Raw genomic sequence first — 55336 nt, forward strand, 5'->3', positions numbered from 1 at the left:
GCCAGTAATATGATAAAAAGAATCAGAATTGACAGTTCTGACTATTTCACTCAGCTTGTGAGCGCCAAGCCAATCCACCACGGTCAGCCCGGCATCTTGCACCCGAGAGCGGGACCGCGCGACGCGCGCCCCACCGCCCGAGCGAATGGAGACCTTGACATGATCCGTGCCCAGACCGGAGCCGGCCACAGCCTCTTGGCAGAGGCCGCCTGCCACGACGCCCGCGACCTTACCGAGGGCGGCAATACCGCCTATATCGTCCTCGACGGACAAACCTACACCCTGCGCATCACCCGCGCGGGCAAACTGATCCTGACGAAATGAAACATGCTCGCGATCTCTCCGGCGAACTGCCCGTGGCGGCCATGCGGGGTGTGGAGCCGCTTGCAGCACTTGTCATCGGGGCCCTGCGTGGCTGGAACCGCGGCGGCGCGGGGGCGGCGCTCGTCACCCTGCGCGCGCAGATGACCGAGGGGCAGGCAGCAGCGGCCATGGCAGCAATGTGCGATCTTGCCGGCATCCTCGGTGCCGCGCGGCGGCGTCCGCTTGCCTGCCATGCGCCGGAATGCCCCTGTGTGGGGGCGGACGAGGCGACATTCGCCCGCTTCGTTCAAGAGGCGGCGCTGGGCGAGCGCGACGAGGCGCTCCTGCTCGCGAGCCTGATGGTCGATGGACCGGCCATCACAGGCCTTACAGACGCGGCGCAGCGCTTCGGTCTGCACCTCTACCGCGCCACGCTGCGAGATGCTGCGGCGTTCGCGGCCGCCCGCCCCGCAGGGACCACGCTACACTGAGAAAAAGGACTGCCGCACGATGATCGTCTGCCACTGCATGGCCATTACCGATACCGATATCCGGCGCGCCATCGACTGGATGCGCGCCTCCGGCCCCGAGACGGTCATCACTCCGGGCAAGGTCTATCGCGCGCTGGGCAAGCGCGCCGATTGCGGTGGATGCCTGCCGCTTTTCATTGACACGATGAGCGAGCAGTCGACGCTCGCTGTTCCCATGCACCTGCGCGCCCTGCGGCGCGCACCCACACAGGGAGACCTCCATGAAAGGCGACCAGAAGGTAATCGACTATCTCAACAAGGCGCTCAGGAGTGAACTGACCGCCGTCAGCCAGTACTGGCTGCACTATCGCTTGCAAGAGGATTGGGGATACGGAAAGATCGCGGCGAAATCCCGCGAGGAGAGCATCGAAGAGATGCACCACGCCGACAAGCTGATCGAGCGGATCATCTTTCTCGGCGGTCACCCCAACCTGCAAAAGCTCGACCCGCTGCGCATCGGCCAGACCCTGCGAGAGACGCTCGACGCCGATCTCGCGGCGGAGAACGAGTCCCGCACGCTCTATATCGAGACCCGCAATCATTGCGAGAGCGTGGACGACTATGTCTCCAAGAACCTGTTCGAAGAGCTGATCGCGGACGAAGAGGGCCATATCGACTTTCTCGAAACGCAGATCGACCTGTTCGACAGCCTCGGAGCCGAGCGCTACGGCCTGCTTAACGCCAGCCCCGCCGACAGCACCGAGTGATCGAACCAGAGCCGCGCCTCAGTCTTCGCCGCGCTCATGTGGTGCGGCGGAGCTTTCCTCGAGCTGGGTGAGCAGCATCGTCTGCAAATCCGCCTCGAGCTCTCGTGCCCGCGCGATGTAGGCAGCATTCTCAAACGTCGGCACGTCCGGATCCCACAGCGCGGCCAGTTCGCGCACGGACTGCCGGTCGTGCTGGTAGAACAGCTTCTCCGCTTCTGCTGCCTCGAATTCCGTCAGCCCGACATTCTCCAGCACGTATCGACCGGCGCGCAGCGATCCGTCAAAGACCTCGCGCACGATGTCGTTGGCCCCCGCCTTATAGAGGCGGAAAACATGGGTGCGGTCGCGCGCGCGCGCCACGATGTGCAGGTCAGGCCGCTCGCGCCGGGCGAATGAAACGAGCCGCACGCAGGCATCTGGGTCATCGAGCGCGGCGACGAGAACGCGCGCCTCGCCGATGCCCGCGGCGTGTAGCAGATCGGGCCGCGTCGGATCGCCGAAGAAGCCCTTGACGCCAAAGCGGCGCATCCTCTGGATCGCCATCAGGTCGTTGTCGAGCACCACCGTGTCGAAACCGCTCGACCGCACCAGCCGGTTGACGACCTGTCCGAACCGCCCGATCCCGGCGATGATGACCTGCCCGGTGCGGTCGATCTCGTCGGCCTCGGGTGTCGCGGCAGTGGTCGCCATGTGCCATGACATCCTGTCGAAGAGCAGGAACAGCAGCGGCGTGATGAGCATGGTCAGGGCGATCACCAGCAGCAGGATCTCTCCCATGCCACGCGGCAGCACGTTCTGTTGATTCGAGAACGCGACCAGCACGAAGCCGAATTCGCCGGCCTGCGCCAGCGACAGGGTGAACAGCCACAGATCGCGCCCGCGCAGCGCGAAGGCCCGGCCAAGCACGTAGAGGATTGCCCCCTTGGTCAGGATCAGCCCGCCCGCGAGCCCCAGCACGAGAAGCGGCGCGCCCTGCAGCACGCTGAAATCCATCCCCGCTCCGACGGTTATGAAGAACAGCCCCAGCAGCAGCCCCTTGAACGGCGCAAGGTCGCTTTCCAGCTCGTGGCGAAACTCGCTGTTGGCCAGCACCACGCCCGCGAGGAATGCGCCAAGCGCGGGCGACAGGCCCACGAGCATCATCAGGAACGAGATTCCCACCACGATCAGCAGCGCGAGCGCCGTGTACATCTCGCGTAGCCGCGCGGTGTGGATGAAGCGAAAGACTGGTCGCGTGAGATAGACACCGGCCAGGATGATCGCCGCCACCGCCGCCACCGTCACCAGCGTCGCCGCCCAGCCCGGCAGGCTGGCGATGAAGTTCTGCGCCGCCTCGTGTGGGGCCGCCTCGGTGACCGTGTGCGCATTTTCCGCGCGCTCACGCGCGGCGGCAAAGACCATGTCCATCGTGCGCGGCAGTGCCAGCAGCGGCAGCAGGGCCAGTATCGGGATCACCGCGATGTCCTGCGTCAGCAGCACCGAAAAGGCCGAGCGCCCGCCGCCGGTCTGCATCAATCCCTTCTCGTTGAGGGTCTGCAACACGATTGCTGTCGAGGACAGCGCCAGCGCCAAGCCGACGGCCAGCGCCACCGTCCACACCTGCCCTAGCCAGAGGCCGCCGAGCATGATCGCGGCGGTGGTCAGCCCGATCTGAAGCCCCCCGAGCCCCAGAAGCCGGTGCCGCATATCCCATAGCGCGCGCGGCTCCAGCTCGAGCCCGATAAGGAACAGCATCAGGACCACGCCGAATTCGGCCATGTGCTGCAACTCGGCGGTCTCATACCCGCCGACCAGCCCGAGGACCGGACCGATCGCGATCCCGGCAGCGAGGTATCCCAGCACCGAGCCGAAGCCGAGCTGCGCCGCCAGCGGCACGGCGACGACCATCGCCACCAGGAGTATCGTCGCCTGAAACAGAACCCCTTCCATCGCCCGGCCCTCGTTTGTGTGCGCTCTGGCCCCTTAGCCCCGGGGCATCCGCAGCACCACGCTGCGGCCGCTCTTGCTGTAGCGCAACTCCGTATCGCCGATGGCCAGGACCCGACCGCCGTCGATCCGGTCACCGACCTGCACCTTGCGATATCGTCCGTTCGACAGGCGGACAAGGGCGCGCCGGTTCGATGGCGTACCGTAGACGCCGATGAGGTTAACCTGTCGCAGATTGATTGCATTGCGCACGGTCGCGCGCTGGGCGATCGAAGCGGAGGTCGGGATGGTCGGCCCCGCCGCGGCGGCACGGCGTGGCGTCGCTTCGCGCGCAATCGCCTTGGGCCGCAGCCGTGGCTTGAGCGATTCGGTCACGGCCTCGTCGGTTGCCTCGGCCACCGCCGCCGCCACCGCTTCCGCGTCGGCACGCGCGATTGTCTCTGCCGGACGGGTTCGGGGGCGCAGCGTCGCCAGCTCGGTCCGCGTGCGCCCGCCAAGAGCACCGCGCTCGTGCTCTTCGACCAGCGTTTCGGGCCGCAGCCGCGGGCGGATACCCGACAGGTTCTCGCGCGCCTCTGCCGCCTCGTCCGTCGGGGTGAGCCCGGGAAGGGGCACGGCGCGCGGCGGCGTTTCCGGAGGGAGAACAGGGGGCGGGCCGGCAACGACGCGAACGCCCTCGGGCGTGAGCGCCCCCTCCGGCGTTGCGCGCACGAGGCCGCGCGCGTCGAGCTCGAATGTCCGGCCCGGCGGCGGCGGCAGAGCGGGCCGCGGCGGCACGAGATCGGCTGCGAGCGCGCGCGCTTGTGGTAGCGCGACGGCGTCACCGAGGTTCACCTGTTTGTCGATCGATGTCTGGTAAAAGGTGTCAAGGCTCCCGGTTCTCGGCTCGTCCGGTGCCTCTGGTGCCGAGGGCCAGATGCCCGTGGCGGCATAGCGGGCCCGGGCCTCCTCGGGGGTGCGCGGTGCCGTCCAGCCGCCTGCCGCACTCTCCGCGCCGGGTTCCTCGGCGGGTCCGGTCTCGTCGTCCTTGGCTGTGGCGGGCTCTTCGGGGGCGGACAGGGCAGCGACGCCGGGCTCACGGGGCGCCGGTGCCGGCTCAGGCGCGTCGAGACCGGTATCGGCAGGCTCGGCAGGTTCGGTTTCCGCGGTGTCTGCCGATGGCTGCGAGCCGGTGCTCTCCAGTTCGGGGATGTCGGGCGTCACCGCGACCTGCGGCTCGCCCCCGCGCAGCAGCTTGCCCAGCCCCGACTCGGGAAAGATCGCGGCCCATGTCGCGACGCCGATCAGGGCGATCAGCAAGGCTGCCGTGAGCATGAGTCCCAGGAAACCCGGCTTTCTTCGGCGCGCATCTGCCGTGCTACGCGCGCCGAATATGGTCAGCCGTTCGGCCTCGTCGGCTGGTGTCAGTGACGCTGCGCCGGCCTCTGTCGCGGCCGGGTTAGGGCCTGGCGCTCCGGTGGTATCGGTCGGGCCGGTATCGGCCTTCGGTGCCTTGTGCCGCGGCTTCGGGGTCGTGGTCCTGTCGGTCGCGGGGCCGAGCGTGGGGGCGTCGTCGCGCGGTGCGAGACTGGCATGCGCAGCCCCGCTGATGGCACGTGCGTCCGCGTCGGGCAGCGGGGTCGGTGTGATGCGCGCCACCCCCTCGAGCCGCGGCGCGGTCTTGGGGGGCATGCCGCGTTCGGCGCGCACGCTTGAAAAGGACAAGGTCTCCGGCCCCGGCTCGTCGGCAACGGCCTCGTCCGTCTCGGCCAGTGGAAGCGCGCCGAGACGTTTCAGCGGGCCGGTATCACGCTCGACGGTGCCAGAGGCCTCGGCTTTCCCGGTCATGCCGAAGAACGGCTCGCCCTCATAGATATTCTGGTCGGGATCGGCCACGAAGCAGATCGGGTTCAAACCGTGCTCGATGGCGAAACTTTCCGCTTCTTCCAGCGTCTCTCGTGCGACGGCGGCGATGTAGAGCCGCTTGCCGCTCACGGTCCAGTCGTAGGCGAGATCGTCCAGTGCGTAGGGTGTGGCCCCGTCCAGCGCGTCGGCCGCCGCCGCATCGTGATCGCCGTGGGGTGCAGAGGCCTCGGGAATGTCGAGATAGCGGATTTGCTCGTCTGGAATGACGAGCTTGGTGCGCATTCCCGCGGGATCGAGCGTGTTCGCCTTCTTGCGCAGCGCTGCGAGATCGTCGCTCAGCGATGGCGAGTCGAGCGCCACCTCGCCGACGACGTGCCACCCCGCCTCTCCCGCGCGATGCAGGAGCGCAATTCCGTCGAACGTCAGGTCGAGGGCGAAATTCGGTTTCATCGGGTTCGTCTTACCACGCGCACGCCACCACCGGGAGTCTCAAGAGCGTCTTCGAGCCTGACGCGGCGGCGCGCGGCGGTCAACCGGCGGAACCGCGCGCATGCCCGCGCGCGGTCGCGTCGCCCCCGTCAGCCAGACGCACGCGCCAGCGCCTGATCGAGATCGGCGACCAGGTCGTCGGCATCCTCGATCCCGATGGAAATCCGCACCACGTTGGGCGCGGCCCCGGCCGCGACCTGCTGTTCCTCGGTCAACTGCCGGTGCGTGGTCGAGGCGGAATGGATCACGAGGCTGCGCGTGTCGCCGAGATTGGCGACATGGCTGAACAGATCGAGGCTGTCCACCAGCCGCACGCAGGCGTCATATCCGCCCTTGAGCGCCACGGTGAACAGCCCGCCCGCCCCCTTGGGGCAGATGCGCGCCACACGGTCGTGCCAGGGCGACGAGGGTAGCCCGGCATAGGTCACGCTTTCGACCGCCGGGTGACTCTCGAGCCAGCCCGCGACCTTCTCGGCGTTCTCGCAATGGCGTTGCATGCGCAGGCTGAGGGTCTCGATCCCCATCAGCGTGTAATGTGCCGCCTGCGGGTTGAGGGTCATGCCGAGGTCGCGCAGCCCCACGGCGATGCCGTGAAAGGTGAACGCAAGCGGCCCGAAGGTCTCGTGGAACTTGAGCCCGTGATACGCGGGTTCGGGCTCGCTCAGCGAGGGGAACTTGCCCGAGGCCGACCAGTCGAACTGCCCCGAATCCACGACGCACCCGCCGGTCACCGTGCCGTTGCCGGTGAGGAACTTGGTCATCGAATGCACCACCAGCGTCGCCCCGTGTTCGAGCGGTCGGCAGAGATAGGGCGTGGCCGAGGTATTGTCGACGATGAGCGGCAGTCCCGCCTCGTCCGCGAGCCCCGCCACGGCATCGAGATCGGCGATGTGCCCGCCGGGGTTGGCGATCGACTCGCAGAATATCGCGCGCGTGTTGTCGTCGATGGCGGCGCGGATGGCGTCGGCGTCGTCGATGTCGACGAATTTCGCCTCCCAGCCGAAGCGCTTGATCGTCTGGCTGAACTGCGTGATCGACCCGCCATAGAGCCGCGTCGAAACCACCACGTTGAGACCCGGCCCCATCAGCGGGAAAAGCGCCATGATCTGCGCCGCGTGCCCCGACGAGCAGCACACCGCGCCCGCGCCGCCCTCGAGCGTGGCGACACGTTCCTGCAGGGCGGCCACGGTGGGGTTGGTCAGGCGCGAGTAGATGTATCCCACTTCCTGCAGGTTGAAGAGCGCCGCCGCGTGCTCGGCATCGCGGAACACGTAGGCGGTCGTCTGGTAGATTGGCACCTGACGGGCGCCGGTCGTCGGGTCGGGGCGCGCGCCCGCATGAATCTGCAACGTGTCGAAACCATAGGTCATCTCGGGGCTCCTCCCTTCGGAAATACTTGAAAACCCGGTTACGGCATTGAAAGGTGCCCCGCAACAGGCATGAGGAGGCCCAATATGGCACACCCGTTTCATCTGGCAATCAATGTCACCGATCTTGACGCAGCGCGCGAATTCTACAGTGGCGTGTTGGGCGGCGTCGAGGGGCGCTCGACAGAAACATGGGTGGATTTCGACTTCTTCGGGCACCAGTTGTCGCTTCACGTCGGTGAACCGCTGGCCACCGCCCCTACCGGCAAGGTGGGCGATCACATGGTGCCTATGCCGCATTTCGGCGTGGTGCTGCCGCTCGACGACTGGCGCGCGCTGGCCGGGCGACTGGAGGCGGCAGAGGTCGAGTTCGCGATCCCGCCCTCGGTGCGGTTCAAGGGCGAGCCAGGCGAGCAATGGACGATGTTCTTCCGCGACCCGTCTGGCAACCCGATCGAGGTCAAGGGCTTCGCCGATATGGGGGCGGTGTTCGACACCTGAACCGGGGGTGCGGCCTCCGACGTGGTTGGGTATTTGGGCCAAGAAGAAGCCGGCCGTGGTTTCTTCTTGGTAAAAATACCCCGTTCCGGCGGTTCCGGTTCGCGCATCGCTGCGGGATCAGCGCATCCAGAATCCGTTGCGCTTGATCGCGTTGCGGATCGCCTGTTCACGGCGCGGCAGGTTGTCCTGGTCAAAGAGCGCACGCACCTTCTGCCCACGCCCCTGGTAGATCATGCGCTTTATGGCGTCGTATTCCTTGAGCACCTTCTTGATCTTGTTCGGGGAGGTCACCTCCTCGAGCACGGCGATCACCCGGTCGCTCTCACGCGCGTAGAGCAGGGGCAGGGTGCGGTAATGGCAGGTCACCGCGCCATCGAGCAGACCCACTGGCAGCGTGTCGCGCCCGCCACCAAGGGCGTGGATAACCAGCGGCAGCGCGACCTGGTCGAGCCAGGGATCGAGCGACTGGCACACGAGTTCCGGCGGCGGGTCGTCGCGGATGGCAAGCGCATATTCGAGGAACCGCTCACCAAAGACACGCGGGCAGCGGTAGTAGAAGAAGCCCGCGTTGAAATATAGATATCGCTTCCAGTACTCGTCGGGTTGGCTCAGATCGAGCGAGCTTTCGAAATCCAGCCCGAACCTGTCGTAGAGCGATTTCCAGATCGCCGTGTAGCCGGGGCCGTAGAGGTCCGGCTCGGGCCATGTGCCGGTGCGGCGCAGCGAGGCGGAGGGGCGGTCGAAATCGAACGGCACATCCGTCAATTCACCCGTTACCAGCGTGTCGGTGTCGAAGAACACGAATGGCTCGCCCTCGGGCAGCGCGAGCAGCGCCTCGATCTTGTTGCCATAGGGGTAGGGTTGTCCGAAATGGTGTGATGCGAAGGGCACGATCTCGGCGTCCAGTTCCGCCAGCCGGGCGCGGGTTTCCTCCCCGGCGATACGCGGATCGTTGCGCCATAGCGGTCCCGGCTGCGGCTCGGCCACCAAGAGCCGCCCGGTGAAGCCCGGCGACATCGCGCGCAGCGAGGCGGCGAAGATCAGCGCCTCGTATTGCAGCCGCCCGCTCTGCCCGACGACCACGATGTTGAAACCGGTCCCCGCCTCGGTCGGTTGCGCCATGCCCATGCCCCCGCGTTTCTTACGGAACTATAGTCGCCGGGGGGCGGGCTCAGAAAGGGGGAAAGTGGTGGGCGACCTAGGAATCGAACCTAGCGTGCGTCTCCGCGAGGGAGTTACAGTCCCCTGCCACACCTTGCGGCCTGTCGCCCACGTGCCGGGCGTCTTAGAATTGGCGCCGCGGCCCGTCAACCGGAAAATCGCTTGCGCGCCCTGTCGCGGCGGTGCAAGGACGGAACCTTGGACGAGAGGGGGCGCGCGGCCGATGAAGAAACCCCGCTGGGTGATCGAGAAAGAGCAGGCGCGGCGGGTCGAGGCCGCCGGGACGGTGTGGCTCTTCGGGCTGCACGCGGTGCGCGATGCGCTGGAAAATCCCCGCCGCGAGAAGCTGCGTCTCGTGGTCACGCGCAACGCCGCTGACAAGCTGTCCGAGGCCATCGCCATGAGCGGGATAGAGCCCGAGATGGCCGATCCGCGCAAGTTCACCGCGCCGCTCGATCCGGGATCGGTGCACCAGGGCGCGGCGCTGGAGGTGAAGCCGCTCGACTGGGGCAAGCTGGCTGATCTCGCGCTGCGCGACGGCCCTGGTGCGCCGCGGCTGGTGCTGCTCGACCGGGTGACCGATCCGCACAACGTCGGCGCGATCCTGCGCTCGGCAGAGGTGTTCGGTGCGCGCGCGGTGATCGCCCCGCGCCACCATTCGGCCCCCGAGACCGGTGCGCTCGCGAAATCTGCCAGCGGCGCGCTGGAGCGCCAGCCCTACCTGCGTGTGCGCAACCTTGCCGACGCGATCACTGAGCTGCAGGGCATGGGCTACCTCGTGCTTGGCCTCGCGGGCGAGGCGGATCAGACGATCGAGACGGCGCTCGAAGGGCGTCGTGACCGGCCCGTGGCGCTTGTCCTGGGGGCCGAGGGGCCGGGTCTGCGCCCGCGCACGCGCGAGACGGTGGACGCGCTCGTGCGCATCGACGCGGCGGGCGGTTTCGGCTCGCTCAACGTCTCGAACGCCGCCGCCGTCGCGCTTTACGCCGCGCGCGGCTGAGCCCGTGCCGCGGCATCCTCGAACACCGAAAGCACCCGCCCCTTGATCATCCATGCCAGCCCGAAGGCGAAAAGCCCCGCCGCCTCCAGCACGAAGGTGAGGTTGAGCCGGTTCCAGAAGCCGAGGAAATCCGGTGCCACGGCCCCGACCGCCATCTTGATCCCGAGCACGGCGACCACCCCGAGGATCACCCGGCCCAGCACCCGGTAACAGGCGTTGCGCAGGCCCTTGCGGTTGCCGTCCCGTTCGGCGGCCTCGGAATTAACGCGGGTGAAGACGCGCAGCACCACGTAGGCGAGGATGAGAAACATCACCCCCGCCGCGCCGTAATGCACCGTATCGAGCGGAAAGCCGGTCACCTCCGTCCGCCCCTGAAGCACCGCCCAGAAATCGAAGGAGGAGCCGTCGGCCCGCCCGCCGCCCAGAAACGCACCCGCGCCGCGAGCGACGATTTCGCGCCGGGGAGGGCTTGGAAAATGCGCGGATTTGACTGATATGGAGCGTCATGGGCCACAAGATCGCCACATGCAATTACTGCGGCACGCGTGCGGCCCTCGTGCTCGACCGGGTGCGCCACGAGCTGACCTGTTCAAGCTGCGGCGCGCCGCTCCATGACATGAAGGCGATGCCAACGTCGAAATCAGATCGCCCGCGCCCCAAGGGTCGGCCCATGCCACTGCCACGGCAAGACTACAACGACAGAACACGGGCCGCGCACCCGCCGTGCAAATGCAAGCGCCGCAAGGGTATCGGGCGGCGCATTTTCGAGGAAATCTGGGACGTGGTCGAGGACGTGTTCGATTGATGTCCCCTGTCACGTTTGGTCACGGGCGTATTACAAACCCTTTATATCATGGAAACCGAGCCTATCTATATTCCAGAGGCGGCGCGACGGAACACCGTCGCCTCATATCACTGTCCCTCGTTCCGCGACTGGCGCCCAAGCATCATCTTGGGCGCTTTTTTCTCGGCCCGCTTCGTGATTTATGACCGCCATGAGCGAAACCTACACTGATTCCCACCTGCGCGAGATCCTGACCCGCACCCGCCGTGTGGCAATGGTCGGCGTGTCGATGAACCCGGTACGCCCGTCCTATTACGTGGCCCGCTACCTGAGCCTCCAGAAATTCGAGGTGATCCCGGTCAATCCCGGTCACGCGGGGCGGATGCTCTTTGGCCAGACGGTGGTGGCGTCGCTGTCCGACATCGAGGGCAGGGTGGACATGGTCGATATCTTTCGCCGCTCCGAGCACGTGCCGCCCATCGTGGAAGACGCGCTGGAGACCTTTCCAGACCTGCGGACGATCTGGATGCAGATCGGGGTGGAGCACCCGCAGGCGGCAGAGATGGCCCGCGCGCGCGGCGTGGACGTGGTGATGAACCACTGCCCCAAGATCGAATATCAGCGTCTCTTCGGCGAGCTGCGCATGGGTGGCTTCAACACTGGCGTGATTTCCTCACGGTTGTGAGCAGGATACTTGGATATTTATAGCAAGATGAAACGGGGAGCGGCTGGCCTTGTCCGACGGCTGTGATAGCTAGGGGGCATGACGCTCAGTTCCGCCACACCTGGTTTCATAGACGGCCTGCGCACGGTGCTGCCTGACGCGGCCTTTCGCGAGGCCGAGCCGCGCTATTTCGAGGAGCCGCGCGGGCGCTGGCAGGGGCGGGGCGTGGTCGTGGCCCCGGGCGATGTAGAGGGCGTGGCGCATGTGGTGCGCGCCTGTGCCGAGGCGGGGGTGCCGGTGGTGCCCTATGGCGGCGGCACGGGCCTTGTTGGCGGGCAGGTAGCAGTGGACGGCCCGGTGCCGGTGATCCTCAGTCTCGAGCGGATGCGCGCGGTGCGCGGGCTCTGGCCGGACGAGAACGTGATGATCGTCGAGGCGGGGGCGATCCTGCAGGACATCCACTCGGCGGCAGACGCGGCGAACCGGCTCTTTCCGCTTTCCATCGCGGCCAAGGGCTCGGCGCGTATCGGTGGGCTGTTGGGGACCAATGCGGGCGGGGTCAACGTGCTGAGATACGGCAATGCGCGCGACCTGTGCCTGGGGTTGGAGGCGGTGCTGCCCGACGGGCGCGTCTGGCACGGGCTGAAACGCTTGCGCAAGGACAACACCGGCTATGACTTGCGCAATCTGCTCATCGGTTCGGAGGGCACGCTGGGGGTCATCACCGCCGCCACGCTGAAGCTTGCACCGCGCCCGGCGGGAGAGGGCACCGCGCTCATGGCGGTGGCGGGGCCGCGCGCGGCGCTCGACCTGCTGGCGCTGGCGCGCGATCACATGGGCGAGGGAATCAGCGCCTTCGAGATCATGCACCGGCAGGGCCTTGATTTCCTGGCCGAGACGTTGCCGGATATCCGGCAGCCCTTCGCCGTACCGCCGGAATGGTGCGTGCTTATCGATGTGGGGCTGGCGCGCGGCCTCGATCCCGCGGCGGCGCTGGAGGCGCTGTTCGCCGAAGGCTTCGAGGCAGGGCTGGTAAGCGACGGCATGATCGCGCAATCGCAGGCGCAGCGGCACGAATTCTGGGAGGTGCGCGAGCAGATCCCCGAGGCCAACCGCCGCATCGGCTCGGTCAGCTCGCACGACATTTCGCTGCCCCTGTCGGCGATCCCGGATTTCATCGCGAGAGGCGCCGGAGAGATTGCCCGGATAGGTGATTTCCGCGTCAACTGCTTCGGCCACCTGGGCGATGGCAATCTGCATTACAACGTGTTCCCCATGCCCGGGCGCAACCGCGCCGATCATGTGGCGAAGCGCGACGCGATCAAGCGCGCGGTTCATGACCTCGTGCACGAGATGGACGGCTCTGTCAGCGCCGAGCACGGGATCGGGCGGCTCAAGGTCGAGGATCTCGAACGCTATGGCGATCCGGTGAAACTGGACGCGATGCGCGCCATCAAGGCGGCGCTCGACCCTGCGGGCATCATGAACCCGGGCGCTGTTCTGCGTGGCTAGATCTCGATCTCGCCCTCGGGGGCTGCGTCCTTCATTTCCTGCGGCGTCTTGCGGCGCAGGATGATGTCGCCGTTGGGTAGCATCTCGGGCGGGTGATAGGCGCTCAGGTCGTCGATCTTTTCCAGCAGGTCTGCCAATGCCGGACCCATCCGCTCGGCGAAATCGCGCAGCGCCGGCTCCATCTCGTCGGCGCGGTCGCGCAGGCTTTCCAGCGCGGGGCCGAGCTCGCGCCGCAAGCCGTCCCAGAAGAGTTGTGCGCCCTCTTCCATGAGCGAGCGCCCGTCCTCTTCCTGCTGCGCGGCGGCGGGGGGGGCGCAGACAAGCAGCACGGCGGACAGGGCGAAGAGCGGGACGGCGTGTTTCATGGCTGTAACATAGGTGAGGGCCGTGACGGTTTTAAGAGGGCGCCCGCATGGAGCTGATTTCTTCCCAGGCATTGTTGATGTCCCTGAGCCGCCTTTCGGCGAGGCGCACCGCCTCTTCGGGCACGCCGCGTGCCTTGAGCCGGTCGGGGTGGCAGTCGAGCACCTGCTTGCGCCACACGGCGCGAATATCCGATAGCGGCATGTCGGCGCTCACCCCCAGAACGGACCATGGATCGGGCCGCTCGTCCGGGACGAAGCGCGCGCGCAGCGCCTGAAAGCGGCGCTCCTCGATCCCGAATATCTCGGCCACGCGCCCGAGAAAGGCGTCCTCCTTGGGGTGATAGACCCCGTCGGCCACGGCGATATGGAGAAGCCCCTCCATCAAGTCGCAGAGCGTATCGGGCGCATCCGCGAACATGCGCGCTATGCGGGCGGCGTATTCCTCGTATCCCGCCACGTCCTGGCGGGCGAGGTTGAAGATGCGCGCGGCGTTCTTCTCCTCCTCCGGGGGGATCTGGAAGACATCGCGAAACGCGGTCACCTCATCGCGCGTGACCAGCCCGTCGGCCTTGGCCATCTTGGCCGAGAGGGCGATCACCGCGATGGTAAAGGCGACGCTGCGCTCGGGCGGGCTGCGCAGCCGATCGAACACGGCCGCAAGACTTTCGCCCTTGGCCAGCGCCTGAAGCGCCTCGGATATGCGGGTCCATATCGACATGGGTCAATCCTATCCCGGAACGGTGGGCCTGTCAGGTACAGCGTCACGGATGTTTGTGAAATAGCACGAGGTCCATCCAGCGGCCGAACTTGTGCCCGGCCTCTGGCAGGACGCCCGCGCGCGTGAATCCGATGGCCTCGTGAAACGCGATGGCGCCCGCGTTCTCGCCGCTCACCGCACCGATGAGCGCGTGGATGCCGCGCGCACGCGCCACCTCCTCGAGTCGCGCCATCAGCGCCCGGCCCGTGCCGCGCCCGCGCGCACCCTCCGCGAGGATGACGGTATGTTCGGCGGTGTGGCGATAGCCGGGACCGGCGCGGAACGCGCCGAACCCGGCAAAGCCCAGCACCCGGCCCGCGTCCTCGGCCACGACAAAGGCGTCGCCGCGCGCGGCGATGTCGGCGGCGAGGCCCTCTTGCGTCTTTTCTTCGGTGGTGAAGGTGACAGAGGTATCTCGGATGAGCGGGTTCCATATCGCGAGGATCGCGAGAGTATCCGCTTCGGTGGCGCGCCGCAGGATCATGTCAGCACGCGCGTGCCAGACGGGGTGTCGATCTCGGCACGCAGGGCGGGTGGCCCGGGCTCGAACACGATGTGCGGATCGGTGAGGTCCGCAAGCGCGGCGCGCAGCGCCACCGCCTCGGGATGCGTCACGACGAGACGCTTGAGCCGTGCGCCCGCATCCGGCAGCCGGTCGGCGGGATGTCCGCCCGCCTGCCACTGAATGAGCGCCGGGAAGCGGTTGTCGTAGGGCAGCACGCCATCGTCGGGCACGGCCATGCGCCAGCGCAGGTTACCACGAGCGAGATCGAGGGGCGTGCCGGCGCCCGGATGCCGGGCGAGCGCCGCATCGAGGTCATGCACGCGGGCGATCCAGTTGCGCAGGTGCGGCGGCCCGTTCAGCCGGTCGAGATCGAACCAGCGCGGGCGCTCTGGCGCGGGGGCGTCCGGGTCGATTGCGATCGCTTCGAGATAGACTCCGGGCCCCAGCCCCAGGAGCCGGTTATGCGTGCCGAATTGCGGGTGCGTGCCGCCGGGCTGCATCGGCAGTCCGAGCGCCGCCTCGACATGGGCGGCGGCGGCCTCCAGCGTCTCGCCCGCGACGGCCAGGTGATCGAGTTCCATGCCCCTCTCCGCGTTGTTGCCGTTTTGTGGCATGACACGCGCGGGTTGTCACGCGCGCTCGCGGATCACCTTGGCGAACTTGTCGAAAATCGCCTCGTTGGCGGCGATGATTTCGCCATCGCCAAGGATGTCGCCGCCCTTGGTCAGTGGCTCCACCAGCCCGCCTGCCTCGCGCAGGATGATGACCCCGGCGGCGAGATCCCACGGGTTGAGCCCCCGCTCCCAGAATCCGTCATAGCGCCCGGCGGCGACATAGGCCATGTCGAGTGCGGCAGAGCCCCAGCGCCGCACGCCCGCGCAGGCGGGCAGGAGCCGGGCGAGGTCGTGCAGCGTCTCGGGCAAGTCGGCGCGTCCGCCGAAGGGCAACCCGGTGGCAAAGATCGCCTCGATCATCTTGGTGCGCCCCGACACGCGCAGCCGCTTGTCATTTATCCACGCGCCGGTGCCCTTCTCGGCAAAGAACGCCTCGTCCTTGACTGGGTCATAGATCACCCCGGACACCACCTCGCCCTTGTGCTCGAGCGCGATGGAGACGGCGAAATGCGGCAGCCCGTGCAGGAAATTGGTGGTGCCGTCCAGCGGATCGACGATCCAGCGGCGGGTCGGATCCTTGCCATCCTCACCGCCGCCCTCCTCGGCGAGCCAGCCATAGTTGGGCCGCGCGCCCATTAACTCGGCCTTGATGGTCTTCTCGGCGGCGAGATCGGCGCGACTCACGAAATCGCCCGCGCCCTTCATCGAGACCTGCAGGTTCTCGACCTCGCCGAAATCCTTGATCAGCCCGCGCCCGGCCTTGCGCGCGGCCTTGAGCATGACGTTGAGATTGGCGCTGCCTTGCATGATCGGGCTCCTTCGGGATCAGGCCGGGGCTATACGCCGGGTGGCGGTCGCGGGCAAGGGGCCTCTGCCCGGTCACCTCTCTGCCACGAAGGGACCGATCAGCCCCGGACCCCATCGCCCGTGTATGGTTGCCCCGGTTGGGCGAGGATCGCCCCGCCCGATTTCCACCGCCGGGTGCTTCCGCATGGCAAATTCGCGCGCGTGATGGCCCCGAGTTCCGGCGAGGGCATCCATTACGCGATAATGGGCGGTCGCGTGGCCGCCATGGCGGCGAGCGCCTGCCTTGCCTCGATGCAGAATGCCTATTATCGGTCGGATGAGCGGCGCGAGCGGTTTGTTTCGCTGTGCCACGATATCGACGAGCAGAGGCTGACCTTCGAGGCCAACATGAACAAGAAACTCGTGCGCGCCCGCCCGCTGGCGCATGTGAAGACCGGGCTCGGGAACCTCGCGCAGCTTACCGGGCTCGCTTCGCCCGCGCGCACATGACCGAGATGATCCCGACATGGATCGACGGCGATCTGGTGGCCGTCGAGAAGCTCGAGGCGCATCGCCGTGGCCTGCGCCACAAGGCGGTGTCGGTCTTCGTGCTGTGCGGCAACGCGGTGCTCATCCAGCGCCGGGCGCTGGGCAAGTATCACACGCCGGGGCTGTGGGCGAATACCTGCTGCACGCACCCGCGCTGGGGCGAGGCGCCGGAGGATTGCGCGCATCGCCGGCTTGACGAGGAGCTGGGCCTGCGCGGCCTGCCGCTCACGCCGCGCGGTCAGGTGGAATACCGCGCCGATGTGGGCGGCGGGCTGATCGAGCATGAGCTTGTCGATGTTTTTCTCGCACGGGTCGCACGCCGGGTGAAACCAACGCCCAACCCCGAAGAGGTGATGGCGGTGGACTGGATAACGCGCGACGCGCTCGCCACGCGCATCCGCAACGCACCCGCCGATTTCACGCCGTGGCTGCGCATCTACCTGGAAAAGCACGCGGCGCAGATCTTCGCCGGGGCAGAGAAACTGCCGGGATTTCCGGCCTGACTTGATGATGTCGATTTCCGCAACCTATTGACGCAGACCGCCTGCTGCGCGGAGGTGGCGAGAGCGTGCGTCTCCGACACCCTGACCCACGGCTGAGCCCGCGCAGCGAGGGTTGCGGGTCCGGGGGCATCGGCCTAGAAGGCGGGCAGGACCACACCCGGAGAGACCATGCCCAAACCTGTCGTCCTGTGCATTCTCGATGGCTGGGGCCTGAGCGACCGGCCCGAGGCCAACGCGCCGCATCTGGCAGACACCCCCAACATCGACCGGCTGATGGCCGAATGCCCCAACGCGACGCTGATCACGCATGGCCCCGATGTGGGGCTGCCCCGTGGGCAGATGGGCAATTCCGAGGTCGGTCACACCAATATCGGCGCGGGCCGGGTGGTGGCGATGGATCTCGGGCAGATCGACCTCGCCATAGAGGATGGCAGCTTTGCCGCCAACGAGGCGCTGGCCCGGTTCATCGACCGGCTGAAGGGCACCGGCGGCACGGCGCACCTGCTGGGTCTCGTGTCAGATGGCGGGGTGCACGGGCATATTGCCCATATCGCCGCTGCCGCGCGGGTGATCGCCGAGGCGGGTGTGCCGGTGGTGCTGCACGCGATGACAGACGGGCGCGACGTGTCTCCGAAATCGGCGCGCACCCACCTGGCCAACCTGTCCGACATGCTGCCCGATAGCGTGCGCATCGCTACCGTGACCGGGCGTTATTTCGCGATGGACCGCGACAACCGCTGGGACCGGGTGCAGGAGTCGTATGAGGCGATCACCGCCGCCAAGGGGCTGCGCGCGTCCGATGCCCGCACGGCGGTGACCAATGCCTATGCGCGCTCGGAAACCGACGAATTCATCACCGCCACGGTGATCGGCGATTATGCGGGGGTCGCGGCGGGCGACGGCCTGTTCTGTCTGAATTTCCGGGCCGACCGGGCGCGCCAGATATTGCAGGCGCTGGCCGATCCCGGTTTCACTGCCTTCGACCGCGAGGTTGTGCCCGACTGGGCGGCGCGTCTGGGCATGGTGGAGTATTCCGAGGCGCATAACGCGTGGTTCGACACGGTGTTTCCGCCGCGGGTGATCGTCAACACGCTGGCCGAATGGGTGAGCCGCGCGGGGCTGCGGCAGTTCCACATCGCCGAGACCGAGAAATACCCCCATGTCACCTTTTTCCTCAACGGCGGTCGCGAGGATCCCGAACGTGGCGAGGATCGCTACATGGCGCCTTCGCCCAAGGTGGCCACGTATGACCAGCAACCCGAGATGTCGGCCGCCGAGGTGACCGACCATCTGGTGGAGGCGATCGGCGAGGGCTATGACCTGATCGTGGTCAATTATGCCAACCCCGACATGGTCGGCCATACCGGTGACCTGAAGGCGGCGATGGCGGCCTGCGAGGCGGTGGATCACGGGCTTGGCCGCGTGCTCGAGGCGCTGGAGGCGGCGGGCGGCGCGATGATCGTCACCGCCGATCACGGCAATTGCGAGGTGATGGTCGATCCCGTGACCGGCGGGCCGCACACCGCGCACACGCTCAACCCGGTGCCGGTGATCCTCGTGGGCGGGCCGGCGGGCGCGCGGTTGCGCGATGGCGGCCGGCTCGCCGATCTCGCGCCCACGGTACTGGCGCTGATGGGGATGCCGCAACCCGGCGAGATGACCGGCGAGAACCTTCTGGCATGAGGATACGCGCGGCCTGCCTACTGCTTCTGATGCTGCTGGCGCCGCCGCTCGGGGCGCAGGAGGGCGCGGACCTTTCCGCCGACGCGCGCGCCGCGGCAGCGGCGCTCGATGAGGCGGCCCAGGCGCTCGCCGCCGCCGAGGGCGCGCGCAACCGCGTCAAGGCGCTCACCGGGGTGATCCGTGCCTACGAGGAGGGGCTCGCGGCGATGCGCGCTGGCGCGCGCCGTGCCGCGCAGCGCGAGGAGGCGCTGATCGCCGAACTGCGCACCCGAGAGGACGAGGTCGCACAGCTTCTGGGCGTGTTGCAGACGATGGGCCACGCGCCGGTGCCGGTACTGATGCTGCATCCATCGGGGCCGGTGGGCACCGCGCGGGCGGGGATGATCCTGTCGGAGGTGGCCCCGGCGCTTGATGCCAAGGCGCTTGATCTGCGCGGCAAGGTGCAGGATATCGCCGTGCTGCGCGCGCTTCAGCAAAGCGCCACGACCACGCTCGAGGACGGGCTGCGTGGTGTGCAGGAGGCGCGCGTGCGCCTCAGCAAGGCCATCGCCGCGCGCACCGACCTGCCTCGCCGGTTCACCGAGGACCCGGTCAAGACGGCGCTGCTCCTCGCATCGACCGAGACGCTTGAGGGCTTTGCCAGCGGGTTGAGCGACATCGCCGTGGACGAGGTGACGGGCAGCCTGCCGGAGATCGGGCCGCGCAAGGGCACCCTGCCGCTGCCGGTGGAGGGGGTGATCCTGCACCGTTCGGGCGAGGCCGACGCCGCCGGGGTCGTGCGCCCGGGCGTCGTTGTCGCCACGCGGCCACGCGCGCTGGTCACCACGCCGGTCCCGGCGACGCTGCGCTACCGCGGCCCCTTGCTCGACTACGGAAATGTGATCATTCTGGAGCCGCAGGCCGGGGTGCTGCTGGTATTCGCCGGGCTCGACACCGTATACGGTCGCATCGGCGAGGTGCTGCCCGGCGGCAGCCCCGTGGGCCTGATGGGCGGCACCGGCGATGGCAGCGACCTGCTTGCCGCGGCCGAAGGTGCCGACGGGGGCAAGGGGGGTGCTGGACGCGGCCAGACGCTCTATATCGAGGTGCGGCAAGACAATTCACCGGTGGACCCGCTGACGTGGTTCGCGACCGACAAGGAAGGTTGAGACATGAAGAAAATCCTGATGGCCACGACCGTGGGGCTCCTCTCCGGTGCCGTGATGACGACGCAGGTAGCGGCTCCCCTTCTCGCGCAGGAGAACGACGGGAGGAGCAGCGTCTATGAGCAGCTCGATCTCTTCGGTGACATTTTCGAACGGGTGCGCGCGCAATACGTCGAGGATGTCGATACCAGCGAGCTGATCGAGGCGGCGATCAACGGGATGCTTACCTCGCTCGACCCGCATTCCAGCTATCTCTCGCCCGATGACGCCGAGAACATGCAGGTGCAGACGCGCGGCGAGTTCGGCGGGCTGGGGATCGAGGTCACGCAGGAGGACGGGTTCGTCAAGGTGGTCTCGCCGATGGACGGCACCCCCGCCTACCAGGCCGGGATCGAGGCGGGTGATTTCATCACCCATGTCGATGGCGAGAGCGTGCTGGGCCTGACGCTCAACGAGGCGGTGGACCTGATGCGCGGCCCGGTGGGCAGCGAAATCGTCATCACCGTGGTACGCGAGGGAGAGCCAGAGCCGTTCGACGTGTCGATCATCCGCGACACGATCGAGCTCACGGCGGTGCGCGTGCGAACCGAACGGGACGCGGTGGTGGTGCGGGTCACCACCTTCAACGACAACACCTATCCCAATCTCGAAAGCGGTCTGAAAGAGCAGGTCGAGGCGCTGGGCGGCATGGAGCAAGTGAGCGGCATCGTGCTCGACCTGCGCAACAATCCCGGCGGGTTGCTGACGCAGGCGATCAAGGTCTCCGACGCGTTCCTTGCCAAGGGAGAGATCGTCTCGACCCGCGGGCGCAACGTCCAGGACGGCGAGCGATTCAACGCCACGCCCGGCGACCTGGCCCAAGGAAAGCCGATCGTCGTGCTGATCAACGGCGGGTCGGCCTCGGCCTCGGAAATCGTGGCCGGCGCGCTACAGGACCATCGCCGCGCGATCGTCGTCGGCACCAAGAGCTTCGGCAAGGGATCCGTGCAGACGGTGATGCCGCTCAGGGGCGGTGGGGCGATGCGGCTGACCACCTCGCGCTACTACACGCCCTCGGGCCGCTCGATCCAGGCGCTGGGCGTCAGCCCCGATATCGTGGTCGCGCAGCCCGCGCGCCGCGCCGAGGCCGAGGACGACGAGGCGCAGAGCAAACGCCCCAACCGGTCGGAGGCTGATCTGCGGGGGCGGCTCAACAATGACAGCCTGTCCGAGGACGAGCTCAAGCAGATCGAGGAAGAGCGCCAGCGCGCCGATGAGGTCGCCCGCCTGCGCGAGGAGGATTACCAGTTGGCCTATGCCGTTGATATCCTGAGGGGATTGTCGGTCATGGGCGGAGACCAGTCGGAGTGATCCGGCCACCCCGGCCGCTGCGGCGGGTGGGGGAGGACGCGCCGCGCGTGGGTTTGCGCGCACCCCGCGTCCGCGGCGCAACCGACCGGTTCGGGGCGTGAACCGCACGGTTCGCGCCCCTTGTCGTGCCCGGCGCCGCGCGCGGGGGTAAGGGTTTGGTCACCCGGCCGGGCGAGGCTGCGCGCGCCCCGTGACCCCCGACACCAAAGGCCCGCCATGTCAGAGACGCCGCTCTTTCCCCCGGTGCCCGAGATCACCATCGAGGAACTGCGCCGGTCGGTCGGGGCCACGGTCGAGGCGGTGCGCCTGAGCGGCGCGCAGCGGCTGGTGACGCGGCGCGGGCGGCCGGTGGCGGGGCTGGTCACGGTGACCGAGGCCCGCGCGCTCTGGACGCTGGACCACGAGAGCGCGCTCTACACCGAATGGCGCGCGATGCAGAACCTCGACACCCACGCCCGCCGCCGCGCCGCCGTGGCCCGTCAGGCCGAGGCGGAGCGGCGGGCGGCGTTCGAGCGGGGGGTGTTGGGGAGGTGAGGGGGTGGTGGTGTGTCTGGTTTCAGCCCTTTTGAGACATTCGTTCCTGCGTCACGCTCACCCGACCCCGCCCGCAGAACTAGTGGAATGCAGACCTTCGCTGCACTCAACGAATGAGTAAACTGCGGACAGTAAGACGATCTGCTATCCAGCCAATCAATTGAAAATTGTCGAGGTTCTAGGCGCCGTTTTCATCGCCCTCCGGGAACGTCCAATTGAATTTAAGAAACCAGTGCATTCGCGCTTTCTCAATAGGTCCAGCGTCTGTGGCGACTTCAACGAGTGAAGCCTTTAAGGTCTTCACCCATGCCGCTTCCTGAGCGAAAGAATTATTTGCGTTGCGATGCCGATCAGCCAAGGTCTTCATTAGAGCACCGATGACGTCGAACTCGCCTGAAGTTACGTACCCAAAGATCCCCTCAGCAAATTTACGGGGGTCGATCACGTGAAGAATTTCAGTACGATAATAGCCTCCTTGGCCAACTCGCCCCGAGAACTCTCGCTCAAATTCGCCTAGATCATCGACCAACAAGCCAAGCAACCGCTTCGCCTCATCAGCCTTGGAAACCTCAAATGCCGCAAGTTGAACGTTTTTCATTGCGTCGACAACTGGCTTGTTCAATTCGTCGGGATCGAAAGCGTACCCACCGAACGAAAATCCCCTCTCGAAGCTCCACCCGTATTCCCTGCCATATCTTGCAGCAGGTATCTTTCCCATTTCGGACAGCGCCTTGATCCGTTCTTTGATTTTCTTCGCAGTTTCGGCACCGCTTCCATCGCCATCTTCGGCGATGGCAATGAGATCATGTGCCATATGCAAATATGGACCCGGTTCAATTTCTTCGTCTTCGAAAATGTGAGAAACAACTGCGCTATGGGTACGCGCCAGTTCGTCAGATGGCATCAGTCTCCATTCGACGAAGCGCCGCCAGAGAGGGGGCTCCGACTCACCAGAGAACTGCTTTGTCGCGCGAAGTGCCGAATTTATCTTTTCGGGTTCCTCAAAGCCGATACCAATTAACGAAACTCCTAAATCAATTGGTAGAATACTGGCCGAATTTCCGGCGAAAATCTCCGCCTTAGGATGCTTTTTGAAGCAAGCGTACAAGGGATGCTGCTTCTCCCCCTCAGCAGGCTTCACAACGCATTTAGGATTATCACGCTCACTCAAATGTTGAGAACTCATACTCGCAGTCGCAAGCGCCATTGACAAAACTAGGTAAGTGCGCACAAACCGGTGCATTGAATCCGTGGAAGTACGAAGGTCTTCTTCAAGAACGTCAATGACTCGCCCACAATCGTGGATGCACTGCCTAAGAACTCTGAGGTTGCCATGCTCTGCTGAAGCGAACACATCTAAAACTAGATCATGGTTGAATTGGAACCACTGTTTCCCATGGCCGTCTGGCATTGAATTGATGAAATCGGGAAGCGCCTTATCTACGTCGGCCACAATTCTGACGGTCCGGCCTACCACCTTTTCCTTGAGCGTCAAGAATAGCTCGGGCTTTGATGTTTCTTTGTCGATGTCTTTATCCTGCTCAATGAACCCGCAAAGAACGACGTTCTTTGACTTGTGCTCAACGAACTCGTTGAGCAGCCCCAATACCTCGGCAGGTGACATCTCACATCGCTCGACGTCATCAAAGATAAGAAGATCAGGCAAATTACTTACCATGCGATCTTCAACTGCGTCTTGAACAATGGACCCAGCATTGCCGTATTTCGCAAAAAAACCGAGAGTACTACCAAGCATTCCAACCGCGTCCGCAATCTTTGCATCGGAGGTTTCGGCGAGAAGGGCTCGTCGGAATGTCTTTTGATCTTTGACACCGTTCAATGTCACATAGCGGGCATTGCCCTTGTTTACGGCATCCTTGAACTCGTGCTTCACCAGATGTGTCTTACCTGCCCCCCACGGTGCTTCGATCATGAAAGCGTATTTCGGTTCCTTGATATTAGTGTATTCGTGGAGTGCACTGATTGCTGCTGTATTCTGATCCATGATCTGGCTTCGCTCCCGCTTCCCGGATGCATGTTAGGCGGGCTGCTTCGCAAGGCCAAGGTCCGGTTTGGGTCGGTCCAATTGTTGGACGAAGCTGCAGCGATCCGACTTTGCAAACTCCGCTCCCTGCGCAAAGCCGACACCACCCCCCTTCACTCCCTCGCCCGCTCCACCCCCTCGTCGATGGCGGTGCGGAGTTTTTTCTCCAGCGCCACGCGCTTGCTCTCGGTGTGGAATTTCAGGCCGAACATGTCCTTGACGTAGAAGGTATCCACCACCTGCTCGCCATAGGTCGCGATCACGGCGGAGGCGATATAGACATTTGCGGCGGCAAGCGTTCGGGTGAGGTCGTAGAGCAGGCCGGGGCGGTCGCGGGTATCGACCTCGATGATGGTGTAGATCTCGGAGCCGTCATTGTCGAAGGTGATATGCGTGGGCACGCGGAAGGCGCGTTCGCGTTTCCTCAGCTTGTCGCGGGACTTGATCGCGTCGCGCGGGACGACCTCGCCCTTGAGCGTCTTCTGGATCATCTGGCGCAGGCGGGGCAGGCGGCTTTCCTCGAACGGGTGGCCGTCGGCATCCTGTATCCAGAACACGGCGGTGGCAAACCCGTCCTTGGATGTATACGTGCGCGCATCGACCACGTTGGCCCCCACCAGCGCCAGCGCGCCCGCCAGCCGCGAAAAGATGCCGGGGTGATCGGCCAGCGCGAAACAGGCGCGGGTGGCATCGCGGTCCGCATCGATCGCCAGGTCGATGGCGATCTCGTCGGCATGCAGGTCGCGCAGGAGCCGGGCAAAGACCACATGGGCGGTGACGTGCAGCCCCTGCCAGTATGGGGCATAGTGGCGTGCGGTCTCGGCCTTGAGGTCGCGCGCGTCCCAGTCCGACAGCGCCTCGCGCAGGTTGCGCTTGGCGTCCGCGCCGCGCTGTTCGCGGGTGAGCGCCTCCATCCCGTCTTCGAGCACGCGCCGCGTCTGGCGGTAAAGCGCGCGCAGCAGTGATGCCTTCCAGTTGTTCCAGGTGCCGGGGCCGACGCCGCGAATGTCGCAGACGGTCAGCAGCAACAGCAGGTCGAGCCGCTCGCGGCTCTGCACCGCCTTGGCAAAGTCGCGCACGGTGCGCGGGTCGGCGATGTCGCGTTTCTGGGCGGTGTCGGACATCAGCAGGTGATGGCGCACCAGCCATTCGGCGGTATCGACCTCGCGCGGCTTCAGCCCGAGGCGTGGCGCCACCTTGCGCGCGATCCGCGCCCCGAGGATCGAGTGGTCCTCGGGTCGCCCCTTGCCGATGTCGTGCAACAGCAGCGCCACGTAGAGCACGCGGCGATTGATCCCTTCCTTGAGGATCGAGGACGACACCGGCAACTCCTCGATCAGCTCGCGCCGCTCGATCCGGGCAAGGTGAGAGATACACTGGATGATGTGTTCGTCCACCGTGTAGTGGTGATACATGTTGAATTGCATCATCGCCCGGACCGGTTCGAATTCGGGGATGAAGGCCGACAACACGCCAAGCTCGTTCATCCGCCGCAGCGCGCGCTCGGGGTTGCCGTGTTTCAGCAGCAGGTCGAGAAACAGCTTCTGCGCCCGCGCGTCGTTGCGAAACCCCTCGTCGATCAGCCCGAGATGGTTGGTGACCAGCAGCATCGCCTCGGGGTGGATGAGCAGCCCGGTGCGCAGCCCCTCCTCGAACAGCCGCAACAGGTTCAGCGGGTCGGAGAGGAAGTTGACCTCGTCGGCGATGGCGAGGCGGCCGTTCACCTGCGCGTAGCCACGGCGCAGCTTCTTGCGGCGCTTGAGCAGGCGTTGCAGCAGCGGCTCGGCTTTCTGCTGCGCGGCCTCGAGCTTGGTGAGGAAGATACGCGTCAGGTCGCCCACGGCGGTGGCGTGGCGGAAATAGTCCTGCATGAAGATTTCCACGCCGCGCCGCCCGCCGCGGTCGGTATAGCCCATGCGCTCGGCCACCTCGACCTGCATGTCGAAGGTGAGTTGATCGTTGGCGCGGTTCGCGATCAGGTGCAGGTGACAGCGCACCGCCCAGAGGAAATTCTCGGCGCGGATGAAGGTGCCAAGCTCGTCGCCGGTGAAGGTGCCGAGCGCCACAAGCTCGCTCACCTCGCGGACGTGGTGGATGTACTTGGCGATCCAGAACAGCGATTGCAGGTCGCGAAGGCCCCCCTTGCCCTCCTTGACGTTGGGCTCGACCATGTAGCGCTCGCCCTGCTTCTCGTGGCGGGTGTCGCGCTCGGCGAGCTTGGCCTCGGTGAATTCCCGCTCGGTACCGGTGAACAGCTCGTCGCGCAGGCGGCTGTCGAGCCGGGCGGCAAGCTCCGCGTCGCCGCCGAGAAAGCGGTTTTCCAGCAGCGCGGTGCGGATGGTGAAATCCTGCGCACCGAGCCGCAGGCAATCGCGCACGGTGCGGCTTGCGTGGCCCACCTTGAGGCGCAGGTCCCACAGGATGTAGAGCATCGATTCGATTACGCTCTCGGCCCAGGGCGTGATCTTGTAGGGGGTGAGAAACAGCAGGTCCACGTCCGAGAAGGGGGCCATCTCGCCGCGTCCGTAGCCGCCGACGGCACAGACCGCGACCCGCTCTGATTCGGTGGGGTTGGAGAGCGGGTGCATCGCCTTGGTGGCCAGGTCGAGCGCGGCAAGCACCACGCTGTCGGTAAGCCAGCACCATGCGCGCGTGGCCGGGCGCGCATCGAACGGGCGGGTGGCAAAGGCCGCGGCGATGGCCCGGCGACCGCCCTGCATCGCCTCGGTAAGGATCGGCACGGCGGCGCGCCGCAGGTCAGCGGCGTTCTCCGCGTGTGCGGCGGCGGCGCCGAGGTCACGGGCGAGCGCCTCCGCGTCAAGTATCTGCTCTTGCGGCAGGATCAGGTCGTCGGGTCGCGCGGGTGTATCCAGGAGTGTCATGCCAGGGCGGGGCGGCTCAGAAGCCCGCGCCGCCAAAGCTCTGTGGAGCGGGCGACAGGATGTTGACGGTACCGTCGGTTATCGTCGCCACCGCGAGGCCGCGCGCGTTGCTGCCATCGGGCAACAGCCGGAACACGCCGTTCACGCCCTGAAAGCCCGCCGGTTGCGTGAGATCGCCGCGCGTCAGCCCGCGCCCGGCCTTGGCCAGTGCCCCGACCGCGGCGATGCCGTCATAGGCCAACCCGGCGATCGGGTGCGGCGGGTTGCCCTGCGCGGCCTCGAACCGGCGGGCGAACTGCGCCGAGCGGGCCGGATCGGGCAGCGCGAACCAGCCGCCCTGCACCCCCGGCAATTCCAGCGTTTGCGGCGGCGTGTCCCAGCGCGTCAGGCCGATATACTGCATCCGGTCGGGGCCGAGCCCCGCTTCGGGCAGCATCTGCGAAAACAGCGGCAGCGCGCCCGCGGTATTGGCGGTGAGAAAGATCGCGTCAGCGGCGTTGGTTTCGGCGACGGTGCGGATCTCGGGCACGGCGTTTACCACGCCATCCTGCGAGAATTCGTAGGAGACACTGCCCGCGAGCGTGGCCCCCTCGGCCTGCACCGCGTTTGCGATCGCGTCGCGACCGAGGCGGCCTGCGAGGTTGTCGGAATGGACCGTCATGATCCGGCTCTTGCCCTGCCTGACCGCGTAGCTTGCGAGCCGGTCGGCAGTGGTGCGGAAGGTCTGGCCGAGCACGAACAGGTTGCCGCCCGCGATGGTCGGGTTGTTGGAGAAGGCCAGCACGTTGATGTTGCGATCGGCTGTGGCGACGGCGACGGCATTGGCCGAGGAGGCGTGCAGCGGCCCGATGATGATGCGCGCGCCATCGGCGACGGCGTTGAGCGCGGCCTGCTGCGCCTGCGCGGGCTGTCCGGCGGTGCCGTAGACGCGCAGGTCGATCTCGACGCCCCCGAGATCGCTCACCGCGAGCCGCGCGGCGGCTTCCAGATCGCGGGCGAGGCTGGCCACTTGCGCGTCCGCCGTGCCATGCGGCACCAGAAGTGCCACCGGCACCGCCTCGCCGCGGCTCACTCCTCCGCCTCCTCCGCCGGTATTGGCCAGCGGCACCGGCGCGCAGGCGGCGGCAGCCACGAGCACCACCAGTGCTGCGAGGCGGGCGATCGGCTTGCGAAGGGCGGCAGGAACGGCGAACATGGCAATCTCACTCCGTGTTGTGGGTACCGGCGACAGGATACCTGTCGCCTCGATCATAGCCGTCATGTGAAAAGGGTCCAGAGATGATTGCCGAAACGCGCAAACCGGCGGCGGGTCTCCACCTGATCGCCACGCCGATCGGGACGGCGCGTGATATCACCCTGCGTGCGCTTGACCTGCTGGCGTCGGCGGACGTGCTTGTGGCCGAGGACACCCGCAGCCTGCGACGGCTGATGGAGATCCACGGCATCGGCTTGGGCGACCGTCCGCTCTGGGCCTATCACGACCATAACGGCGCGCGGATGCGTCCGCGCATACTGGCGGCGCTGGCTGCCGGGCAGTCGGTGGTCTATGCCGCCGAAGCGGGCACGCCGATGGTGGCCGATCCCGGCTTCGACCTGGCGCGGGCGGCGGTGGCCGAGGGCTATCCGCTGGTCTCGGCGCCGGGGCCTTCGGCGGCGGTCACGGCGCTGACGCTGTCGGGGCTACCCACCGACCGGTTTCTCTTTGCCGGCTTCCTGCCCGCGACTGCCGGGCGGCGGCGGACGGTGCTGGAGGAGCTTGCCGCCGTGCCCGCGACGCTCATTTTCTACGAATCGCCAAGGCGCGTCGCGGCGATGCTGGAGGATGCGGCCAAGGTGTTGGGCGGCGGGCGACAGGCGGCGCTGTGCCGGGAAATCACCAAGAAATTCGAGGAGATACGCCGCGACACGCTGTCCGATCTCGCGACCCAATGCGCCGGAACGACCCTCAAGGGCGAGATCGTGGTGGTGATCGATCGCGGGGATCAGTCAAATGTTAAGGAAACGGATTTAGACAGTGCGCTGGAAGAGGCATTAAAAGAGGGATCGGTGCGCGATGCCGCCAATCTGGTGGCGGCGCGCCTCGGGCTGCCAAGGCGCACGGTCTATCAGCGCGCCTTGGTTCTGGCGGCACCCGGTGACCGGTCGGATCGTGACTGAGCGCGCGGTCGCGGGGTGCGGGATCGAGAGGTGACGAGTATGGAAAGGGTGCGCAGGATGGAAACGCGGCAACTGGCATTCGATTTCGAGGGGGCACCACCATCGGTGCCGGCACCTAGGCTGTCGCGCCGGCAAGAGCGCGGCCTGCGTGCCTGGCTGAGCGGGCAGGCCGCCGAGGAGAGCGTGGCGCGCCATTACGAGGCGCGCGGTGTGCGGGTCCTCGCCCGGCGCTGGCGGGGCGAGAGCGGCGAGATCGACCTCGTGCTGCGCGCGCCCGACACCTATGTCTTTTGCGAGGTCAAGCGCGCGGCGAGTTTCGACCTGGCGCTGAACCGGCTGCGCCACGGGCAGATGGAGCGCATTTATCACGCGGCCTCGGAATATATCGGTCTTACGCCCGAGGGGCAGCTTGCCCCGGTGCGGTTCGACGTGGCGGCGGTGGACGCGACCGGGGCCGTGCACCTGCTCGAGGCGGCCTTCGGTCATTTCTGAATTGCGCCCCGGAACGGGTTGGCCCATGAAAGGAAAGGACGCACAACCACGGGGAACGGGATGAAGGTCGCCTTTCAGATGGACCCGATCGGGCCGGTCGATATCGAAGCGGACAGCACGTTCAGGCTCGCGCTGGAGGCGCAGAAGCGCGGCCACGAGTTGTTCTACTACACGCCGGAGCGGCTGGCCTACGAGGACGGGCGGGTGACGGCGCACGGCTGGCCGCTCCATGTGCAGCGGGTTCTTGGCGATCACTTCAGCCTTGGCGAAGAGAAGACCGTCGACCTGGGCGATTTCGACGTGGTCTGGCTGCGGCAGGACCCGCCGTTCGACATGTTCTACATAACCACCACGCACCTCCTGCAGCGGCTGGCGCCGGGCACGCTGGTGGTCAACGATCCGTTCTGGGTGCGCAATTACCCCGAGAAGCTCCTGATTCTCGATTTCCCCGACCTGATGCCGCCCACCGCCATCGCGCGGGATATCGGGACAATCCGCGATTTCCGTGCACGCCACGGCGACGTGATCCTCAAGCCGCTCTACGGCAATGGCGGGGCGGGTGTCTTTCACCTGCCAGAATCCGACCGCAACCTCGCGAGCCTGCACGAGATGTTCACCGGCTTCTCGCGAGAACCGCTGATCGTGCAGAAATACCTGTCCGATGTCAGCCGCGGCGACAAGCGGGTGATCCTGGTGGATGGCACGCCCATCGGCGCGATCAACCGGGTGCCGGCAGTGGGCGAGACGCGCTCGAACATGCATGTGGGCGGGCGCGCCGAGAAGGTCGAGATGACGGCGCGCGACCGCGAGATCTGTGACCGGATCGGCCCGCTTCTGCGCGAGAAGGGGCAGGTTTTCGTGGGAATCGACGTGATCGGCGATTACCTGACCGAGATCAACGTGACCTCGCCCACGGGCCTGCAGGAGCTGGAACGCTTCGATGGCACCAACGGGGCGGGCCTCATCTGGGACGCGATCGAGGCGCGGCGGCGGTGAGCTGGCAACTGGCGCTGCTCAACCGGCACCTGCGCTGGTTCGAGAAACCAGCGCTGGCCCGGCACCCGGTCGAGCGATTGCGGCGCTCCTTCGAACTGAAGTCGAAGTTCTATTTTCACGGCCCGTGGGGGCGCGTCTATCGTCGCGACACGCTCGCAGGCGTGCCGGTGCAATGGGCACAGGCGCGCGATGCCCGCGAGGAACCGGTCATCCTGTACCTGCATGGCGGGGCCTATGTGTTCGGCTCGTCGAACACGCATCGCGCAATGCTGGCGCGGCTCTCGGCGCTGACAGGCTTGCGCGCCTGCCTGCCGGATTACCGCCTCGCCCCCGAGCATCCCTTTCCCGCGCAGATCGAGGATGCGCTGGCTGTCTACCGCGCGCTCAGGACCGGGCACGAGGTCATCATTGGGGGCGATAGCGCGGGGGGCGCGCTGTCCTTCGCGCTCCTGCACGAGATACTGGCGCAGGACATCGCGCCGCCCAAGGGTGTCTTTGCCCTGTCGCCGCTTACCGACATGACGTTTTCGGGCGCGTCGATCACGGAGAATGCCGAACGCGACGTGGTGCTCGCCCCTGGCCGGATCGGGGAAATGTGCGAGATGTTTCTCGCGGGGCATGACCCGGACGATCCGCGCGCTTCGCCGCTCCGGGGGCAATACGACGGCGCGCCACCGGTGTGGATGGTGGTGGGCGATACCGAATTCCTGCGCGATGACGCGGTGCGGATGCAGGCCCGGCTGCGTGCGCAGGGGGTGACCAGCGTGCTGCATGTCGCGCCCGATCATCCGCATGTCTGGCCGTTGTTTCACAATGTCCTGCCCGAGGCAAAGGCCACCCTGAACGATCTTGCGGACTGGATCAGGGCTCTTTGAGGGTGCTGATGCGAAAGCTTACCGCCTCGGCCACATGGGGGTGGCGGACGGTCTCGTCGCCGTCGAGATCGGCGATGGTGCGCGCCACGCGCAGCACCCGGTGATAGCCGCGCGCGGTGAGCCCGAAGCGGTCGGCCACGCGGGTGAGCAACGCGCGGCCCTCGGCGTCGGGCGTGGCGATCTCTTCCAGGGCCTCGCCTTCGGCATCGGCATTGAGGCGCATGTCGGGCCGACCCTCAAAGCGCGCCCGTTGCACCGCCCGCGCCGCCGCGACCCGCTCGGCCGCCTGCGCCGAGGTGGCACCCGAGGCGGGCAGGTCGAGATCGGAAAACGCCACCGGTGGTACCTCGATGCGCAGGTCGAACCGGTCCATTAGCGGGCCCGAGACGCGGCCCATGTAATCCTCGCCGCAATTGGGTGCGCGCGCGCAGGCACGGGCCGGATCGGTGAGGTGGCCGCATTTGCACGGGTTGGCCGCGGCCACCAGCAGGAAGCGGCAAGGGTAGCTGACATGGGCGTTGGCGCGGGCGATCATCACCTCGCCGGTCTCGAGCGGCTGTCGCAGGGTTTCGAGCACGGGGCGAGGAAACTCGGGAAACTCGTCCATGAACAGCACGCCGTTATGGGCAAGACTGATCTCGCCCGGCTTGGCGCTGCGCCCGCCGCCGGTGATGGCGGCCATCGAGGCGGTGTGGTGCGGCTCGCGAAAGGGCCGGGTGCGGCTGATCCCGCCCTCCGAGATGAGCCCGGCGACCGAGTGGATCATCGAGGTCTCGAGCGCCTCGGCGGCGCTGAGCGGGGGCAGGATGCCCGGCAGGCGCGCCGCGAGCATGGATTTGCCCGAACCGGGCGGCCCGGACATCAGCAGGTGATGGCGCCCGGCGGCGGCGATTTCCAGCGCGCGCTTGGCGCGTTCCTGCCCCTTGACGTCGCGCAGGTCGCGCCCGGGCGGTGGGGCCGTCACCTCGCCGGGCGTGGCCGGGGCGAGGGGGCGCTCGCCGGTGAAGTGGCGCACCACCTCCGCCAGCGAGGCCGCGCCGATCACCTGCGCCGCGTCCACCCACGCCGCTTCGGGCCCCGAGGCGCGGGGGCAGAGCAGCATCCGGTCCTCGGCGGCGGCGGCCATCGCCGCGGGCAGCGCGCCGACCACGGGGATGAGCGAGCCGTCGAGCGATAATTCTCCAAGCGCGGTGGTGCTCTCGGCGGCGTCAGAGGGGATGATCTCGAGCGCGGCAAGCAGGGCGAGCGCGATGGGCAGGTCGAAATGGCTGCCCTCCTTGGGCAGGTCCGCGGGCGAGAGGTTGACCGAGATGCGCCGCGAGGGCAGCGCGATGGCGAGCGCCGAGAGCGCCGCGCGCACCCGCTCGCGCGCCTCCGACACCGCCTTGTCGGGCAGGCCCACGAGCGAAAAGCCCGGCAGGCCCGGCAGGACCGCGCATTGCACCTCGACATGGCGCGCCTCGACCCCTTCGAAGGCGACGGTGTAGGCGCGTGCGACCATGTGCTCCCCGCGAATGTGACGACAGGGTTAACGCCTAGCGCAACAGGCGTTTAGGAATGGTTAACGCCGGACCTCGCCGGACGGCGGGTCAGGGCCAGAGCACCGCGAGATAGGCGACGTAGCCCGCCAGGAGCAGCACCCCCTCCCGCCGCGAGACGCGCAGCCCGGTGGCCGCGAGCAGCACCATCAAAACCGTCACCGCCAGCATCACCGGCGCGTCGAACCCGGCGATGGTGGCGGGCACGGGCACCGGCGCGATCAGTGCCGTCACCCCGCCGATCCCGAGGATGTTGACGATGTTGGAACCGACGATATTGCCAAAGGCCACGTCGCCCTGCCGCCGGATCGCGGCCATCACCGAGGTCACCAGTTCGGGCATCGAGGTGCCGACGGCGACGATGGTCAGGCCGATCACCGTCTCGGGGATGGCAAGCGCCTGCGCCAGCGCCACCGCGCCGCGCACCAGCGCCGCACCGCCGCCGATCACCAGCGCAAGCCCGCCCAGCGCGATCAGGAGCGGGACCAGCAGGCCACCGGTCCGCGCGGGCAGGGGCGCGAGCGCAGGGTCGAGCGCGGCGAGCGCGGCCTGTTTGTCGTGCAGCGCGCCGGCGGTGGCGGCGCGGTCGTTCCAGATGGTCAGGATCACGTAGACGGCGAGCGCCAGCACAAACGCCGCGCCGATCCCGCGCCCCATCGGGGAGAACGCCGCCAACCCGGCAAAGACCACGGCCACCGCAAGCATCACCATCGCGTCGCGGCGCAGCGCGGGTTCGGTGACGGCGATGGGAAAAAGCAGCGCCGAGGCCCCGGCGATGAGCAGGATATTGGCGATGTTGGAGCCGACGATGTTGCCCCACGCGATACCCGGCGCGCCCGAAAGCGCGGCCTGCACCGAGGTCACCAGCTCGGGCGTGGAGGTGCCAAAGCCCACCAGCGTGAGGCCGATCACGAGCGGCGAGATGCCGAGCCGTTCGGCGACGCGCACCGCGCCCCGCACCAGCAGGTCTCCGCCGATGATGAGCAGCGCGAGTCCGCCCGCGAGGGGAAGCCAAATGTCGATCATTCTGCCGTCCTTTCGATGAGCGGGGCCGCCCGTATCTGGCCCCGCGCCGAGGCGCGTTCAATGGACGGCGACGGAATATTCGCGGCGTGCTCAGGCGGTCCCGTCGCGCCGGGCGGCAAGCGCGGCGACAGCCGGGGCCAGCAGGCTGTCGGGGTCGTGCCGCGTGACCGGCACGCCCTGCGCTTCGAGCGCCGCGGCCCGCGCGCCGGTTGCCGCCTTGGGGCCAATGAGGCTGACCTCCTGCCCCAGCCAGTAGGGCCGCGCGGCGGCCAGTTCGGCCCCCAGAAGGTGGCCGGTGAGGGCGGCGGGCGCACCCCGCACTTCGGCCACGCGCAGATGTGCGGCAAGGCGCTCGGGGCGGCTCAGCGTGTCGGCGAGCGCCTCCGCGTCGGCCTCTTCGGCGGCGCCGAGGGCGGTGGCGAGGCGGGGGGTGAGGAAGCTTTGGCAACTCACCGCCTCGCCCGCGCTCAGGTGCACCCAATGCGCGAGCGTGGGGGTCGCCACGCAGGCGATGCCGTCGCGATACGGCGGCACGCCCGCGAGCCCGATCAGCATCAGCCGCGTCCAGCCGTCGAGGCAGTCAGGCGGGGTCTCCTGCGTCAGGCCGGGCAGGCCGCTGCCCACGGTGGCGGGCAGCAGCGCGGCGGGCAGCGGCACGGCCACGCCGTCGCCGATGCGAAACACGGGGCCGGAGGTGGACCCGAGCGCGGCAAGCGCCGCCTCTGCCGTCTCGCCGTGCGCCTCGCCGAGGATGCGCGCCCCGTCGAGCGCCAGCGCGCGGCCCCCGGTGCCATCATGGCCGCACAGGCGCCACAGGCTCATCGCCGGGCCTGAAGCTGCGCGACGAGGCCCGACATGTCATAACCCGCAGCCGATGTCGCGCGCAGGATGGTCTCGGCGCCGAGCGTGTCGTAATTGACAAGGCTCCACATCATCGTGCAGCGCGTGCCGGTGCGGCAATAGGCGAGCATTGGCTTGGGCATGTCGTCGAGCGCCGCGCGAAACGCCGCGACATCGGCCTCTGTCATGGTGGCCGAGGAAAACGGCACGCAGCACGTCTCGAGCCCGGCGGCGCGGGCCGCCTCGGTAACCGCGGATTCATGGGGCTGGCCCGGCTCTTCGTCATCGGGGCGGTTGCACATGATCGAGCGGAACCCAGCAGCGGCGATAGCGGGGATGTCCTCGGGCGTGATCTGCGGCGCGACGGAGAAGTCTTCGGTGATCTGGCGCGGCTCCATTGGTGGTCCTTCTGGCTTGGGCGTGTGGCGCGGACTATGCGCGCAAGGGCAGGGCGAGATCAATGCCATCCGCTTGCCGGTTGCGGGGGCGCGGGCTATGCAAGGGGCCAACGCAGGACAGGAGCGGGCGGCATGGGTGAACTTCCAGGCATTGTCATCAACGGCGCATCGGGACGGATGGGGCGGATGCTGGCCCGCGTGGTGGGCGAGAGCACCAAGGCGCGGCTCATCGGCGCGCTGGAGCGGCCGGGCCACGACTGGATCGGGCAGGATGTCGGCCACGCGATGGGCGAGGCCGAGATGGGCGTCACGGTGAGCGACGATCCGCTGGAGCTGGTGGCACGGGCGCACGCGGTCATTGATTTCACCGCGCCCGCGGCGAGCGTCGAGATGGCGACGCTGACCGCGCAGGCGCGGGTTGTGCACGTGATCGGCACGACCGGGTTCGACGACGCCGACCTCAAGCGCCTGACGGCCGCGGCGCGCCACGCGGTGATCGTGCGCGCGGGTAACATGAGCCTCGGGGTCAACCTGCTGGTGCAGATGACGAAAAAGGTGGCCGCCGCCCTCGACGAGGCGTTCGATATCGAGATCGTCGAGGCCCATCACAACCAGAAGGTCGATGCCCCCTCGGGCACCGCGCTGATGCTGGGCGAGGCGGCGGCCGAGGGGCGCGGCGTGATGCTGGACCGGGTGGCGGATCGCGGTCGCGACGGCATCACCGGGCGGCGCGAGCAGGGCCATATCGGCTTTGCCGCGATCCGTGGCGGCGACGTCGTGGGCGAGCATGACGTGATCTTTGCCGGGGCGGGCGAGCGGGTCATCCTGCGCCATGTCGCCACCGACCGCGCGATTTTCGCGCGCGGCGCGCTGCGCGCCGCGCTCTGGGGGCAGGGGAAGAAGCCCGGCGAGTACGACATGATCGACGTGCTCGGCCTTTCGCGCGAGTGATCCGGGCGGCACGCGCCCGCGTATCATGACCGGACACAGGAATGTCGAGGGTCGTGAGCGATGCGTTTGGTGCTTGTCTTGCTGGGTTTGCTGGTCGCACCGATGGCGGCGCAGGCCGAATTCGCTCAGGTGACCGAGCGTGACCGATTCGTGTCGCTGATCGAGGGGCGCGACCTGACGCGCTTTGGCATCCGGCTGGAGGTGACGCCCGATGGCCGCATCCGGGGCCGCGCCTTTGGCCGTGACGTGTCGGGTGAGTGGCGCTGGGCGCAGGGGTATTTCTGCCGCGATCTCAACTGGGGCAGCATGGAACTTGGGGCAAATTGCCAGGCGGTGCGGCAGCGCGGCGATACCCTGCGCTTCATCTCGGACCAGGGAACCGGGCAGTACGCCGATCTCTCCCTGCGCTGACGAGGGTCACACGCCCAGATAGCGATCGGCCACCGAGCGGTCGGCGCGCAGTGCGCCCGCGCTCACCACCGGGCCCATGCGCCCGTTTTCAAGGAACGCGACCCGGTCGGCGACCGGCAGCACCGCGTCGAGCCGCTGTTCGACCAGCAGCACCGCTACCCCCGCGTCGCGCCTGGCCGCGACCACCTCGCGGATGGCGGCGATCATCGAAGGCTGCAGGCCCTCGGTCGGCTCGTCGAGGAGCAGCACATCGGGGCGCAGGCACAGCGCTCGCGCCAGTGCGAGCATCTGCTGCTCGCCCCCCGACAGCGTCTCGGCCCGCTGACCCAACCGCGCGGCAAGGCGCGGGAACAGGCCCAGCACCTCGTCGCGCAAGCCGCTGTCACCGCCGCGCGCCATCAGCCCGATCTCCAGGTTCTCGGCCACGCTCAGCCCGGCGAATAGCCGCCGCCCCTGCGGCACATAGCCCAGCCCCGCACGCGGCACCCGGTGCGCGGGCAACCGGTCGAGCCGCTCATCTCCCAGCGTGATCGCCCCGCCCGACAGAGGCACAAGCCCCATGATCGCGCGCAATAGCGTGGTCTTGCCCGCGCCGTTGCGCCCCATGAGGCACAGGATTTCGCCCCGCTCCAGCGACAGCGATACCCCGTGCAGCACCCGCGCCCGGCCATAGCCCGCCACGATTTCATCCAGCCGCAGCATCGCCCCCGCCCCCCAGATAGGCCGCCTGCACCGCGCGGTTGGCATGGATTTCCCCGGGCGTTCCCTCGGCCAGCACCCGGCCCGCATCCATCACCGTGATTCGCCCGGCCAGCGCCATGACCACGTCCATGTTGTGCTCGATCAGCAGGATCGTCGTCTCGCCCGCCAGATCGCGCACCAGCCGTCCAAAGCCCGCGATCTCGCCCTCGGCCAGACCCTGCGTCGGCTCGTCGAGAATGAGCAGGCGCGGCCGCTGCGCGATGCCCATGGCGATCTCCAGAAGTCGCTGATGCCCGTAGGCCAGATCGCCCGCCATCTCGGCCCCGCGATCCCCGAGGCCGACCCGGTCGAGCGCCGCTGCCACCGCGGACCCGACCGCCGCACCCCGCGCCCGCCGCCGGGCGGCGAGCGCCACGTTTTCCGACACCGAAAGTCCGGCAAAGACCGAGGTGATCTGGAACGTGTAGGCCATACCCAGCCGCATCCGCCGGTGCGCGGGCATCTGCGTGATGTCGCGCCCGTCGAACGTCACCCGCCCCGCGCTTGGTGCGATGCGCCCCGCGATCATGCCCACCAGCGTGGTCTTGCCCGCGCCGTTGGGGCCGATGAGCGCGCGCACCTCGCCCTCGACGATGTCGAGATCGACGCCATCCACCGCCCTCAGCCCGTCGAAATCGCGGGTCAGCCCCCGCACGCTCAAGAGGCTCATGGCAGCCCCCGCCACAGCCTGCGCCGCACCTCGCCCATCAGGCCCTGCGGCGCGTAAAGCGTGAGCAGAACCAGCGCCACCCCGGCGATCAGCATGTACGCGCTCGTCACCCCCGAGGCGAGGTCGATCAGGTAGAACATGAACAGCGCGCCGACGAACGGCCCCAGCACGGTGCCCGCCCCGCCCAGCAGCACCCACAGAAGCGGCAGGATCGAATATTGCACCTCGGCAAAGCTTGCGCCGACATAGCCGAACAGGATCGCATAGGCCGCTCCCGCGGCCCCCGAGATCGCCCCCGACAGGATCATCGCCCCGCGCTTGTGCGCCTGCGTGTCATAGCCCAGCATCCGCGCGCGCTCCTCGTTTTCGCGGATCGCCACTAGCACCCGCCCGAACGGTGCGCGCGCCAGCGCGAGACTCCCCATCAGGCAGGCCGAGAACAGCGCCAGCGCCGCGAGATACCGCGCGCCGGGCGTGCCGAGGTCGATCCCGCCCAGCATTTGCCCCGCTTGCGCCATCACGAACCCCTCGTCGCCGCCGGTCCAGTCGCCGAAATACAGGATCGTCAGGTATCCCGCCTGCGCGAACATCAGCGTCACGATCATGAACGCCACCCCGCGCGTGCGCAACGCCACCAGCGCCAGCAGCCCGGCCACCGCCGCCGCTGCCACCGTCCCGGCCAGCATCGCGGCCCCCGCGCCCGCGCCGCCATGCTGTACCAGCATTCCAGCGCCATACATGCCCGAGGCAAAGAACAGCGCATGTCCGAGGCTCAAGAGCCCGGCATAGCCGAACAGCAGGTTGTAGCCGATGCCATAGCTTGCCAGCACCATCACCCGCGCGAGATTGCCGTGGTGATAGGCGGGCAGGGCGAAATGCAGCGCGCCCAGCACCGCCAGCAGGCCCAGGTGCAGCGCCAGCACCCTCATGGCGCGCGTGTCCCGAACAGGCCCTGTGGCCGGAATACCAGCACCAGCGCCACCATCAGCGTGGCGACGATCTTGGCCAGCGTCGGCGAGAAGAACACCGAGATGATCCCGTCCGACAACCCGATCAGAACCGCCGCAAGCAGCGTGCCGGGCAGGCTGCCAAGCCCGCCGATGATGACCACCACGAAAGACAGGAGCAGCGGATCGCCCCCCATCAGGTAATGCGCCTGCCGGATCGGCACGATCAGCACCGCGGCCAGTGCCGCCAGCCCCGCGCCCAGCCCGAAGGTGAGCGCGTAGACCCGCTCGACGGGGATGCCGAAGGCGGTGGCCATCTCGCGGTCGGCCTGCGTGGCGCGCAGCACGAGCCCCGCCCGCGTGCGCGCCATGAACAGCCACAGCGCCCCCACCATTGCCGCCGCCGCGCCGATCACCGCCAGCTTCCAGGCGGTGGTACTGAGCCCCCAGGGCCAGCCGATCTGCCAGCCCTCGGCGCCCCGCTCCGGCCAGGGCAGCGCGATGCGCGCGTCGAACGGGGCCACCACCGGCCGCGCCTCGGGGCCGTAGGTCATCAGTGTGAGTTGCTGGATGATGTAGAGCAGGCCGATGGTGGCCACGATGGTGCGCTCGGGGTCGTAGGACAGTCGCCGCAGCACCGTGAGGTCCGCCGCCACCGCCAGCGCCCCCACCATCAGCGGCGCCGCCACCATTGCGGCGGCGAAGCCCCAGCCGGGATGCCCGCCGATGCTTTGCGTGACCCACCACGCGATCACCGCGCCCAGCATGAAGAACTCGCCATGCGCGATGTTGACCACCCGCATCACCCCGAAGACGAGGCTCAGCCCCGATGCGGTGAGCGCGAGCACCGCCGCCGTCACCGCGCCTTCGATAAGCGCGAGTACGAGGTGAGGCCCGAATTCCATCAGCGGCGCGCCACGGTCATTCCGGCACGAACTCCGCGCCGCCCATCAGGATGCGCTGATCGTCGGTCAGCGTCACGATCTGCCCGTGCTTGCGCTCCAGCGCGCGCGCGACCACCTCGTTGCGCGGCTCCCAGTTATAGGCGTCGTCCTCGCGTACCGGCATCCATGTCAGCCGTCCGCCCTTGCGCCACGGATCGAGGATGATCCCGTCGTCATAATCCGCGCCCTTCGCGCTCACGATGGCGGTGGAGTGTTCCAGCCGAAAGGCGTTGTCGGCGTTGGCCACCGCGCGGTGCAGGTCGAGCGTGGCAAACCGCTCCTGCGCGAGCCGCTTTTCCATGTCATGCGCCCAGTGCCAGCACAGGCCGCGCGGCTTGATGCCGAGGTTGACCTTGGTGTTGTGGATGATCGGCGGGTCGGTGATCTCGTATTCGAGGGCAAGGCGGTGGCTGTGCGCATAGGATATCTCGGCCGCACGTCGCGCCTCGTCGCGGTTCACTTCCGGCCCGAGCGCGGCGATAGCGGCGGCGAGCCGCGACACCTCGTCCGGCGTGGCGGCGGGTGGCGGCCCGCCGCAGGCGGCCAGCGCCACCAGCGCCAGCGCCCCGATCATGCGCAGGATGCCCGCCGTCACGCTCGGCCCTCCCTCAGAATGGCTGTGCCGTGTAATCCACCATGTCGGGATAGAGTGTATCCTCGATCGAGGTGCGATGCACGCGAATGAGCCGCCCGCCCTCGACCCGGCTGATGTTCTGGTGGCCAAATACCTGGTGCGTGCGCCCGTTGAAACGCTTGGCCCCCTGCGGATGGGCAAGGCTCTCGGGCATGTCTTCCATCGCCTCCACCGCCTCGATCAGCGCGGCACGATCCTGCGGGCCAGCGTATCCCGCCGCCTCCATCCCCGCCTTGATGACGTGCAGCGTCTCCCAGCAGCCGAACATGTGGCCATAGGTGGACACGTCGCGCGCATCGCTCAGCGCCGCGCCGCGGTCGTCTACGCCCACCGCCGCGCGATAGGCCGCCGCGTGCTCGCTGTCGTCGGGCTGCGCGTGGCGGCACATGCCTTCCCAGAAATGACTGCCCTCCAGGAATTCAAGGCCGGGACTGTCGATCGCCACCGCTTCGAGGCTGTCGATGAAACCGAACAGCTCCGGTCCCTGCCCGCCAAAGAACTCGCCCAGCTCCTTGACGAAGGTCAGCACGCCGGGGCCGACCATGACATGATACAGCACCTCGGTGTCGCGTGGGATGCGCGGGAAATAGCGGGTGAACGAGGTCTCGGTCGGCGGAATCGCGATCCGCTCCAGTATCTCGCCACCCTGCGCTTCGATGGCGGGGCCGAGCGCGTCGCGGTGATCATAGCCGAACCCGTAATCGGGAAAGATCATCGTGACCTTCTTGCCCAGCGTGTCGGTGATAAAGGGCGCCATCGAGATCACCTGGCTCCTCACATCCGTGATGCCGGGCTGAAGCGTGTATCGGTTGAGCATCCCCGAGGCGACATGCGTACCCTCCGAGACCACGAAATACGGCAGCTTCAGCTCGCCCGCGCGCGGGGCAGAGCCGATGACGACATGGGAAAACAGCGTGCCAAAGCCCACGTCCACCTTGTGCTGATTGGCGAATTTCTCGACCACCTCGGCGCCGCGCTTGGGATCGGTGCCGTCATCCTCGGCGACGATCTCCACGGGCCGTCCGTTGATGCCGCCGCCCTCGTTGATGAGCTGGACCGCCGCCTCGGTCGCCCGACCGTACCAGCGCCCATAGGCCGCGCCGATGCCGGTGCGGTGCTGCTGGAACCCGATGCGGATGGGCGCCGCGCTCTGGGCATGGGTGTAGCGCGCCCACATCGGCAGGCTCGCCGCGGCGATGCCGCCTGTCAGCGCGCGCATTGCGCCGCGCCGCGTGGTGGTGGCTTTGGTCTTGACGGTCATGGGCGGGTCTCCGCTTCGGTCTTTCGCACTTGCGGCAAGGATCACCGCGCGCGCAACATGCGCAAGCCCGCCCCCCCTGTCCAGCCTCTTTCGCCTCAGGCACCGCGCGGCGTGGCCAACAGCCACAGGCCGAACACCGTGTAGCCCACCATGAACAGCGCCAGCGGTGCCTGCCCCAGCGTGGCCCGCCACGCCGATTGCCCGGCGCGCAGCGCAATCACATGCGCCAGCATCAGCGCCGTCACGTGGCCCGCCACCACGGCTCCCGCCTGCACCAGCCAGATCGCGCGCACCGGGCCGGGGCTGCTCATGAACCCGGCAGTGACGTGGACATCGCCGAGGTGCAGCGCCTCGGCGATCCCGGCCCACACGTACTGCCCGTCAAGCAGCAGCGACGGCAGGTAATGCGCGATGTGATAGGCCAGCGCGATCGGCAGGAGCGTGGGCGCAAACCGGCAGAACAGCGCGGCCACCCCCTCGCGCATGCCCGCCAGCCGCGCGCCCAGCCACAGCGCGCCGCCGAACACCGCGAGCAGCGCGGCATTGGCCAGCGCGAGCCCGGCGAGGTTGGGGCCGATCACCGCCGACCGCCCCGGGAATTCCAGCGGGTTGATCGCCAGCAGGTCGAGCCACAGGAAGGTCTCGTTGAGCCCGTCGAAACTGCCGCTGCCCAGCAACAGCAACAGCAGCACGGCGTGACCCGGTGCCGGCTGCGGCCCCCGTGCGATCCGCCAGCCGGGCAGGCCCAGCGCGCGCCGCCCGTCCCGTCGCCCCACGGGGGCCACCCGCGCATAGGCCCGCATCGACAGCGTCAGCGCCTCGCCGCGCACCAGCCAGCGCCGCCCGAACAGCACCACGCCGGCCAGCATCGCCACCGCGTAGCCCCCCACCACCAGCGCCAGCCGCGCCGGATCGGCGGGCGCGGGGTCGGCCAGCAGGAACCCGGCAAAGCCGACGAAGCCGATCACTCCCGGCCAGTGACCCATCGCGCGCGGATAGCGCAGCGGCGCCCGTCTGCGGACCCGCGCCAGCAGCATCGCCGCGCCCGCCCACGGGTTGATCCGCGCCCAGATGTCGCCGACCACACCTTGCGCGCTCACCAGTGCCATCCAGAACACCACCCACACCGCCAGCGTCAGCGGATTGCCCAGCGGGTCGCGCGATCCGGCCCAGCCCTGCCAGACAAGCCAGACGAGCAGCGGCACCGCCAGCACGCGACCCGCCTGACCAGCCAGCCCCGTGCCCCGCGCGCGCCACATCGTCACGGGCCGGAACGCCGCCGCCGCCACGCGCCCCGGCAGCGACGCCAGCAGCCCCACGGTCAGCACCATCACCGCGCCACCGGCGGCGATGTAGATATCGGTGGGCAACAGCAACACAAAGCCCTGCTCGGTCGCATGGGCCTGCGCCGCCCGCGCCGTGGCGGCCCAGAGCACGGCCGCTGCCAGAAGATGTCTCACCGCGTCAGGCCGCCGAGAGCCCGGCATCGAGCGCCGATAGGATCACGTCGATCTCGGCCTCGCTGATCACCAGCGGCGGCGACATCAGGATGTTGTGCGCGCCCAGCCGCACCATCGCGCCCGCCTCATAGGTGGCGGTGTGGATGCGTTGCATCGTCTCGGCGTCCATCGGTGTCTTGGCGGCGCGGTCCGACACGATCTCGATCCCGGTCAACAGCCCGTGCCCGCCGCGCACATCGCCGATGATGTCGTGCTTTTCGGCCAGTTGCCGCACGCCCTCGTAAAGCTGCGTGCCACGCTGGCCTGCGTTGGTCTTGGTATCCAGACGCAGCGTCTCGGACAGGCACGCCACCACCGCCGCCGACCCGACCGGATGGGCGGAATAGGTGTAGCCGGTCCACAGCGTGCCGCGCGCATCCGCTGCTTCGAACACCTCGGCCACCTCGCCCGAGACGAGCACACCGCCCACCGGGAAATAGCCCGACGTCACGCCCTTGGCCATCGTCACCATGTCGGGCTGCACACCCCAGTGCCGCGCGCCGGTCCAGTCGCCGGTGCGCCCGAAGCCGCAGATCACCTCGTCGGAAATCATCACGATACCGTAGCGGTCGCAGATGTCGCGCATGCGGCCCATGAACGACGCGTCCGGCACGATCACCCCGCCCGCGCCGAGGATCGGCTCCATGATGAAGGCGGCGATGGTCGATGGATCCTGGAACTCGATCTCGTCCACCATCGCGGCGGCGATCTTCTCGGCCAGCCGCGCCGGGTCGCTCTCGTCAAACGGATTGCGATACGTGTAGGGCGCGGGGATGTGGAAACAGCCGGGCAGCAACGGCTCGTAATTGATACGAAAGCGATTGTTGCCGTTGACGCTCGCCCCGCCCCAATGGGTGCCGTGATAGCCCTTCTTGAGGCTGAGGAACTTGGTGCGCGTGGGCTCTCCGCGCAGGCGGTGATATTGCCGCGCCAGCCGCAGCGCCGTGTCGACGCTGTCCGACCCGCCCGAGGTGAAGAACACCCGCTCCATCCCGTCATCGGCAAAGAATTCGCGCACCGCATAGGCGGCCTCGATCGAGGCCGGGTTGGTGGTGCCGCCAAAGCCCGAGTAATAGGGCAACTGCCAAAGCTGATCGGCGATCGCCTGCTTCACCGCGTCGTTGGAATAGCCCAGGTTCACGCACCACAGCCCGCCCACGGCATCGACCACCGAATGCCCGTCGATATCCGTCAGCCGCACGCCCTCGGCGCTCTTGATGATGCGTGGCGGGTTGGCTCGCGCGTCGCCCGGGTGGCCCATCGGCTGCCACATGTGGCGGCCATTCATCTCGCGCAGGAAATTGTCGTCCTTCATGGGGCTGCCTCCGGCAAGGGTTACACGTTTGATCAAACCGTGCCACCGCCGCCGGGGGCTGTCCAGAGGCCGCGTCGCCGGAACCGGCGGACAGGGGAGGGCGTGCGCCCGGCGCGCTGCGGCCGCGGCGCAAGCGGGCGCCGCCTCTTGCCAATCGCGCCGCGCCGGGCGATGAACCGGGCATGGGCAAGGTGCTTCTCTCCTTTGGTCACGGCTATTCGGCGCGGGCGCTGGCACGGCGGCTCTTGCCGCGGGGTTGGCGCGTCTTGGGCACCACCCGCGACCCGGCCAGGGCCGAGACCCTGCGCGCCGAGGGGGTCACGCCGCTCCTGTGGGACCGCGACGATGTGGCCGGCGCGCTGGGCGAGGCCACCCACCTGCTCAGTTCCGCAGGCCCGACCGAGGCGGGCGATCCGGTGCTGGCACGCCACCGCGATGCCATCGCCGCAGCCGCGCCCGGTCTGGAATGGGCGGGCTACCTCTCGACCACCGGCGTCTACGGCGACCATCAGGGCGGCTGGGTGGACGAGGCCACGCCGCTCAGCCCCTCCACCACCCGCGGGCAGCGGCGCGTCGCGGCAGAGGCCGAATGGCAATCCATTCCCGGCCTGCCGCTGCACATCTTCCGCCTCGCGGGTATCTACGGCCCCGGGCGCGGCCCGTTCGAAAAGGTGCGGCAAGGCACCGCCCGGCGGATCGTCAAGCCGGGGCAGGTGTTCAGCCGCATCCACGTCGACGATATCGCTCAGGTGCTCGAAGCCTCCATCGACCGCCCCCGCCCTGGCGCCGTCTACAATCTCTGCGATGACGACCCGGCTCCGCCCGAGGACGTGATCGCCCACGCCGCCGACTTGCTGGGCCTGCCGGTGCCCGGGGCAATCCCGTTTGACGAGGCCGAGATGACGCCGATGGCGCGTTCGTTCTATGCCGAATCGAAACGCGTCTCGAACCGGCGCATCAAGGAGGAACTCGGCGTGCGCCTCCTTCACCCCGATTACCGCAGCGGGCTGCGCGCGCTGCTGGCCGAAGAGGGCTGATCCCGGCCCCTTCATCTTTCCTCAAATACTCAAACACGCCACGGCCCGAACAAAAAAAGGGCCGCGCACTGCGCGACCCTTTCCCTTGGCTTCAAAGGCCGGGGGCTGACTTACATCATGCCGCCCATGCCGCCCATGTCGGGCATGCCGCCGCCGCCGCCACCGGCGCCTTCTTTCTGCGGCTTGTCGGCCACCATCGCCTCGGTGGTGATCAGCAGGCCAGCGATCGAGGCTGCATCCTCGAGCGCGGTGCGAACCACCTTGGCCGGGTCGATCACGCCGAACTTGAACATGTCGCCATATTCGCCGGTCTGCGCGTTGTAGCCGAACTTGAGATCGTCGCTCTCGCGGATCTTGCCCGCGACAACCGATCCGTCCACGCCCGCGTTCTCGGCGATCTGGCGCAGCGGCGATTCGAGCGCCTTGCGCACGATCATGATCCCGGCGTTCTGATCGGTGTTGGCCCCGGTCAGCCCGTCGAGCGCCTTGGCGCCCTGCACGAGGGACACGCCGCCGCCGACGACGATACCTTCCTGTACCGCGGCGCGGGTCGCGTTGAGCGCGTCATCGACGCGGTCCTTGCGCTCCTTCACCTCGGTCTCGGTCATGCCGCCGACGCGGATCACGGCCACACCACCGGCAAGCTTGGCCACGCGCTCCTGGAGCTTCTCGCGGTCATAATCCGAGGTGGTGTCCTCGATCTGGGTGCGGATCTGGGCGACGCGCGCCTCGATCTCGTCCTTGCTGCCGTGACCGTCGACGATGGTGGTCTCGTCCTTGGTGATGTTCACCGTCTTGGCCGAGCCGAGCATGTCCATCGTCACCGATTCGAGCTTCATGCCCAGATCCTCGGAGATCACCTGGCCGCCCGTGAGGATCGCGATGTCCTGGAGCATGGCCTTGCGGCGATCGCCAAAGCCCGGCGCCTTGACGGCCGCGATCTTGAGGCCGCCGCGCAGCTTGTTGACCACGAGCGTGGCGAGCGCCTCGCCCTCGACGTCCTCGGCGATGATGAGCAGCGGTTTCTGCGACTGGATCACCTGCTCGAGCAGCGGCACCATCGGCTGGAGGCTCGACAGCTTCTTCTCGTGCAGCAGGATGAGGCAGTCATCAAGCTCGGCGATCATCTTGTCGGAGTTGGTGACGAAATAGGGGCTGAGATAGCCACGGTCGAACTGCATCCCCTCGACCACTTCGGTCTCGGTCTCGAGACCCTTGGCTTCCTCGACGGTGATGACGCCCTCGTTGCCGACCTTCTGCATCGCGTCTGCGATCATCTGGCCGATCTCGCTCTCGCCGTTGGCAGACACGGTGCCGACCTGCGCGACTTCCTCGGAATTCTCGACCTTGCGCGCCGCCGCCTTGATGTGCTCGACGACCTTCTTGGTCGCGAGATCGATGCCGCGCTTGAGGTCCATCGGGTTCATGCCCGCGGACACGGACTTGATGCCTTCGCGGACGATCGCCTGTGCCAGCACGGTGGCGGTGGTGGTGCCGTCGCCGGCCTCGTCATTGGTGCGGTTGGCCACTTCCTTGACCATCTGCGCGCCCATGTTCTCGAACTTGTCCTCAAGCTCGATTTCCTTGGCGACGGACACACCGTCCTTGGTGATGCGCGGCGAGCCAAAGCTCTTGTCCAGCACCACGTTGCGGCCCTTGGGGCCGAGCGTCACCTTGACCGCGTCGGCCAGGGTGTTGACGCCCCGCATCATGCGGTTGCGGGCGTCGGTATCGAATCGTACGTCTTTAGCAGCCATGTTCGGATACTCCTGCTTATTCGTTGTTTCCGGGTCAGACGATGCGCGGCCTTCAGGCGGCCTTGGCGGCCTTGTCGTCGTCGATGATCCCGAGGATGTCGCTTTCCTTCATGATCATCAGCTCTTCGCCGTCGACCGTGACCTCGGTGCCGGACCACTTGCCGAACAGGACCGTGTCACCGGCCTTGACGGCCATCTCGATCAGTTCGCCATTGTCCTTGCGCGCGCCGTCGCCAACGGCGACGATCTGGCCTTGCTGCGGCTTTTCCTTGGCGGTTTCGGGGATGATAAGACCCCCGGCGGTTTTTTCTTCGCTCTCCACGCGGCGGACGAGCACGCGGTCATGCAGCGGTTTGAATGCCATCTTCGAGGCTCCTTGGCTCAAAGTTTCCCTATTTTATGATCCCCGGCGGGGATCATTAGCACTCACTCTGTTCGAGTGCTAACGGCGCAGAAGTAGGGAGTGCGAGGAAGCCTGTCAACTCCTTCGTTCGAGAAAAAGAACGCGAAACCACGACGCTGGATAACCCGCCCGCAAGCGGCTATTTCCCGACCGACCGCCATCCGCCGCGAAAGACACCCGATGACCAGACGCCCCGCGCCCCCGCATGACAACCTCACCCGCCTGCTCGACCGGATCGAGGCAGAGACGGGCGACGGCGCGGTGTCGGTGCGCGAGGTGCTGGCCATCCTCGGGCCGCGTGCCTTCACGCCGATGCTGCTTGTGCCAAGCCTCGTTCTTGTCTCGCCCGCCTCGGCGATTCCCGGCGTGCCGAGCATCCTGTCGGCGCTGGTGGGGCTGGTGGCGTTGCAGATGCTGCTGGGGCACGATCGGATCTGGCTGCCGCGCGTGCTCCTGGATCGCGCGCTCGACGCCGCGCGCTTCGCCCGCGTCCTGCGCGCGCTGCGTGGCCCGGTCGCGTGGATCGACCCGCTGATAAACGAACGGCTGACATGGCTCGCCGACAAGCCCGGCAACATCCCCGCGCTGGCAATCTGCGCCACCGTCTCGTTCTTCATGCCGCTGATCGAGTTCGTGCCCTTCCTCACCTCGATCCTCGCCTCGGCCACAGCGGTCTTCGCCACCGGCATGTTCGCCCGCGACGGGCTGTTGGTGCTTGTGGGCTACGGCCTCGTCTCAGGCGGCGCGGTGCTGGTGACAGGGGCAGTTCAGGCGGTGGCGTGAGCAGGGGGATGGATTGCCTCTGGTGCGCGCCCGGTCGTTGGGGCGAAAGTCCGAGGGGCAGGTGTGCGGGACATCCTGCCGGTCGCTACCGGTGTAGCTTGGGCTGCCATGACCGGCGGCGGTGCCAAGGGAGCGGAGTTTGCAAGGTCGAAGCCACCGCTCATCGGTGATGGGCGCGACCGTCCTTGGCCGTCGTCGCTCCTTTGCCAACTGCAAAGGATCATGGACGTTTTCCAGATGGTGTTTTCCTGCCAGAGTAGAACACGGTGGATTGTATTTTATCTCGCGCGTGATCTGGAAACCAACGGGAATCGTGACAGGAGGTGGCGCGCAACCCGCGACTGTCTTATACCGGCCCCCAAAAGGGTTCAAAAATGTGCTGGAGCGGTGAAGCGTCGGCAGTACTGGCAGTTGCTGGGTTCGCAACAACCGGATATGCGGCCTGGAAGGGCGAAAGTCCGCGTCTATATGCGGCGCTGGCCTATTTTTCGCTGATGGAGCTCCTGCAGGCGTATACCTATTCCGTTATCGACCAATGCAGCCTCCCGGCCAACCAGGTCGCCACCATTCTCGGCTATCTCCATATCACCTTTCAGCCGTTTTTCATCAATCTTATATCAATGTACTTCATACCCGACCGCATCCGGAAAAAGATCGAATATCCTGTTTATGCGCTGTGCTTTGTCTCTGCGCTGATAATGATCCTGCAGCTCTACCCCTTCGAATGGGCGGGGCAGTGCATGATTGGCGAAGCTCTCTGCGCCCGAGATTTATGCTCGGTGCGCGGCAACTGGCATATCGCCTGGAATATCCCGGTCAACGGGTTGACCAATTTCCTGGTCGGAGACGTCTGGTCGGATTTCCTCACCCTGTATCCTACCTACATGATCACGGGCCTGATATTGCCGTTCCTCTACGGCTCGTGGCGCTTCACCCTCTATCACTTCCTGGTCGGGCCGCGGCTAGCCATGCTATTGACCGATAACCCGAACGAGGTGCCGGCGATCTGGTGTTTGCTATCAATCGGTATTCTTATCCTGGTGGTGAAAACGCCGATCCGAAAGTACATGCATGTCAGGAAATGGCTGTTATGGCCGGAAACGATCCGAAGCATCGCGAAACGGCAGTCATGATCCAGCCACCAAGCTTCGCGACCTGCCTTCGTAATCTGGCTTCAGACTGATTGCTTCAAAGCCAGACGATGACAGATTCAGCGAGAGCGACGGCCGAAAGGGAACCCTTTGGACACCTGTGCTTCCGAGGTGGCCCACAAGAGGTCAGGCTTGGCGGATAGATGAAAGACCAGTTGCATTGGCGGAAATGTTCCGCACTGGTGACCTTGTGCAGTCGCAAGATGCGGTAGGGTCCACGAATGACGGTGTCGTAGAAGTTGCAACGCGGCGTCAGCCCTGGTCATGATCGGCAGGTATACGCCAATCACACCATCGGTCGCTTGCACCGAATGTCTTGAAAGGGCTCCCGGCCACCATCTGACACTTTTCCCCAAGCGTACCCGACCCGAGCATCGCCCACCGCCAGAGACCCTCGGATCAAGCCCGAGGGTGACGACCACGCCACCTTCGCCGCAGTGCAGCATTGATGGGTGACAACCGGCGCCCACATCCCTATAAGGCGCGCGAAACACCCGCAGCATTCAGGACAGACCCATGACCACACTCGTCTTCGGCCACAAATCGCCCGACACCGACTCCACCGGCTCGCCCATCCTGTGGGCGTGGTATCTCAACGAGGTGCAGGGCGGCGATGCCGAGCCCGTCCTCCTCGGCGAGCCCAACACCGAGGCCGCCTTCATGCTCGACCGCTGGAACCTGCCCAAGCCGCGCATCATCGAGGGCGTAGAGGCCGGTCAGCCCTGCGTCGTGGTGGACACCAACAACCCGGCGGAACTGCCCGAGGCGATCAACGACGCCGACGTGCAGGCCATCATCGACCACCACAAGCTGGTCGGCGGGCTGGAGACGAAAGGGCCCATCGACATCACGGTGCGCCCGCTGGCCTGCACCGCGACGATCATGGTCGACCTCATGGGCGATGACGCCGCGAAAATGCCCGAGGCGATGAAGGGCGCGGCGCTGACCTGCATCCTCTCGGACACGCTCGAATTCCGCTCGCCCACCACAACCGACCACGACAAGGCGGTGGCCGAGCGCCTCGCCGCCGATCTCGGCATCTCGATCCCCGAGTATGCAGCCGAGATGTTCGCGGCCAAATCCGACGTCTCGGCCTTTTCCGATGCCGAGCTGCTGCGGATGGATTCCAAGGAATACGAGGCGGGTGGCAAGAAGTTCCGCGTGAGCGTTCTGGAGACGACCGCGCCCGCCACCGTGCTCGACCGCAAGGCAAGCCTGATGGACAGCATGACCGCTGTCGCCGCCGAGGATGGCGTCGATCAGGTGCTCCTGTTCGTGGTGGACATCCTCAACGAAGAGGCGACGCTCCTGGTCCCGAACGACCTGGTCAAGACCGTCGCCGAGAAGAGCTTTGGCGCGACCGTCTCGGGCGACGTGGTGGTCCTGCCCGGCGTGATGAGCCGCAAGAAGCAGATCATCCCCAACCTCGCGGTCTGAAATCGCACCGTCGGAATACCGACAGAATACCGACGTGATACCGACATGAAAAAAGGCCCGCGGTGGACACCTCCCCGCGGGCCTTGTCATGTCCGGTTCGGCGGCTCAGCCGCGCCCGGCCTCGATCACGTCCTCGACCGTCCGCAGCCCGGTGCGCGGTGCCTGAACCAGCACCGCCATGTTGCCCGGCTTGTGCTCGTTGCGCAGCATCTTGGTATGCGCCCGCGGGATATCGGCCCAGGGAAAAACCTCGGACATACAAGGGTCTAGCCGCCGCTCGACCATCAGCTTGTTGGCTGCCGACGCCTGCTTGAGATGGGCGAAATGGCTGCCCTGCAGGCGCTTCTGGTGCATCCACATGTAGCGCACGTCGAAGGTGCAGTTGAACCCGCTCGTCCCTGCGCAGATCACAACCATGCCGCCCTTCTTGCACACCAGGCTCGACACCGGAAAGGTCGCCTCGCCAGGATGCTCGAACACCATGTCCACACTGACCCCTTTGCCGGTTATGTCCCAGATAGCCTTACCAAATTTCCGCGCTTCCTTGAGCCAGGCGTTGTATTCCGGCGTGTTCACCTTGGGCAGTTGACCCCAGCAATCGAACTCCTTTCGGTTGATGACGCCCTTGGCTCCCTGGTCCATCACGAACTGCCGCTTGCTCTCGTCAGAGATCACGCCGATCGCATTGGCGCCCGCCGTGTTGGCCAACTGGATCGCGTAAGAGCCGAGCCCCCCCGACGCCCCCCACACCAGCACGTTCTGCCCTGGTTTCAGGTCATGCGGCGCGTGGCCGAACAGCATCCGGTACGCAGTGGCAAGGGTGAGCGTGTAGCACGCGCTCTCCTCCCATGTCAGGTGGCGGGGGCGTGGCATGAGCTGTTGCGCCTGCACCCGCGCGAACTGAGCGAATGAGCCGTCCGGCGTCTCGTAGCCCCAGATGCGCTGCGTGGGCGAGAACATCGGATCGCCACCGTTGCACTCCTCATCGTCGCCGTCGTCCTGGTTGCAGTGGATCACCACCTCGTCGCCGACCTTCCAGCGCTTGACCTTGTCGCCGACCTTCCAGACGATGCCAGCCGCATCCGATCCCGCGATGTGATACTCGGCCCCGTGGCCGTCAAACGGGCTGATTGGCTGACCTAGCCCGGCCCAGACACCGTTGTAGTTGACGCCCGCCGCCATCACCAGAACCAGCACCTCGTGGCTGTCGATCTCCCAGGTATCGACCACCTCCTGTTGAAATGAGGTTTCCGGCTCGCCGTGACGCTCGCGGCGGATGGCCCAGGCGTACATCTGCTTCGGGACATGCCCCAGCGGGGGCATTTCGCCGATCTCATAGAGGTCCTTCTCAGGCGCCTCGTAGGGCGCGATACCGGTATGCGTGTCCAAGGCCATCACCTGTCTCCTGTGCGCGGATGCCGCAATGCAGAATCGCGGCGGTCTGACCACGGGATACTGTCGGAGAGGTAATATTGCAATAGCATCAGACTGTGTTTTTGTAATTTTATGACCTTGCGAGTGCAGAATGCCCTTGTCAATCCTCGCTGCACTCGCGAAAGAGGTGGGCGATAGAGGCCGCATAATACCGCACCATCGCGCGCTCTCGGGGCACGATTTGGACCTGGTCGTCCTCCTGCGAAACGATGCCGCGGTCGGTCAGCGCGCGCAGGCCGAACTGCGCCACCGCCGCCGCGCCGTCTTCGTCATCCTCTTCCGGACGAGGTATCGCCCGGGGCACCTGCGCAAGCATTCCGGCCACGGCCGCGTCGAGCGCCGCGCGGTCGAGCGTGCCACCCGCGCAGATGAGCGCCCGCGCGACGAGCGGCACCGGCAGTACTGGCACCTCGGCGCCGATCCGTGCCATCAGAGTCTCGGCCAGTTTTTCGACCCCCGCGCCGGGGTTGTCGCGCTCGAAAGCCGCAAGCGACAGCGGCCCGCCGAAGCTGACGGCGACGTGGCCGTGCCGGTGATAACGGCCCCGCAGCCGGAGCCAGACTTGCCGGAGCACGAACCGCGCCACCACCGAGATACGCGCCGGAAACCGCCGCGCGCCTCTCTCTGCGGCTGCGACCAGCAGCCGGTCCTCGAACACCCGGTCGTAATTGATCGCCACCGGCACGAACACCACGTCGCGTGCGTCCGGGCTGCGCTCTTCCACGAGGTATTTGAGCAGGCCCATCTTCGGTGGCTGCAACACGCCGGTGAGGCTCAGCCCGCCCTCGGGGAACACCGCCTGGGTCACGCCGCCGTCGGTCGCCAGCCCGACATAGCGCGCCAGCACCCGGCGGTAGAGCGCCCCGCGCGACCGGCGCCGGATGAAATAGGCCCCCATCGCCCGGATCATCCGTGACAGCGGCCAGACCCGTGCCCATTCGCCCACGGCATAACTGAGGGCCGAGCGGTCGGCAGCCAGCCACGTGACCAGCACGTAGTCCATGTTGGAGCGGTGGTTCATCACGAAGACCACAGTCGCCTCTCGGTCGATGCCGCTGAGCTTCTCGTCGAAATTCCCCAACCGCACCCGGTAGAGCGTCCGGCTCAGCACCCGCGCCGCGCGGATGGCAAAGCCGAAATAGAGGCTCGCACTGAAACTCGGGACGATCTCGCGGGCGTAGCGCCGGGCGCGCTCGAAAGCGACATCTTCGGGAATGCCCTCCGTCTGTGCCTCTGCTGTCACTGCGCGCAGCACCGCCGGGTCGTAGATGAGCCGCTGAATCATGTCATGGCGGCGGGCGAGCTTGAACGGCTCGATGGGCCGTTCCAGCCGCGCGTTGAGCCGCGCAACCGCGCGCTCCATCCGGCGACGAAAGAACCAGCGGACGGACGGGAACAGGAAATGGCTTGCGAAGGTGACGGCGGCAAAGGCCACCAGCAGGATCAGCGCCCAAAGGGGCATTTCAACCGTTTGCGCCATGCGGCCAGATAAGCAGGGAACGCAGCCTCGGTAAATGCCCCGTGCGTGTCGTTCGCACCCATTGTCGTCATCTGGCTTGACCGGACGATGTCTTGCCCATGAGGTTCGCGCGTCGAGTCCGAGGGTGACGGAGCAGGCGGCTCTTGCGCGCTCTTGCCGCGTTGCAGCGAATTGACAGCGTCTGTTTGTTGCCTTATCCCCGTCCCGAACGTAAGAAAATTGCGCAACCAATTCCCGAGGTCCGCCCATGTCGCAGACGCAGCAAGCCCCCAAAGGGGACCAGAAGACCGGCATGTCCGATCGCCAGGCCGATCGTCCGTGGCTCATCCGCACCTATGCGGGCCATTCGACGGCGCAGGCTTCGAACGCGCTCTACCGGTCCAACCTCGCACGAGGGCAGACCGGGCTTTCGGTGGCGTTCGACTTGCCTACCCAGACGGGCTATGACAGCGATCATGTGCTGGCGCGCGGCGAGGTGGGCAAGGTGGGCGTGCCAGTCTGTCATCTTGGCGACATGGAGACGCTGTTCGACCAGATCCCGCTGGATCAGATGAACACCTCGATGACGATCAACGCCACCGCGCCGTGGCTCTTGTCGCTCTATATCGCCGTGGCCGAGCGGCAGGGAGTCGACACGACCAAGCTGCAAGGCACGGTGCAGAACGACCTCATCAAGGAATATCTCAGCCGTGGCACCTATATCTGCCCGCCCGCGCCCTCGCTGCGAATGATCGGCGACGTGGCCGAGTACTGCTACAAGCACATCCCCAAGTGGAACCCGATGAACGTGTGTTCCTATCACCTGCAAGAGGCAGGCGCGACGCCCGAGCAGGAGCTGGCCTTCGCGCTCGCCACGGCCACCGCAGTGCTCGACGAGCTGAAACCGCGCGTCCCGGCAGAGGACTTCCCGGTGCTGGCCGGGCGGATCAGTTTCTTTGTCAACGCCGGTATCCGCTTCGTCACCGAGATGTGCAAGATGCGCGCCTTCGTCGATCTGTGGGATGAAATTTTGCAGGAGCGCTATGGCGTCGAGGACCGGAAATTCCGCCGTTTTCGCTATGGCGTGCAAGTCAACAGCCTTGGCCTGACCGAGCAGCAGCCGGAGAACAACGTCTACCGCATCCTCATCGAGATGCTGGCGGTGACGCTGTCGAAGAAGGCCCGCGCGCGCGCCGTGCAACTGCCCGCCTGGAACGAGGCATTGGGCCTGCCGCGCCCGTGGGACCAGCAGTGGTCGATGCGGATGCAGCAGATCCTCGCTTACGAGACCGATTTGCTGGAGTTCGACGACCTGTTCGACGGCAACCCTGCCGTAGACGCCAAGGTGGAGGCGCTCAAGGATGGTGCGCGCCACGAACTGGCGGGAATCGACGGCATGGGCGGGGCAGTGTCGGCCATCGAGTACATGAAATCGCGGCTGGTGGAGAGCAACGCAGACCGGCTGGGCCGCATCGAGGCGGGCGAGACCGTGGTCGTGGGCGTGAACAAGTGGCAGGAAGGCGAGCCCTCGCCGCTGCAATCCGAGGATGGCGGGATCATGGTCGTCGACCCGGGCGTCGAGGCCGATCAGATCGCCCGGCTTGACGCGTGGCGCGCGGCGCGTGACGCGGACGCGGCGGAGCGGGCGCTGGCCGATCTGCGCGCGGTGGCGCG

54 protein-coding genes, 1 tRNA gene and 1 pseudogene (1 of these 56 only partly in view) are annotated in these 55336 nt (G+C 67.0%); 26 read left to right on the forward strand and 30 right to left on the reverse strand.

What is annotated here, in order from left to right:
- Positions 1–159 precede the first annotated feature (159 nt).
- Genes CRJ03_RS15665 through bfr form a run of 4 tightly spaced genes read left to right on the forward strand, consistent with a single transcriptional unit; the run spans position 160 to position 1540 of the window.
- Entirely contained in the window at positions 160–324 is a 165-nt protein-coding gene (locus tag CRJ03_RS15665) for a hemin uptake protein HemP (RefSeq protein ID WP_104019808.1), read from the forward strand.
- A complete protein-coding gene (locus CRJ03_RS15670) occupies positions 321–794 on the forward strand; it encodes a hypothetical protein (RefSeq protein WP_104019809.1) in 474 nt (157 codons plus the stop codon). The genes CRJ03_RS15665 and CRJ03_RS15670 overlap by 4 nt, the downstream gene beginning before the upstream one ends.
- Positions 795–813: 19 nt before the next feature.
- The gene (locus CRJ03_RS15675; protein ID WP_104019810.1) at positions 814–1107 is read left to right on the forward strand and encodes a (2Fe-2S)-binding protein; all 294 of its coding nucleotides are present in this window, start codon (positions 814–816) and stop codon (positions 1105–1107) included.
- Complete coding sequence (gene bfr / locus CRJ03_RS15680; RefSeq protein ID WP_104019811.1) at positions 1055–1540, forward strand: bacterioferritin; 486 nt, start codon at positions 1055–1057, stop codon at positions 1538–1540. The genes CRJ03_RS15675 and bfr overlap by 53 nt, the downstream gene beginning before the upstream one ends.
- 18 nt (positions 1541–1558) lie before the next feature.
- On the opposite strand, the gene CRJ03_RS15685 is transcribed toward bfr, so the two are convergent.
- From CRJ03_RS15685 to CRJ03_RS15695, 3 genes are all read right to left on the reverse strand, one after another.
- Complete coding sequence (locus CRJ03_RS15685; protein WP_104019812.1) at positions 1559–3469, reverse strand: cation:proton antiporter domain-containing protein; 1911 nt, start codon at positions 3467–3469, stop codon at positions 1559–1561.
- 33 nt (positions 3470–3502) lie between these two features.
- A complete protein-coding gene (locus tag CRJ03_RS15690) occupies positions 3503–5761 on the reverse strand; it encodes a hypothetical protein (RefSeq protein WP_104019813.1) in 2259 nt (752 codons plus the stop codon).
- Positions 5762–5889: 128 nt separating this feature from the next.
- Positions 5890–7170, reverse strand: a complete 1281-nt coding sequence (locus tag CRJ03_RS15695) for an O-acetylhomoserine aminocarboxypropyltransferase/cysteine synthase family protein (protein ID WP_104019814.1) — start codon at positions 7168–7170, stop codon at positions 5890–5892.
- An 84-nt stretch (positions 7171–7254) separates the two neighbouring features.
- Here CRJ03_RS15695 and CRJ03_RS15700 point away from each other — a divergent pair, with 84 nt between their 5' ends.
- The gene (locus CRJ03_RS15700) at positions 7255–7668 is read left to right on the forward strand and encodes a VOC family protein (RefSeq protein ID WP_104019815.1); all 414 of its coding nucleotides are present in this window, start codon (positions 7255–7257) and stop codon (positions 7666–7668) included.
- 117 nt (positions 7669–7785) lie between these two features.
- Here CRJ03_RS15700 and CRJ03_RS15705 read toward each other — a convergent pair whose 3' ends face one another.
- Both CRJ03_RS15705 and CRJ03_RS19975 read right to left on the reverse strand, forming a co-directional pair.
- Entirely contained in the window at positions 7786–8790 is a 1005-nt protein-coding gene (locus CRJ03_RS15705) for a GT-B fold glycosyltransferase domain-containing protein (RefSeq protein ID WP_104019929.1), read from the reverse strand.
- Between the two features lie 65 nt (positions 8791–8855).
- A tRNA-Tyr gene (locus CRJ03_RS19975) sits at positions 8856–8939 on the reverse strand.
- 113 nt (positions 8940–9052) lie between these two features.
- Between CRJ03_RS19975 and rlmB the strand changes: the two genes are divergently transcribed.
- On the forward strand, positions 9053–9829 hold the full coding sequence (rlmB, locus tag CRJ03_RS15710) for a 23S rRNA (guanosine(2251)-2'-O)-methyltransferase RlmB (protein WP_104019816.1): 777 nt from the start codon (positions 9053–9055) through the stop codon (positions 9827–9829).
- Here rlmB and CRJ03_RS15715 read toward each other — a convergent pair.
- Positions 9811–10188, reverse strand: a complete 378-nt coding sequence (locus CRJ03_RS15715) for a hypothetical protein (RefSeq protein WP_129590301.1) — start codon at positions 10186–10188, stop codon at positions 9811–9813. The two genes, rlmB and CRJ03_RS15715, sit on opposite strands and share 19 nt — an antisense overlap.
- 146 nt (positions 10189–10334) lie before the next feature.
- On the opposite strand from CRJ03_RS15715, the gene CRJ03_RS15720 reads away from it, so the two are divergent.
- The 3 genes from CRJ03_RS15720 (at position 10335) to CRJ03_RS15730 (ending at position 12789) form a co-directional block, all read left to right on the forward strand.
- The gene (locus CRJ03_RS15720) at positions 10335–10634 is read left to right on the forward strand and encodes a hypothetical protein (RefSeq protein WP_104019818.1); all 300 of its coding nucleotides are present in this window, start codon (positions 10335–10337) and stop codon (positions 10632–10634) included.
- A 190-nt stretch (positions 10635–10824) separates the two neighbouring features.
- Entirely contained in the window at positions 10825–11298 is a 474-nt protein-coding gene (locus tag CRJ03_RS15725; protein ID WP_104019819.1) for a CoA-binding protein, read from the forward strand.
- A 78-nt stretch (positions 11299–11376) separates the two neighbouring features.
- Positions 11377–12789, forward strand: a complete 1413-nt coding sequence (locus CRJ03_RS15730; protein ID WP_104019820.1) for an FAD-binding oxidoreductase — start codon at positions 11377–11379, stop codon at positions 12787–12789.
- Here CRJ03_RS15730 and CRJ03_RS15735 read toward each other — a convergent pair.
- From CRJ03_RS15735 to CRJ03_RS15755, 5 genes are read right to left on the reverse strand one after another with little or no spacing between them, the layout of a single operon-like run.
- A complete protein-coding gene (locus CRJ03_RS15735; protein ID WP_104019821.1) occupies positions 12786–13154 on the reverse strand; it encodes a hypothetical protein in 369 nt (122 codons plus the stop codon). The genes CRJ03_RS15730 and CRJ03_RS15735 overlap by 4 nt on opposite strands.
- A gap of 31 nt (positions 13155–13185) precedes the next feature.
- Positions 13186–13872 (reverse strand): molecular chaperone DjiA, encoded by a 687-nt coding sequence (locus CRJ03_RS15740; protein WP_104019822.1) that lies wholly within the window; start codon positions 13870–13872, stop codon positions 13186–13188.
- 43 nt (positions 13873–13915) lie between these two features.
- Complete coding sequence (locus CRJ03_RS15745) at positions 13916–14395, reverse strand: GNAT family N-acetyltransferase (protein ID WP_104019823.1); 480 nt, start codon at positions 14393–14395, stop codon at positions 13916–13918.
- Positions 14392–14997, reverse strand: a complete 606-nt coding sequence (locus CRJ03_RS15750) for a VOC family protein (RefSeq protein WP_104019824.1) — start codon at positions 14995–14997, stop codon at positions 14392–14394. The genes CRJ03_RS15745 and CRJ03_RS15750 overlap by 4 nt, the downstream gene beginning before the upstream one ends.
- A 48-nt stretch (positions 14998–15045) precedes the next feature.
- Entirely contained in the window at positions 15046–15837 is a 792-nt protein-coding gene (locus CRJ03_RS15755) for an inositol monophosphatase family protein (RefSeq protein ID WP_104019825.1), read from the reverse strand.
- Between the two features lie 159 nt (positions 15838–15996).
- Between CRJ03_RS15755 and CRJ03_RS15760 the strand changes: the two are divergent.
- The 6 genes and pseudogenes from CRJ03_RS15760 to CRJ03_RS15785 all read left to right on the forward strand — a co-directional run.
- Positions 15997–16326 (forward strand): annotated as a pseudogene (locus CRJ03_RS15760) (geranylgeranyl diphosphate reductase); the annotation flags it as partial.
- Complete coding sequence (gene idi, locus CRJ03_RS15765; RefSeq protein ID WP_104019826.1) at positions 16323–16868, forward strand: isopentenyl-diphosphate Delta-isomerase; 546 nt, start codon at positions 16323–16325, stop codon at positions 16866–16868. The pseudogene CRJ03_RS15760 and the gene idi, both read left to right, overlap by 4 nt.
- A gap of 168 nt (positions 16869–17036) precedes the next feature.
- Positions 17037–18551 (forward strand): 2,3-bisphosphoglycerate-independent phosphoglycerate mutase, encoded by a 1515-nt coding sequence (gene gpmI, locus CRJ03_RS15770; RefSeq protein ID WP_104019827.1) that lies wholly within the window; start codon positions 17037–17039, stop codon positions 18549–18551.
- On the forward strand, positions 18548–19699 hold the full coding sequence (locus CRJ03_RS15775) for a murein hydrolase activator EnvC family protein (RefSeq protein WP_104019828.1): 1152 nt from the start codon (positions 18548–18550) through the stop codon (positions 19697–19699). The genes gpmI and CRJ03_RS15775 overlap by 4 nt, the downstream gene beginning before the upstream one ends.
- Before the next feature lie 3 nt (positions 19700–19702).
- Positions 19703–21046, forward strand: a complete 1344-nt coding sequence (locus CRJ03_RS15780) for a S41 family peptidase (RefSeq protein WP_104019829.1) — start codon at positions 19703–19705, stop codon at positions 21044–21046.
- A gap of 216 nt (positions 21047–21262) precedes the next feature.
- A complete protein-coding gene (locus CRJ03_RS15785) occupies positions 21263–21580 on the forward strand; it encodes a hypothetical protein (protein ID WP_104019830.1) in 318 nt (105 codons plus the stop codon).
- Between the two features lie 178 nt (positions 21581–21758).
- Here the strand turns inward: CRJ03_RS15785 and CRJ03_RS15790 are convergent, their stop codons facing one another.
- From CRJ03_RS15790 to CRJ03_RS15800, 3 genes are all read right to left on the reverse strand, one after another.
- Positions 21759–23585 carry a P-loop NTPase fold protein gene (locus tag CRJ03_RS15790; RefSeq protein ID WP_129590302.1) on the reverse strand — a complete coding sequence of 609 codons (1827 nt, stop codon included), beginning with the start codon at positions 23583–23585 and terminating at the stop codon, positions 21759–21761.
- A 152-nt stretch (positions 23586–23737) separates the two neighbouring features.
- Entirely contained in the window at positions 23738–26506 is a 2769-nt protein-coding gene (locus tag CRJ03_RS15795) for a [protein-PII] uridylyltransferase (protein ID WP_104019832.1), read from the reverse strand.
- Positions 26507–26522: 16 nt separating this feature from the next.
- Positions 26523–27701, reverse strand: a complete 1179-nt coding sequence (locus tag CRJ03_RS15800; protein WP_104019930.1) for a penicillin-binding protein activator — start codon at positions 27699–27701, stop codon at positions 26523–26525.
- 83 nt (positions 27702–27784) lie between these two features.
- Between CRJ03_RS15800 and rsmI the strand changes: the two genes are divergently transcribed.
- Genes rsmI through CRJ03_RS15820 form a run of 4 tightly spaced genes read left to right on the forward strand, consistent with a single transcriptional unit; the run spans position 27785 to position 31026 of the window.
- Entirely contained in the window at positions 27785–28663 is an 879-nt protein-coding gene (rsmI, locus tag CRJ03_RS15805) for a 16S rRNA (cytidine(1402)-2'-O)-methyltransferase (RefSeq protein WP_104019833.1), read from the forward strand.
- 57 nt (positions 28664–28720) lie between these two features.
- Positions 28721–29155 (forward strand): YraN family protein, encoded by a 435-nt coding sequence (locus CRJ03_RS15810; RefSeq protein ID WP_104019834.1) that lies wholly within the window; start codon positions 28721–28723, stop codon positions 29153–29155.
- Positions 29156–29215: 60 nt separating this feature from the next.
- Positions 29216–30151 (forward strand): glutathione synthase, encoded by a 936-nt coding sequence (gshB, locus tag CRJ03_RS15815; protein WP_104019835.1) that lies wholly within the window; start codon positions 29216–29218, stop codon positions 30149–30151.
- Positions 30148–31026, forward strand: a complete 879-nt coding sequence (locus CRJ03_RS15820) for an alpha/beta hydrolase (RefSeq protein ID WP_104019836.1) — start codon at positions 30148–30150, stop codon at positions 31024–31026. Before gshB ends, CRJ03_RS15820 begins: the two co-directional genes overlap by 4 nt.
- Here the strand turns inward: CRJ03_RS15820 and CRJ03_RS15825 are convergent.
- The 4 genes from CRJ03_RS15825 to CRJ03_RS15840 form a co-directional block, all read right to left on the reverse strand.
- Entirely contained in the window at positions 31013–32527 is a 1515-nt protein-coding gene (locus CRJ03_RS15825) for a YifB family Mg chelatase-like AAA ATPase (protein ID WP_104019837.1), read from the reverse strand. The genes CRJ03_RS15820 and CRJ03_RS15825 overlap by 14 nt on opposite strands.
- Before the next feature lie 88 nt (positions 32528–32615).
- Positions 32616–33590, reverse strand: coding sequence for a calcium/sodium antiporter (locus CRJ03_RS15830; protein WP_104019838.1), 975 nt, complete (start codon positions 33588–33590; stop codon positions 32616–32618).
- A gap of 90 nt (positions 33591–33680) precedes the next feature.
- Entirely contained in the window at positions 33681–34412 is a 732-nt protein-coding gene (locus CRJ03_RS15835) for a 2-dehydro-3-deoxygalactonokinase (protein ID WP_104019839.1), read from the reverse strand.
- Positions 34409–34828 carry a protein tyrosine phosphatase family protein gene (locus CRJ03_RS15840; protein WP_104019840.1) on the reverse strand — a complete coding sequence of 140 codons (420 nt, stop codon included), beginning with the start codon at positions 34826–34828 and terminating at the stop codon, positions 34409–34411. The genes CRJ03_RS15835 and CRJ03_RS15840 overlap by 4 nt, the downstream gene beginning before the upstream one ends.
- A gap of 132 nt (positions 34829–34960) precedes the next feature.
- On the opposite strand from CRJ03_RS15840, the gene dapB reads away from it, so the two are divergent.
- Both dapB and CRJ03_RS15850 read left to right on the forward strand, forming a co-directional pair.
- Positions 34961–35779: a 4-hydroxy-tetrahydrodipicolinate reductase gene (dapB, locus tag CRJ03_RS15845; RefSeq protein ID WP_104019841.1), complete on the forward strand. Its 819-nt coding sequence runs from the start codon at positions 34961–34963 to the stop codon at positions 35777–35779.
- Between the two features lie 60 nt (positions 35780–35839).
- Complete coding sequence (locus CRJ03_RS15850) at positions 35840–36190, forward strand: dihydrodipicolinate reductase (protein WP_104019842.1); 351 nt, start codon at positions 35840–35842, stop codon at positions 36188–36190.
- 6 nt (positions 36191–36196) lie between these two features.
- On the opposite strand, the gene CRJ03_RS15855 is transcribed toward CRJ03_RS15850, so the two are convergent.
- From CRJ03_RS15855 to CRJ03_RS15890, 8 genes are all read right to left on the reverse strand, one after another.
- Complete coding sequence (locus CRJ03_RS15855) at positions 36197–36892, reverse strand: ABC transporter ATP-binding protein (protein WP_104019843.1); 696 nt, start codon at positions 36890–36892, stop codon at positions 36197–36199.
- On the reverse strand, positions 36876–37601 hold the full coding sequence (locus tag CRJ03_RS15860; protein WP_104019844.1) for an ABC transporter ATP-binding protein: 726 nt from the start codon (positions 37599–37601) through the stop codon (positions 36876–36878). Before CRJ03_RS15860 ends, CRJ03_RS15855 begins: the two co-directional genes overlap by 17 nt.
- Positions 37598–38530: a branched-chain amino acid ABC transporter permease gene (locus CRJ03_RS15865; protein WP_104019845.1), complete on the reverse strand. Its 933-nt coding sequence runs from the start codon at positions 38528–38530 to the stop codon at positions 37598–37600. The genes CRJ03_RS15860 and CRJ03_RS15865 overlap by 4 nt, the downstream gene beginning before the upstream one ends.
- Positions 38527–39453, reverse strand: coding sequence for a branched-chain amino acid ABC transporter permease (locus CRJ03_RS15870; protein ID WP_104019846.1), 927 nt, complete (start codon positions 39451–39453; stop codon positions 38527–38529). Before CRJ03_RS15870 ends, CRJ03_RS15865 begins: the two co-directional genes overlap by 4 nt.
- Positions 39454–39469: 16 nt before the next feature.
- Positions 39470–40066, reverse strand: a complete 597-nt coding sequence (locus CRJ03_RS15875; protein ID WP_104019931.1) for a hypothetical protein — start codon at positions 40064–40066, stop codon at positions 39470–39472.
- A gap of 34 nt (positions 40067–40100) precedes the next feature.
- Positions 40101–41387: an ABC transporter substrate-binding protein gene (locus CRJ03_RS15880; RefSeq protein ID WP_104019847.1), complete on the reverse strand. Its 1287-nt coding sequence runs from the start codon at positions 41385–41387 to the stop codon at positions 40101–40103.
- A 95-nt stretch (positions 41388–41482) separates the two neighbouring features.
- The gene (locus CRJ03_RS15885; protein WP_104019932.1) at positions 41483–42847 is read right to left on the reverse strand and encodes a hypothetical protein; all 1365 of its coding nucleotides are present in this window, start codon (positions 42845–42847) and stop codon (positions 41483–41485) included.
- A gap of 4 nt (positions 42848–42851) precedes the next feature.
- Positions 42852–44201, reverse strand: coding sequence for an aminotransferase class III-fold pyridoxal phosphate-dependent enzyme (locus CRJ03_RS15890; protein ID WP_104019848.1), 1350 nt, complete (start codon positions 44199–44201; stop codon positions 42852–42854).
- A 182-nt stretch (positions 44202–44383) separates the two neighbouring features.
- On the opposite strand from CRJ03_RS15890, the gene CRJ03_RS15895 reads away from it, so the two are divergent.
- Entirely contained in the window at positions 44384–45238 is an 855-nt protein-coding gene (locus CRJ03_RS15895) for an SDR family oxidoreductase (RefSeq protein ID WP_104019849.1), read from the forward strand.
- 110 nt (positions 45239–45348) lie between these two features.
- Here the strand turns inward: CRJ03_RS15895 and groL are convergent, their stop codons facing one another.
- Positions 45349–46995, reverse strand: a complete 1647-nt coding sequence (gene groL / locus CRJ03_RS15900; RefSeq protein WP_104019850.1) for a chaperonin GroEL — start codon at positions 46993–46995, stop codon at positions 45349–45351.
- Positions 46996–47047: 52 nt separating this feature from the next.
- Positions 47048–47359 (reverse strand): co-chaperone GroES, encoded by a 312-nt coding sequence (groES, locus tag CRJ03_RS15905; protein ID WP_104019851.1) that lies wholly within the window; start codon positions 47357–47359, stop codon positions 47048–47050.
- 219 nt (positions 47360–47578) lie between these two features.
- Here groES and CRJ03_RS15910 point away from each other — a divergent pair, with 219 nt between their 5' ends.
- The 3 genes from CRJ03_RS15910 to CRJ03_RS15920 all read left to right on the forward strand — a co-directional run bounded on the left by CRJ03_RS15910 (position 47579) and on the right by CRJ03_RS15920 (position 50769).
- Positions 47579–48181, forward strand: coding sequence for an exopolysaccharide biosynthesis protein (locus CRJ03_RS15910; protein ID WP_104019852.1), 603 nt, complete (start codon positions 47579–47581; stop codon positions 48179–48181).
- A 323-nt stretch (positions 48182–48504) separates the two neighbouring features.
- A complete protein-coding gene (locus tag CRJ03_RS15915) occupies positions 48505–49314 on the forward strand; it encodes a DUF5765 domain-containing protein (protein WP_240611699.1) in 810 nt (269 codons plus the stop codon).
- Between the two features lie 534 nt (positions 49315–49848).
- Complete coding sequence (locus CRJ03_RS15920) at positions 49849–50769, forward strand: manganese-dependent inorganic pyrophosphatase (protein ID WP_104019853.1); 921 nt, start codon at positions 49849–49851, stop codon at positions 50767–50769.
- A gap of 105 nt (positions 50770–50874) precedes the next feature.
- On the opposite strand, the gene ccrA is transcribed toward CRJ03_RS15920, so the two are convergent.
- Entirely contained in the window at positions 50875–52164 is a 1290-nt protein-coding gene (gene ccrA / locus CRJ03_RS15925; protein WP_104019854.1) for a crotonyl-CoA carboxylase/reductase, read from the reverse strand.
- A gap of 139 nt (positions 52165–52303) precedes the next feature.
- Complete coding sequence (locus CRJ03_RS15930) at positions 52304–53683, reverse strand: 1-acyl-sn-glycerol-3-phosphate acyltransferase (RefSeq protein WP_104019855.1); 1380 nt, start codon at positions 53681–53683, stop codon at positions 52304–52306.
- 292 nt (positions 53684–53975) lie between these two features.
- On the opposite strand from CRJ03_RS15930, the gene CRJ03_RS15935 reads away from it, so the two are divergent.
- Positions 53976–55336, forward strand: the 5' portion of a protein-coding gene (locus tag CRJ03_RS15935; RefSeq protein ID WP_104019856.1) for a protein meaA. 607 nt of this gene lie beyond the right edge of the window; only the first 1361 of its 1968 coding nucleotides appear in the window; it begins with the start codon at positions 53976–53978; its stop codon lies beyond the right edge, outside the window.

It is taken from the genome of Roseovarius nitratireducens (assembly GCF_002925845.1).
Lineage (GTDB): Bacteria > Pseudomonadota > Alphaproteobacteria > Rhodobacterales > Rhodobacteraceae > Roseovarius > Roseovarius nitratireducens.

Excerpts from the sequence above, each read along its gene's own strand:
- CRJ03_RS15780 (WP_104019829.1), top strand. The coding sequence starts at position 19,703 with ATGAAGAAAATCCTGATGGCCACGACCGTGGGGCTCCTCTCCGGTGCC.
- CRJ03_RS15860 (WP_104019844.1), bottom strand. The coding sequence starts at position 37,601 with ATGAGCCTCTTGAGCGTGCGGGGGCTGACCCGCGATTTCGACGGGCTG.
- groES (WP_104019851.1), bottom strand. The coding sequence starts at position 47,359 with ATGGCATTCAAACCGCTGCATGACCGCGTGCTCGTCCGCCGCGTGGAG.
- CRJ03_RS15740 (WP_104019822.1), bottom strand. The coding sequence starts at position 13,872 with ATGTCGATATGGACCCGCATATCCGAGGCGCTTCAGGCGCTGGCCAAG.
- CRJ03_RS15920 (WP_104019853.1), top strand. The coding sequence starts at position 49,849 with ATGACCACACTCGTCTTCGGCCACAAATCGCCCGACACCGACTCCACC.
- CRJ03_RS15930 (WP_104019855.1), bottom strand. The coding sequence starts at position 53,683 with ATGGCGCAAACGGTTGAAATGCCCCTTTGGGCGCTGATCCTGCTGGTG.
- CRJ03_RS15800 (WP_104019930.1), bottom strand. The coding sequence starts at position 27,701 with ATGTTCGCCGTTCCTGCCGCCCTTCGCAAGCCGATCGCCCGCCTCGCA.
- CRJ03_RS15730 (WP_104019820.1), top strand. The coding sequence starts at position 11,377 with ATGACGCTCAGTTCCGCCACACCTGGTTTCATAGACGGCCTGCGCACG.
- CRJ03_RS15825 (WP_104019837.1), bottom strand. The coding sequence starts at position 32,527 with ATGGTCGCACGCGCCTACACCGTCGCCTTCGAAGGGGTCGAGGCGCGC.
- rsmI (WP_104019833.1), top strand. The coding sequence starts at position 27,785 with ATGATTGCCGAAACGCGCAAACCGGCGGCGGGTCTCCACCTGATCGCC.
- dapB (WP_104019841.1), top strand. The coding sequence starts at position 34,961 with ATGGGTGAACTTCCAGGCATTGTCATCAACGGCGCATCGGGACGGATG.
- CRJ03_RS15835 (WP_104019839.1), bottom strand. The coding sequence starts at position 34,412 with ATGAGCCTGTGGCGCCTGTGCGGCCATGATGGCACCGGGGGCCGCGCG.
- rlmB (WP_104019816.1), top strand. The coding sequence starts at position 9,053 with ATGAAGAAACCCCGCTGGGTGATCGAGAAAGAGCAGGCGCGGCGGGTC.
- CRJ03_RS15745 (WP_104019823.1), bottom strand. The coding sequence starts at position 14,395 with ATGATCCTGCGGCGCGCCACCGAAGCGGATACTCTCGCGATCCTCGCG.
- CRJ03_RS15830 (WP_104019838.1), bottom strand. The coding sequence starts at position 33,590 with ATGATCGACATTTGGCTTCCCCTCGCGGGCGGACTCGCGCTGCTCATC.
- CRJ03_RS15855 (WP_104019843.1), bottom strand. The coding sequence starts at position 36,892 with ATGCTGCGGCTGGATGAAATCGTGGCGGGCTATGGCCGGGCGCGGGTG.
- CRJ03_RS15785 (WP_104019830.1), top strand. The coding sequence starts at position 21,263 with ATGTCAGAGACGCCGCTCTTTCCCCCGGTGCCCGAGATCACCATCGAG.
- CRJ03_RS15775 (WP_104019828.1), top strand. The coding sequence starts at position 18,548 with ATGAGGATACGCGCGGCCTGCCTACTGCTTCTGATGCTGCTGGCGCCG.
- CRJ03_RS15725 (WP_104019819.1), top strand. The coding sequence starts at position 10,825 with ATGAGCGAAACCTACACTGATTCCCACCTGCGCGAGATCCTGACCCGC.
- gpmI (WP_104019827.1), top strand. The coding sequence starts at position 17,037 with ATGCCCAAACCTGTCGTCCTGTGCATTCTCGATGGCTGGGGCCTGAGC.
- CRJ03_RS15705 (WP_104019929.1), bottom strand. The coding sequence starts at position 8,790 with ATGGCGCAACCGACCGAGGCGGGGACCGGTTTCAACATCGTGGTCGTC.
- CRJ03_RS15670 (WP_104019809.1), top strand. The coding sequence starts at position 321 with ATGAAACATGCTCGCGATCTCTCCGGCGAACTGCCCGTGGCGGCCATG.
- CRJ03_RS15755 (WP_104019825.1), bottom strand. The coding sequence starts at position 15,837 with ATGCAAGGCAGCGCCAATCTCAACGTCATGCTCAAGGCCGCGCGCAAG.
- CRJ03_RS15665 (WP_104019808.1), top strand. The coding sequence starts at position 160 with ATGATCCGTGCCCAGACCGGAGCCGGCCACAGCCTCTTGGCAGAGGCC.
- CRJ03_RS15685 (WP_104019812.1), bottom strand. The coding sequence starts at position 3,469 with ATGGAAGGGGTTCTGTTTCAGGCGACGATACTCCTGGTGGCGATGGTC.
- CRJ03_RS15910 (WP_104019852.1), top strand. The coding sequence starts at position 47,579 with ATGACCAGACGCCCCGCGCCCCCGCATGACAACCTCACCCGCCTGCTC.
- CRJ03_RS15895 (WP_104019849.1), top strand. The coding sequence starts at position 44,384 with ATGGGCAAGGTGCTTCTCTCCTTTGGTCACGGCTATTCGGCGCGGGCG.
- CRJ03_RS15865 (WP_104019845.1), bottom strand. The coding sequence starts at position 38,530 with ATGAGGGTGCTGGCGCTGCACCTGGGCCTGCTGGCGGTGCTGGGCGCG.
- CRJ03_RS15850 (WP_104019842.1), top strand. The coding sequence starts at position 35,840 with ATGCGTTTGGTGCTTGTCTTGCTGGGTTTGCTGGTCGCACCGATGGCG.
- CRJ03_RS15720 (WP_104019818.1), top strand. The coding sequence starts at position 10,335 with ATGGGCCACAAGATCGCCACATGCAATTACTGCGGCACGCGTGCGGCC.
- CRJ03_RS15890 (WP_104019848.1), bottom strand. The coding sequence starts at position 44,201 with ATGAAGGACGACAATTTCCTGCGCGAGATGAATGGCCGCCACATGTGG.
- CRJ03_RS15840 (WP_104019840.1), bottom strand. The coding sequence starts at position 34,828 with ATGGAGCCGCGCCAGATCACCGAAGACTTCTCCGTCGCGCCGCAGATC.
- CRJ03_RS15810 (WP_104019834.1), top strand. The coding sequence starts at position 28,721 with ATGGAAACGCGGCAACTGGCATTCGATTTCGAGGGGGCACCACCATCG.
- CRJ03_RS15675 (WP_104019810.1), top strand. The coding sequence starts at position 814 with ATGATCGTCTGCCACTGCATGGCCATTACCGATACCGATATCCGGCGC.
- CRJ03_RS15790 (WP_129590302.1), bottom strand. The coding sequence starts at position 23,585 with ATGGATCAGAATACAGCAGCAATCAGTGCACTCCACGAATACACTAAT.
- CRJ03_RS15735 (WP_104019821.1), bottom strand. The coding sequence starts at position 13,154 with ATGAAACACGCCGTCCCGCTCTTCGCCCTGTCCGCCGTGCTGCTTGTC.
- gshB (WP_104019835.1), top strand. The coding sequence starts at position 29,216 with ATGAAGGTCGCCTTTCAGATGGACCCGATCGGGCCGGTCGATATCGAA.
- CRJ03_RS15700 (WP_104019815.1), top strand. The coding sequence starts at position 7,255 with ATGGCACACCCGTTTCATCTGGCAATCAATGTCACCGATCTTGACGCA.
- groL (WP_104019850.1), bottom strand. The coding sequence starts at position 46,995 with ATGGCTGCTAAAGACGTACGATTCGATACCGACGCCCGCAACCGCATG.
- CRJ03_RS15795 (WP_104019832.1), bottom strand. The coding sequence starts at position 26,506 with ATGACACTCCTGGATACACCCGCGCGACCCGACGACCTGATCCTGCCG.
- CRJ03_RS15870 (WP_104019846.1), bottom strand. The coding sequence starts at position 39,453 with ATGGAATTCGGGCCTCACCTCGTACTCGCGCTTATCGAAGGCGCGGTG.
- CRJ03_RS15695 (WP_104019814.1), bottom strand. The coding sequence starts at position 7,170 with ATGACCTATGGTTTCGACACGTTGCAGATTCATGCGGGCGCGCGCCCC.
- CRJ03_RS15875 (WP_104019931.1), bottom strand. The coding sequence starts at position 40,066 with ATGATCGGGGCGCTGGCGCTGGTGGCGCTGGCCGCCTGCGGCGGGCCG.
- CRJ03_RS15880 (WP_104019847.1), bottom strand. The coding sequence starts at position 41,387 with ATGACCGTCAAGACCAAAGCCACCACCACGCGGCGCGGCGCAATGCGC.
- CRJ03_RS15690 (WP_104019813.1), bottom strand. The coding sequence starts at position 5,761 with ATGAAACCGAATTTCGCCCTCGACCTGACGTTCGACGGAATTGCGCTC.
- CRJ03_RS15750 (WP_104019824.1), bottom strand. The coding sequence starts at position 14,997 with ATGGAACTCGATCACCTGGCCGTCGCGGGCGAGACGCTGGAGGCCGCC.
- ccrA (WP_104019854.1), bottom strand. The coding sequence starts at position 52,164 with ATGGCCTTGGACACGCATACCGGTATCGCGCCCTACGAGGCGCCTGAG.
- bfr (WP_104019811.1), top strand. The coding sequence starts at position 1,055 with ATGAAAGGCGACCAGAAGGTAATCGACTATCTCAACAAGGCGCTCAGG.
- idi (WP_104019826.1), top strand. The coding sequence starts at position 16,323 with ATGACCGAGATGATCCCGACATGGATCGACGGCGATCTGGTGGCCGTC.